General features: G+C 74.5%; 34 protein-coding genes, 1 pseudogene and 1 riboswitch. Of the genes and pseudogenes, 21 read left to right on the forward strand and 14 right to left on the reverse strand.

Features of this window, described 5'->3' with window-relative positions; genetic code table 11:
* Positions 1–727, reverse strand: a 727-nt coding sequence (locus FHG89_RS00975; RefSeq protein WP_139582012.1) for an LppM family (lipo)protein, incomplete at its 3' end; no start/stop codon positions are given.
* 403 nt (positions 728–1,130) lie between these two features.
* Between FHG89_RS00975 and FHG89_RS00980 the strand changes: the two genes are divergently transcribed.
* Positions 1,131–2,255 carry an FUSC family protein gene (locus FHG89_RS00980; RefSeq protein WP_139582013.1) on the forward strand — a complete coding sequence of 375 codons (1,125 nt, stop codon included), beginning with the start codon at positions 1,131–1,133 and terminating at the stop codon, positions 2,253–2,255.
* A gap of 9 nt (positions 2,256–2,264) precedes the next feature.
* Here the strand turns inward: FHG89_RS00980 and FHG89_RS00985 are convergent, their stop codons facing one another.
* Complete coding sequence (locus tag FHG89_RS00985; protein ID WP_139582014.1) at positions 2,265–3,254, reverse strand: LacI family DNA-binding transcriptional regulator; 990 nt, start codon at positions 3,252–3,254, stop codon at positions 2,265–2,267.
* A 163-nt stretch (positions 3,255–3,417) separates the two neighbouring features.
* Here FHG89_RS00985 and FHG89_RS00990 point away from each other — a divergent pair, with 163 nt between their 5' ends.
* Together FHG89_RS00990 and FHG89_RS00995 are read left to right on the forward strand one after the other, a co-directional pair.
* A complete protein-coding gene (locus FHG89_RS00990) occupies positions 3,418–4,683 on the forward strand; it encodes an MFS transporter (protein ID WP_244295083.1) in 1,266 nt (421 codons plus the stop codon).
* Positions 4,684–4,756: 73 nt separating this feature from the next.
* The gene (locus FHG89_RS00995; RefSeq protein WP_139582016.1) at positions 4,757–5,653 is read left to right on the forward strand and encodes an aldo/keto reductase; all 897 of its coding nucleotides are present in this window, start codon (positions 4,757–4,759) and stop codon (positions 5,651–5,653) included.
* Between the two features lie 11 nt (positions 5,654–5,664).
* Here FHG89_RS00995 and FHG89_RS01000 read toward each other — a convergent pair whose 3' ends face one another.
* The 5 genes from FHG89_RS01000 to FHG89_RS01020 form a co-directional block, all read right to left on the reverse strand.
* Positions 5,665–5,862 carry a hypothetical protein gene (locus FHG89_RS01000; RefSeq protein ID WP_139582017.1) on the reverse strand — a complete coding sequence of 66 codons (198 nt, stop codon included), beginning with the start codon at positions 5,860–5,862 and terminating at the stop codon, positions 5,665–5,667.
* A gap of 49 nt (positions 5,863–5,911) precedes the next feature.
* Positions 5,912–8,062, reverse strand: coding sequence for an RNA polymerase recycling motor ATPase HelR (gene helR / locus FHG89_RS01005; protein WP_139582018.1), 2,151 nt, complete (start codon positions 8,060–8,062; stop codon positions 5,912–5,914).
* Between the two features lie 141 nt (positions 8,063–8,203).
* The gene (locus FHG89_RS01010) at positions 8,204–8,725 is read right to left on the reverse strand and encodes a hypothetical protein (protein ID WP_139582019.1); all 522 of its coding nucleotides are present in this window, start codon (positions 8,723–8,725) and stop codon (positions 8,204–8,206) included.
* A 73-nt stretch (positions 8,726–8,798) separates the two neighbouring features.
* Entirely contained in the window at positions 8,799–9,506 is a 708-nt protein-coding gene (locus tag FHG89_RS01015; protein WP_139582020.1) for a hypothetical protein, read from the reverse strand.
* Entirely contained in the window at positions 9,499–10,080 is a 582-nt protein-coding gene (locus tag FHG89_RS01020; RefSeq protein ID WP_139582022.1) for an RNA polymerase sigma factor, read from the reverse strand. The genes FHG89_RS01015 and FHG89_RS01020 overlap by 8 nt, the downstream gene beginning before the upstream one ends.
* 120 nt (positions 10,081–10,200) lie before the next feature.
* On the opposite strand from FHG89_RS01020, the gene FHG89_RS01025 reads away from it, so the two are divergent.
* From FHG89_RS01025 to cobA, 13 genes and pseudogenes are all read left to right on the forward strand, one after another.
* Positions 10,201–10,536 (forward strand): hypothetical protein, encoded by a 336-nt coding sequence (locus FHG89_RS01025; protein WP_139582023.1) that lies wholly within the window; start codon positions 10,201–10,203, stop codon positions 10,534–10,536.
* A gap of 138 nt (positions 10,537–10,674) precedes the next feature.
* Positions 10,675–10,851, forward strand: a riboswitch (cobalamin riboswitch).
* A gap of 254 nt (positions 10,852–11,105) precedes the next feature.
* On the forward strand, positions 11,106–14,774 hold the full coding sequence (gene cobN / locus FHG89_RS01030) for a cobaltochelatase subunit CobN (RefSeq protein ID WP_139582025.1): 3,669 nt from the start codon (positions 11,106–11,108) through the stop codon (positions 14,772–14,774).
* A gap of 55 nt (positions 14,775–14,829) precedes the next feature.
* Positions 14,830–17,070 carry a VWA domain-containing protein gene (locus FHG89_RS01035; RefSeq protein ID WP_139582026.1) on the forward strand — a complete coding sequence of 747 codons (2,241 nt, stop codon included), beginning with the start codon at positions 14,830–14,832 and terminating at the stop codon, positions 17,068–17,070.
* 63 nt (positions 17,071–17,133) lie between these two features.
* Positions 17,134–17,745, forward strand: a complete 612-nt coding sequence (gene cobO / locus FHG89_RS01040) for a cob(I)yrinic acid a,c-diamide adenosyltransferase (protein ID WP_139582027.1) — start codon at positions 17,134–17,136, stop codon at positions 17,743–17,745.
* Positions 17,739–19,097, forward strand: coding sequence for a cobyrinic acid a,c-diamide synthase CobB (locus FHG89_RS01045; protein WP_139582029.1), 1,359 nt, complete (start codon positions 17,739–17,741; stop codon positions 19,095–19,097). The genes cobO and FHG89_RS01045 overlap by 7 nt, the downstream gene beginning before the upstream one ends.
* Positions 19,094–19,828 (forward strand): precorrin-2 C(20)-methyltransferase, encoded by a 735-nt coding sequence (gene cobI / locus FHG89_RS01050; RefSeq protein ID WP_139582031.1) that lies wholly within the window; start codon positions 19,094–19,096, stop codon positions 19,826–19,828. The genes FHG89_RS01045 and cobI overlap by 4 nt, the downstream gene beginning before the upstream one ends.
* Positions 19,825–20,688: a precorrin-4 C(11)-methyltransferase gene (gene cobM / locus FHG89_RS01055; RefSeq protein WP_139582032.1), complete on the forward strand. Its 864-nt coding sequence runs from the start codon at positions 19,825–19,827 to the stop codon at positions 20,686–20,688. The genes cobI and cobM overlap by 4 nt, the downstream gene beginning before the upstream one ends.
* Positions 20,685–21,755 (forward strand): annotated as a pseudogene (locus tag FHG89_RS01060) (cobalt-precorrin-5B (C(1))-methyltransferase); the annotation flags it as partial. The gene cobM and the pseudogene FHG89_RS01060, both read left to right, overlap by 4 nt.
* Positions 21,716–23,041 carry a precorrin-6y C5,15-methyltransferase (decarboxylating) subunit CbiE gene (gene cbiE, locus FHG89_RS01065; RefSeq protein ID WP_425280139.1) on the forward strand — a complete coding sequence of 442 codons (1,326 nt, stop codon included), beginning with the start codon at positions 21,716–21,718 and terminating at the stop codon, positions 23,039–23,041. The pseudogene FHG89_RS01060 and the gene cbiE, both read left to right, overlap by 40 nt.
* Entirely contained in the window at positions 23,038–24,765 is a 1,728-nt protein-coding gene (gene cobJ / locus FHG89_RS01070) for a precorrin-3B C(17)-methyltransferase (protein WP_139582035.1), read from the forward strand. The genes cbiE and cobJ overlap by 4 nt, the downstream gene beginning before the upstream one ends.
* On the forward strand, positions 24,753–24,950 hold the full coding sequence (locus tag FHG89_RS01075; protein ID WP_139582036.1) for a 4Fe-4S binding protein: 198 nt from the start codon (positions 24,753–24,755) through the stop codon (positions 24,948–24,950). Before cobJ ends, FHG89_RS01075 begins: the two co-directional genes overlap by 13 nt.
* Entirely contained in the window at positions 24,947–25,543 is a 597-nt protein-coding gene (locus FHG89_RS01080) for a precorrin-8X methylmutase (protein WP_139582038.1), read from the forward strand. Before FHG89_RS01075 ends, FHG89_RS01080 begins: the two co-directional genes overlap by 4 nt.
* Positions 25,540–27,177, forward strand: a complete 1,638-nt coding sequence (cobA, locus tag FHG89_RS01085; RefSeq protein ID WP_139582040.1) for a uroporphyrinogen-III C-methyltransferase — start codon at positions 25,540–25,542, stop codon at positions 27,175–27,177. Before FHG89_RS01080 ends, cobA begins: the two co-directional genes overlap by 4 nt.
* 3 nt (positions 27,178–27,180) lie before the next feature.
* Here cobA and FHG89_RS01090 read toward each other — a convergent pair whose 3' ends face one another.
* The 6 genes from FHG89_RS01090 to FHG89_RS01115 are packed head-to-tail and all read right to left on the reverse strand — an operon-like array spanning position 27,181 to position 32,172.
* Positions 27,181–29,334 carry an ABC transporter permease gene (locus tag FHG89_RS01090; protein WP_139582041.1) on the reverse strand — a complete coding sequence of 718 codons (2,154 nt, stop codon included), beginning with the start codon at positions 29,332–29,334 and terminating at the stop codon, positions 27,181–27,183.
* Positions 29,331–30,011 (reverse strand): ABC transporter ATP-binding protein, encoded by a 681-nt coding sequence (locus FHG89_RS01095; protein WP_139582044.1) that lies wholly within the window; start codon positions 30,009–30,011, stop codon positions 29,331–29,333. The genes FHG89_RS01090 and FHG89_RS01095 overlap by 4 nt, the downstream gene beginning before the upstream one ends.
* Positions 30,008–30,532, reverse strand: a complete 525-nt coding sequence (locus FHG89_RS01100) for a PadR family transcriptional regulator (protein ID WP_139582045.1) — start codon at positions 30,530–30,532, stop codon at positions 30,008–30,010. The genes FHG89_RS01095 and FHG89_RS01100 overlap by 4 nt, the downstream gene beginning before the upstream one ends.
* A gap of 51 nt (positions 30,533–30,583) precedes the next feature.
* Entirely contained in the window at positions 30,584–30,934 is a 351-nt protein-coding gene (gene crcB / locus FHG89_RS01105) for a fluoride efflux transporter CrcB (protein WP_139582047.1), read from the reverse strand.
* Positions 30,931–31,407: a fluoride efflux transporter FluC gene (locus FHG89_RS01110; protein WP_139582049.1), complete on the reverse strand. Its 477-nt coding sequence runs from the start codon at positions 31,405–31,407 to the stop codon at positions 30,931–30,933. Before FHG89_RS01110 ends, crcB begins: the two co-directional genes overlap by 4 nt.
* A 6-nt stretch (positions 31,408–31,413) precedes the next feature.
* Positions 31,414–32,172: a class I SAM-dependent methyltransferase gene (locus FHG89_RS01115; protein WP_139582051.1), complete on the reverse strand. Its 759-nt coding sequence runs from the start codon at positions 32,170–32,172 to the stop codon at positions 31,414–31,416.
* Positions 32,173–32,378: 206 nt separating this feature from the next.
* Between FHG89_RS01115 and FHG89_RS34370 the strand changes: the two genes are divergently transcribed.
* From FHG89_RS34370 to FHG89_RS01130, 3 genes are all read left to right on the forward strand, one after another.
* A complete protein-coding gene (locus tag FHG89_RS34370; protein WP_425280140.1) occupies positions 32,379–32,528 on the forward strand; it encodes a nucleotide disphospho-sugar-binding domain-containing protein in 150 nt (49 codons plus the stop codon).
* Between the two features lie 149 nt (positions 32,529–32,677).
* On the forward strand, positions 32,678–33,244 hold the full coding sequence (locus FHG89_RS01125; RefSeq protein ID WP_139582052.1) for a dienelactone hydrolase family protein: 567 nt from the start codon (positions 32,678–32,680) through the stop codon (positions 33,242–33,244).
* 82 nt (positions 33,245–33,326) lie between these two features.
* A complete protein-coding gene (locus tag FHG89_RS01130) occupies positions 33,327–34,145 on the forward strand; it encodes a class I SAM-dependent methyltransferase (protein WP_139582054.1) in 819 nt (272 codons plus the stop codon).
* Positions 34,146–34,232: 87 nt separating this feature from the next.
* Here the strand turns inward: FHG89_RS01130 and FHG89_RS01135 are convergent, their stop codons facing one another.
* Positions 34,233–36,254, reverse strand: a complete 2,022-nt coding sequence (locus tag FHG89_RS01135) for an AAA family ATPase (protein ID WP_139582055.1) — start codon at positions 36,252–36,254, stop codon at positions 34,233–34,235.
* Between the two features lie 192 nt (positions 36,255–36,446).
* On the opposite strand from FHG89_RS01135, the gene FHG89_RS01140 reads away from it, so the two are divergent.
* Together FHG89_RS01140 and FHG89_RS01145 are read left to right on the forward strand one after the other, a co-directional pair.
* The gene (locus FHG89_RS01140) at positions 36,447–39,347 is read left to right on the forward strand and encodes a helix-turn-helix transcriptional regulator (protein WP_139582056.1); all 2,901 of its coding nucleotides are present in this window, start codon (positions 36,447–36,449) and stop codon (positions 39,345–39,347) included.
* Between the two features lie 136 nt (positions 39,348–39,483).
* Complete coding sequence (locus tag FHG89_RS01145) at positions 39,484–40,254, forward strand: DUF5995 family protein (protein WP_139582057.1); 771 nt, start codon at positions 39,484–39,486, stop codon at positions 40,252–40,254.
* Positions 40,255–40,544: the final 290 nt, after the last annotated feature.

Here is a 40,544-nt window from a genome sequence, read left to right on the forward strand (position 1 = left end):
GAGCAGCACCACGAGGAGTACGCCGCCGGCGACGACGGTGGGTGCCCGTGGCTGCTGGTCGTCGGCGGCGTCCTCCTCGTGGTGCTGCTCGCCGGGGTGGGCGTACTCCTTCTACGTCGCCGGCGGCGGCCGGCGAGGTCGACGGTCGGGGTGGCGCCTCGGCGACCGCGCGTAGTTCGGCGGGCTTGTCCTGGTTGGAATCCACCTTCCAGCTGACCGACCGGCCGTTGACCGTGCCATTGCTGTCGATCACCCGGCCGGGAAATGTCACCGAGATCTCGAACGACATCAACTTGAGGAACGCCTGCTGGTTCTGTGGATTCTGCTCGGCGACCTTTCCGCCGTATTTCTTCGGATCCAGTGGCAATGAGAAGCGGTACAGGTCGCCGTCGCGGACCAGTTTCACGCTCTCCGTGTCGAAACCGCCAAGCGGCGCCTTGCGGTATGCGATCTGGGTGCCGAAGAGTTTGTCGTCCTCGTACCCGACCTCTTCTCCCGCCGGCAGCGCGGGAATGTTCTGCCGCAGCTCGGCGAAGGCAACCGGGATGTTCTTGTTCCGCGAGGTCAGCAGGGACTTCTGGGCCGTCAGCAGCAATTGCCCGTCGACCGTGTCGTCGGCGTTGACGGTGAGCCCCATGTTGAGTTGCATGCAGCCGCTGAGCGCGGCGAGAAGAAGGAGGCACACCGCGACGCGGAGTGCCCTACCGCGGTTGACTCTCCTGTTCATGGGATCAGTGTGTGTGATCCATTTCACCATGAGCAGTCAGCGATCAGTCACAACGCAGTCGCCGATTGTACCGGCGAACTGTCGTATTCACCCGGGGCCGTCGCCGGCACAAGGAACTACTCTGGAGTTTTGGGGCCGACGCGCCGCTCACCGCCCGCCGCCGGGAAGCCCGGCCAGCCGCGCCGATCTGACCGCCGCCGTCCGTACGCTGCTGCGCGCCCGGACGGGACCTGACCGCCGCGTCGCCGTACCGCAGGCGCGGGGCCCCACGAGCCGCGACGGGGAACGCGGAGCGGCCCGGTGGGCAGGCTCGTCGTGCGGTGAGAGACGATCACCTCGGGTGCCGTGCGCCGACCGGCGGGGTGCCGGTCCGGCCGGCTTCGGTGTGCGGGGAGGTGGGTGGATGCTGCGGCTCAGTGGCCTGCGGGTGGCCGGCGAGCGGCTGCGGCACGGCTGGCGGCCGGTGCTGGAGGCCACCGTCGCCGCGACCGTGGCCTGGCTGCTCGCCACCCGGCTGCTCGGGCATCCGCAGCCGTTCTTCGCGCCGGCCGCCGCGCTGATCGTCCTCGGTCAGGCCCGAGGGCAGCGCATCCGGCGGGCGGTCGAGGTCATCCTCGGGGTGGCCGCCGGGGTGCTGGTCGCGGACCTGGTGGTGCAGGCGCTGGGTCCGGGCAGCACCTGGACGGTCTTCACTGTCATCCTGCTCACCGTCCTGCTCGCGGTCGCCTTCGGCGCCACCGGTGTCACTCTGGTGCAGGCCGCCGTGTCCGCGCTGTACCTGGTGGTGGTCGCGCCGCCGGACGGGTCGCTGGTGCCGTTCCGCTTCGTCGACGCCCTGATCGGCGGGGTGGTCGCCCTCGCGGCCAGCCTGCTCGTCGACGCCCGGCGCCCGCTTGCCCCGCTGGTCGCCGAGGTCCGCCGGACGTTCGACGAGCTGGCCGGCCTGCTGGGTGGGATCGCCGACGCTCTGGACCACCGTGACGAGTCGGCCGCGATGGCCGCGCTGACGCAGGCCCGGGGGATGGACGTGCGGGTCGACGGACTCCGCGAGGGCGTGCTCGCCGCCGGTGAGGCGCTGCGGCTCAACGTCCGCCGGCGTCGGCACATCGGACGGCTGCGGTCGGTGGACGAGTCCATCCGGCAGATCGACTACGCGGTACGCAACGTCCGGGTGCTGGCCCGAGCCGGGGTGACGCTCAGCCGGCTGCACACCCCGGTGTCGCCGGAGCTGGGCGTCGCGCTGCGCTGGCTCGCCGAGGCGGTCCGCGAGGCCGGCGCCGCCCTCGCCGCCGACCTGGACGGGCGGGACGAGGCCGCCGACCGGCACGCCGGGCGGGCCGACGAGGCGGCGCTCGCCGCCGTGCACACGGCCGGACAGCTCTTCGGCTCGACCCAGACGCTCCCACTCGCCATGATCATCGGCCAGGTCCGGGCCACGGCCATCGACCTGCTCCGTGGCGTCAACCCGGACGACGACGTCGCCGTCCTGGCCCGCGTCGACGAGGCCCTCGGCCTGCCCACCCTCTGACCGGCGGCGTCAGGCGCTGGCCCGGGCCACCAGGGCGGACGGGAAGAGGGTCACCGGCGCGGCCGGACGCCCGTCCAGCAGGGCGGTGGCCGCGGCGGTCGCGATCCGTCCCACCGGATGGCTGGCGGTGGTCAACGACGGGTCGGTCATCGCGGCGAGCGGGATGTCGTCGAAACCGGCCACCGCGACGTCGCCCGGCACCCGTACCCCCTCGTCGCGCAGCGCGGCGATCACCCCCAGGGCGGTCTCGTCGCTTATCGCGTAGATGGCGTCGACGTCCGGCCAGCGGCGCAACGCCTCACCGGCGGCCGCCCGGCCACTCGCCGCCGAGAAGTCCCCGGGCAGCACCCGCTCCGGCAGGCCCGCCTGACGCATCAACGCGCGGTACGCCTCCACCGGGCGCCGCGAGCACGGCAGCCACTGCGGGCCGGTGACCATGGCGATCCGGCGGCGTCCCGTGTCGTACAGGTGGCGCAGCACCTCACCCGCGCCGGCGGCGTTGTCGACGTCGAACGACGGCACGGTCGGCGAGCCCACGCCGATGGAGACCACCCGACCACGCAGCGACCGGGGTACGGAGTCCAGCAGCTCCTCGGTGGTGTTGACCAGCAGCACCCCGCACACGCTGCGGTCCCGGGCGAGCTGGTCCAGGCCGGTCGGGTCGCCGAGCGGCAGCCAGTGCAACGCCACCCCGACACCGGCGGGCGTGCAGACCCGAGCCGCCGAGCCGACCACCCGGTGGACGTACGGGTCGTCCAGCACCGCCGCGCTGTTCCCGATGACCGCCACCACCAGCCGTACGCCGGCGCCGCGTACCAGCGCCCGGGCCGCCGGGTTCGGTACGTAGCCGAGCCGGTGGACGGCCGTCGCGACGCGCTCGCGGGCGTCCGGCGAGGCGAACCCGGTCCCGGCGATCACCCGCGACGCGGTGGATCGGGACACGCCGGCGAGCCGCGCCACGTCGTCGAGGGTCGCCGGCCGGTGTGCCGCTGTCGTCATTGCGTCGCCTCCCCGTGGCGGTCGTCCGGGCGGACGAACGCCTGTTCGCATCATCCCCCGGTCGGACCGTCGCCGGTAAGGGGCGGTGGCCGCTTGTGGTGGTAGCGCTCTCAGGTGTGCGATCGTGCCAGGAGATCACCGTCGAGGAAGAGGACCAGCCTTCGTGAGCGCCCCCACCAGCCGACCCGTCACCCTGGACGTCGCCCCGGCACCGTCGCGGGCGGTGCGGATCGCCCGCAACGGCGTGGCCGTTACCTTCACCCTCAACGGGCTCGCCGTCGGCAGCTGGTTCTCCCGGGTGCCGGCGGTGCGCGAGGCGTTGGACCTCTCCGCCGGCCGGCTCGGGTTGCTTCTGCTGGCGATGAGCGTCGGCGCGCTGCTCGCCATGCCCACCTCCGGTCTGCTCGCCCAGCGTCTCGGGGCGGCCCGCACCGTGACGTTGGCCACCGTGCTTGTCGCGATCGGCCTGACCGTGGCCGGCCTGGGCGCGACGCTGACCGGGTCGTTCGCCGTCGTCGCGATCGGCCTGGTCGCCTTCGGCTACGGGTCCGGCGCCTGCGACGTGGCGATGAACGTCGAGGCCGCGGCGGTGGAACGGCGACTGGGGCGGACCATCATGCCCCGCTTCCACGCGGGGTGGAGCCTCGGTTCGGTGGCCGGAGCGGGGCTCGGCGCCGGGGCGGCGCGCCTGGACGTGGCGGTCGGCACGCACCTGTGCGCGGTGGCGCTCGTGGTGCTGACCGGCACCGTGCTCGCCACCCGGACGTACCTGCCGATGTCGGCCCACGACCCGGACGGCGACTCGGCGGACGCCACCCCGGCCGGCCGTCGCCGGGCTCAGCTCGCCGCCTGGCGGGAGCCGCGCACCCTGTTGATCGGACTGTTCGTGCTGGTGGCGGCGTTCACCGAGGGCGCCGCCAACGACTGGCTGGCGGTCGCGTTCGTGGACGGTCGGGACCTGAGCGAGGCGGCCGGAGCGGCGGTCTTCGCCGTCTTCGTCGTCGGCATGACCCTCGGGCGTACGGCGGGCACCGTCGCGCTGGACCGGTGGGGCCGGGTGCCGGTGCTCAGCGGCACCATCGGGCTCGCCGTGCTCGGCGCGGGTCTGGCGGTGCTGGCCGGCTCGGGACCGCTGGCGATCGTCGGCGTCGCGTTGTGGGGTCTCGGGGCGTCGCTGGGCTTTCCGGTGGGGATGAGCGCCGCAGCCGACGAGGAGGCGTACGCGCCCGTCCGGGTCAGCGTCGTCGCGGTGATCGGCTACACGGCGTTCCTGGCGGGGCCGCCGCTGCTGGGGCTGCTCGGCGACCACGTCGGCACCCTGCGCGCGCTGCTGGTGGTGCCGCTGCTGCTGTTGCCGACCCTGCTGCTGGTGCCGGTGCTGCGCCCGCCGCACGCCGGCGAACAGGCTCCTTCAGCCCACCAAAACTAACCCAGACCGCCGAAGAGCGGTATCGGGTGCGCGGCCGACTGTGCCGCGCACCCGTGCTGTCTAGGGTCGCCTGATGCCAACCGACGAGATCACCGCCGCCGCGGCGGGCACCTGGACCCTTGGCGACCGCACGGTGCGCCGGATGGGCTTCGGCTCCATGCGGATCACCGCGAGCCCCGACCGGGACCGGGCGATCGCGCTGCTGCGCCGGGCCCTGGAGCTGGGCGTCAACCACATCGACACCGCCGCCTTCTACGTCTCGCCCGGTGGGACGTTGCGCGTCGGGACCGGCCCGGCCCGGTACGCCACCGAGCTGATCCGCGCGGCGCTCTCCCCGTACCCGGAGGATCTGGTGATCGTCACCAAGGTCGGCTTCGGGTACGACCCGCAGGCCGGCTTCACCGAGGCGTTCACCCCGGCGCAGTTGCGCGCGCAGGTGGAGGAGAACCTGCGTCGGCTCGGCCTCGACCAGCTGGACGTGGTGAACCTGCGCCTCGGCCGGGGGCCCGGCGCGGTGCCACTTGTCGACCGGTTCGGCGCCCTCGCCGAGCTGCGCGCCGCCGGGCTCATCCGGCACCTCGGGCTCTCCAACGTCCGCCCCGAACAGCTGGACGAGGTGGCCGGCATCGCGCCTGTCGTCTGCGTGCAGAACAACTACGGGATCGACGCGTACCGGGAGCAGGACCCGTTCGTGCGGACCTGCGGCGAGCGGGGCGTCGCCTACGTGCCGTTCTTCGCGCTGGCCGGCACCGGCCGGGAGACGGGCGCGAGCGCCGACCAGGGCGAGGCCGTCGAGGCGGTCGCGCTGGCCCACGGCGTCACCCCCCATCAGGTACGCCTGGCCTGGACCCTGCACCAGGGCCCACACGTGCTGGCCATCCCCGGCACCGGAGACGTGGCGCACCTCACGCAGAACATCGCCGCCGCGTCCCTGCGCCTGACCCCGGAGGACCTGGCCCGCCTCGGCTGACCCCGGCCGGGTCAGGGGTGGAGCCAGACCCGCAGGGGGCCCAGCGGGGCGAAGCCGGCCTCGACCGCGAGGGCCAGGTCCGGGCCGGATTCGTAGCCGACAAGTGGGACGCCGGGCAGGGTGGCGAGCACTCCCCGCCAGATGTCCCCGGGATCTCCGGCGCGGGTGAACACGTTGCAGACCCCGAGGACACCGTCGCCGCTGACCACCGGGCCGCCGCCTCCCGTACGTCCCGGGGCACGCCACGCAGCCTAGGACTCACGCCGTGAGGACGACCAGTTGCTGGGTCGCGCGGGTCATCGCGACGTAACGGTCGACAGCCCCCTCGATCCCGTCGCCGAACGAGTCCGGGTCGACGAGGACAACCAGGTCGAACTCCAGGCCCTTGGCCAGCTCCGGCGTCAACGACCGGACGCGGGCCGTCCCGGTGAATGTGGGGTCGCCGACGACGCAGGCGATCCCGTCGGCGTGTGCGGCGAGCCAGTCGTCGAGGACCGCGTCCCGGTCGGCCACCGACCGGTGGCCGACGGGAATCCCGTTGCCGCGGATGGAGGTGGGGACGTTGGCGTCCGGCAGTACGGCCCGGATGACCGGCTCCGCCTCCCGCATGACCTCCCGCGGCGTGCGGTAGTTGATGCTCAGCGAGGCAAACGTCACCCGGTCGAGTCCGACCCGTTCCAACCGTTCCTGCCACGACTCGGTGAACCCGTGCCGGGCCTGGGCGCGGTCGCCGACGACGGTGAAACTCCGCGACGGGCAGCGCGACACCAGCATCTGCCACTCGGCGTCGGTCAGTTCCTGGGCCTCGTCCACGACGATGTGCGCGAACGGGCCGGCCAGCAGGTCCGGATCCACGCTGGGCAGCGCGGACTCGTCGACCAGGGCGTCCTGAAGGTCCAGTTGGCGCAGGCTGGACAGGACACCCTCACCATCGTCATAGGTGTGGGCTTCGATGAGCTCGTCGACGACCGAGGCCATGCGCGCGCGTTCGGCGGCGACGATCGCCTCGTGGCGGCGGCTGCGCCGCGACCTCTCCGGGTCCCCGAGCCGCTGCCGTGCCGCGTCCAGCAGGGGCAGGTCGGCCAGGGTCCAGGCCCGGGCGTCGGCACGCCGGAGCCGGCCGACGTCGTCGGGGCCGAGCCAGGGCGCACACCTGCGCAGGTACGCGGGCACCGACCACAGGTCGGCGACGAGATCGGCCGCGTCGAGCAGCGGCCAGGCACGGTTGACTGTCGTCCGCAGTTCGCTGTTGGAGAGCAGCGACGCGCGGACCACGTCGTCCGGCTCGTCCCCGTCGTACTTCTCCAGCAGGATCGTGAGCAGTTCCTCCCAGATCTCGTCACGCGCCTCGTTGTGCGGGGTGCCCGGTCCGGGCGCCCGGAACGCCTCGGCCCAGTCGTCCGCGTTCAGCCTGATGTCGGCGTCGCCGGTCGTGACAGTCATCGGCTGCTGCGGCGGCTCCTCGTAGAACCGGACGGCCTCCTCGATGGCCGTCACCAGGCGGGCGGAGGACTTCAGCCGGGCCACCTCCGGGTCCGCCTCGGGCACCGCCGCGGCGCCCTCCGGGACGAGGTCCCGCAGGGTGCAGGTCTGCACGTCCTCCTCGCCGAGGCTGGGCAGGACGTCGGAGACGTACGCCAGGTAGGGCTGGTGCGGCCCGACGAACAACACGCCGCCCCGCCGTTGGCCCAGGCGGGGATCGGAGTAGAGGAGGTAGGCGGTCCGGTGCAGGGCGACCACGGTCTTGCCGGTTCCCGGACCGCCGTCGACGACGAGAGCGCCCCGCGAGCCCGCCCGGATGATGGCGTCCTGGTCGGCCTGGATGGTGCCGAGCACGTCGCGCATCCGGGCCGACCGGTTGCCGCCGAGGGTGGCGATGAAGGCCGACTGGTCGTCCAGGGCGGCGTGCCCCTCCAACCCGTCCGGGGTGAACACCTCGTCCCAGTAGTCGCTGACCCGGCCACGCGTCCAGCGGTAGCGGCGGCGGCTCGCCAGACCCATCGGGTTCGCGTGGGTCGCGCCGAAGAACGGCTCGGCCGCCGGGGAACGCCAGTCCAGCAGCAGCCGCCGACCCGCGCCGTCGGTGAGGCCGAACCGTCCGACGTACACCGGCTCGGGGTCGTCCGCGCCGACGATGCGTCCCAGGCACAGGTCCAGGCCGAAGCGGCGCAGTGCCCGGAGTCGGGCGGTCAGCCGGCGGACCTCCTCGTCCCGGGCCACCGCCTGCCGTCCCTTGCCGGCGGGTGCCCGACGCTCGGCGTCGAGGCGGTCGGACAGTTCGGCGATCGACCGGTCGAGACTCTCCGCGATGGCCGCGAAGTGCTGCTCGTCGCGGGCGATCAGCGCCGGGTCCGCCTTGGGGGAGAGGTGGTCGGGAAGGTCGAACACGCTGGCGATCTGGTGGCTCACGCCGTCTCCCGTTTCCGCAGGTCATGGGTTCCGAGGCGCAATTCTGCGGTACGTACCGGGCCTTGCGGCAAGTCCCCCTATGCGGTATATGTTGGGAATGGAGGGGAGTGTATTGGTCTCTCTCCCTGTCCGGGCAGCCCGTCAGGGCGTCCGCTCCGCGTAGATCAGGTCCATCGTGTCGGTGTGCCCGGCCCAGCTCAGGTCGAGGTGCCAGCACCCCGCCCGCGGCACGTCGATGATCGACGGGCCCGGACCGCCGGCGACCTCGTGGGTCACCCGGGTGTCCGTGCCGTCCAGCGTCGCGGTGATCACCAGGGTGGACGGCTCGGTGGTTCGGGAGACCCAGAGGATCTTGTTGTTCGACCCGTCCGGCCTCGCGTGCGCCAGCGGGTGGGCGAACAGCACGGCCACGATGTCGCCCTTCGCGCCGAAGACGTGCGGCACCCGGGCGTCACCATGGAACCCGGTGTCCGCCCAGTCGGGCAGCGCCCCCGTCTCGACCCGCGAGTGACACCCCGCGCCGGTCGACCCGGCGGACGGGACCGGCGTCGCCGACGTGGCCGAGGTCGCGGACGGCGTCGCCGATGTGGCCTGCTGACCGCCCGTCGTGCACCCCGCCAGCAGGAGCACCGATCCCACCGCGAACCTGACCCAGGTACCCATGTCGTGCTCCGTTCCGTCGATGAACCGCGTCGTGTGTCGCACCGTCACGACACCGCTCGGGGCCGGCGGGTTCCTAGGTCATCGATGTGGCGATCTCGATCGCCTCCAGCTTGGTCAGATCCCCCTCGAGCCGGTAACTCACGCCGTCCACCTGCCAGATCAGGGTCGAGGCCGCCAGCCGGGCGGTCTCCTGGCGGACCTGTCCGGCGCGGTCCACGTACGACAGCACGTGTGGACTGCCGACCCAGACGGCGAAGTCACCGTTGACCTGGACCCACTCCGCGTCCGGTCGGACGGTCTCCTTGTGGAAGGACAGGTTGAGGCGGCCGTCGAAGGCGTCGATGCGCAGCGCGCCCCCGCGGTAGAGGAGCGTCGCCACCCGGTGGGCGCCGGTGGCGTCGGGATCGGCGACCAGCACCTGCTCGGGCGGGCCGAGCTTCGCCGGTACACGGATCGGAAAGCGCACCGCCCGCTGCGCCTCGTCCAGCGCCGAGGTCCGCTGCGACGGCAACGGCGACGGGGTGCCGGCGGGCGGGCCCGACGACGGGGCGATGCTGACTCCCGCGAAGCGCAGCAGACCGCCGACGGCGTCGGCGACGGCGGTCCGAGTCGGCGGCAGCACCGCCACCAGCAGGGCGGCGAGTGCCGCGGCGGCGTACGCGCGCCACCGCTGTCGCCGGGGCGCGGCGAGCCGGGCGCGTACGCGTGCGGTCACGTCGGGCGCGTCGGGTGTGCCCAGCCAGGCGGAGAGGTCGCGCAGTTCCCTCTCGAGGTCATCCATGCCTGACCTCCTCGCGGTCGAGCAGGCCGCGGAGTTTCGCCAACGCCCGTGACGTCCGGGACTTCACCGTGCCCCGGGGCCAGCCCAGCGCCTGCACGGTCTCCTCCTCGCTGAGGTCGAGGAAGAACCGGCAGACGATCACCTCGCGGTCGCGTACCGGTAGTTGGCGCAGCGCCCGCACGAGCGCGGTGCGCCGTTCCCCGGCGAGGACCGCGCCGACCGCCCCGTCCTCGGCGGCCTCCGACGCCGGGCCGGCGGCCGCGGCCCGCAGGAAGAGCCCGTCCCGCCGGCTGCGCGAGCGGTGCAGGTTGCGCGTCTCGTTCGCGACGATCGCCAGCAGCCAGGACCGGAAGGACGACTCACCGCGATAGCGGGCGAGTTTGCGGTACGCCTTCACGAACGCCTCCTGGACGATGTCCTCGGAGTCCGATCCCGCACCGAGCAGCACCGCGGTCCGGTACGCGGACGCGGTGTGCCGGGCGACCAGGAGGTCGTACGCCCCCAGGTCACCTGCCCGGGCGCGGGTGACGAGAACGTGGTCGTCCAGGGGAACCTCCGGTTCGATCACCCTCATGACACCGCACGGGGGCTGCGGGTTCCACCCGGCGCGGGTCAGCTTGCTCCCATCCGACGTGCAGGGTGTTGCCAGGATTCGGTGCTGCACTGGGGGGAGCGTCGAGGAGAGGGGTGGGGCATGGGCTGGTTCAGTCGGCGGGCACGGGGTGCCGAGGCGACCCCGACGAAGCTGGATCGGGAGGCGACCCGCGACGACCTCGCCGCGTTGGAGGCGTTCGTCGCCAGCCGGCGGGGGGTGGAGTTCTACCTGGAGCCGGAGACCACCGCGACCGACACGACAGTGGTGGCGATCGCCCACGACGGGGAGTGGATCCGCCGCCGCACCGGGACGCCACGGGCGGCCGGCGCCATCGCCCGCAAGCACGCGGTGCCGCTGTACGAGGCGGGGCGTACCGGCTACCCCGAGCGGATGCGGGTGTGGAGCCGGGCCCACCCGGAACGCCACGCCCGCTGAGCACGCCGCCGTCTACACATGCCCGGCCGTAGCCGGGTGCCGCGTACCGTCCGGCCGGGCGGGGCTGTCCGGTCGGCGCGGCCGGCGTGATGGCTGGGCCGAGCCGCGCCCGCGTTGACCGGCGGCGCGGCGGTGTGGCAGCATTCGCGGCCTGACGGCAGTGAAGGAAGTCGGTGCGAATCCGACGCGGTCCCGCCACTGTCACCGGGGAGCGATCCCCCCTCGTGAGTCACGGCCGTGTGTCTGCGGTTGGAAGGCCGGGGGAGAGCGTCGATCCGGAAGCCAGGATACTTCGGCCGTCGGATGTACCCCAGGGCGTGGACACCCGAGGAGGACCCGATGACGCAGGGCGTCTCTGTCACCGACGAACACCGTCGTGACCCGAGCGGCGACCGATTCGCCGCAGCTGTAGCCGCGCATCCTCCCGCCGTTCGCCGCTGAGTTCCGTACCGCGCCGCCCGTCGCGCGCCGGTGAGCAACCGGATCGCGGTACCTGCTGAGCCCTTGCGCCCATCCCACGTCACCAGCCGCTCTCGCGAGCCTGTTGACGTTACTGTCCGGAGCCTGCCGTGCGCACCCTGCTACTTTCCACAGCCGACACCGATCTGCTGGCCGCCCGCGCCAGCGACGCCGACTACCGCCTCGCCAACCCCGCCCGGGTCGCGGCCGACGAGGTGCCCGCCCTGATCGACGGGGTCGACCTGACCGTCGTACGCCTGCTCGGAGGCCGGCAGGCATGGCCCGACGGCCTCGCCGCGGTGCTCGCCAGCGGGCTGCCCACGGTCGTGCTCGGCGGTGAGGCGGTGCCCGACGCGGAGCTGATGGCCCTGTCCACGGTGCCGTCCGGAGTGGCCACCCAGGCCCTGGCATATCTGGTCGAGGGCGGGCCGGACAACCTGGCGCAGCTCGCCCGGTTCCTCTGCGACACCGTCCTGCTCACCGGCGAGGGCTTCGCCCCACCGGCACCCACCCCGGCGTACGGCGTGCACGGCGAACACCCGGCCGACCCGGACCGGCCGACCGTGGGGATCGTCTTCTACCGGGCGCACGCCCTCGCCGGCAACACCGGATTCGTCGATGTGCTCGCCGACGCGGTGCGCGACGCCGGCGGTAACCCGCTGCCGATCTTCTGCGGTTCGCTGCGAGGGCTGACCGCCGGCGCGGGACCGCTCGGACTGTTCGCCCGCTGCGACGCGCTGCTGGTCACCGTCCTCGCCGCCGGTGGCGCGGTCGCCGCCGACGCCTCCGGCGGCGGGGCCGAAGACGCCTGGGACGTGGGAGCCCTTGCCGCCCTGGACGTACCGGTCATCCAGGCGCTCTGCCTCACCAGTACCCGCGACCAGTGGGCCGCGAGCGACGCCGGACTGTCCCCGTTGGACGCGGCGATGCAGGTGGCCATCCCCGAGTTCGACGGCCGGATCGTCACCGTGCCGTTCTCGTTCAAGCGGATCGACGCCGACGGGCTCTCCGTCTACGCCGCCGACGCCGAACGGGCCGCGCGGGTCGCCGGTATCGCGGTTCGCCACGCCCGCCTGCGGTACGTGCCCAACGCCGACAAACGGGTCGCCGTGGTGCTCAGCTCGTACCCCACCAAGCACTCCCGGGTCGGCAACGCCGTCGGCCTGGACACCCCCGTCTCGGCGGTCCGGCTGCTCGCCGCTCTCGCCGACGCCGGCTACCACCTCGGCGCCGCGCCCGTGCCCGACGACGGCGACGCGCTGATCCACGCGCTGATCGCCGCCGGCGGGCACGACGTGGAGTGGCTCACCCCGGAACAGTTGGCCGCCGCCGAGGCCCGGATACCGGGACAGACGTACCGGCGCTGGTTCGAGGCGGTGCCGGCCGAGCTGCGCGAGCGGATGCGGGAGCACTGGGGCGAGCCGCCCGGCGAGCTGTACACCGACGGCGGCGACATCGTGCTCGCCGGGCTGCGCTTCGGCAACGTGGTGCTGCTCATCCAGCCGCCGCGCGGCTTCGGGGAGAACCCGATCGCCATCTACCACGACCCGGACCTGCCGCCGAGTCACCACTACCTGGCCGCCTACCGCTGGCTGGCCGCGCCGGTCGCCGACGGCGGCTTCGGCGCGGATGCCGTGGTGCACCTCGGCAAGCACGGCACCCTCGAATGGCTGCCCGGCAAGGGCCTCGGCCTCGCCGCCGACTGCGCGCCCGACGCGGTCCTCGCCGACCTGCCGCTGGTCTACCCGTTCATCGTCAACGACCCCGGCGAGGGCACCCAGGCCAAACGCCGGGCGCACGCCGTGGTCATCGACCACCTGGTGCCGCCGATGGCCCGCGCCGAGACGTACGGTGACCTGGCCAAACTGGAGCAACTGCTCGACGAGTACGCCACCGTGCAGGCGCTCGACCCGGCGAAGGTGCCCACCGTGCGGGCGCAGATCTGGGACCTCGTACGCGCCGCCGAACTTCACCACGACCTGCACGCCGAGGCGATGCCGGACGCGGACGACTTCGACGACTTCGTGCTGCACCTCGACGGGTACCTCTGCGAGGTCAAGGACGTGCAGATCCGCGACGGGCTGCACATCCTCGCCGCCGCGCCGACCGGCGAGCCCCGGGTCAACCTGGTCCTCGCGGTGCTGCGCGCCCCGCAGATCTGGGGCGGCGCCCACGCCCTGCCCGGCCTGCGGCAGGCCCTCGCCGTCGCGTACGGACTCGACGAGCAGGAGCTGCTGGCGACACCCGGTCAGCGGATGTCCCTGCCCACGGCGCTGACCGACGCGGTGGACGGGCCCGCCGGCACCGCCGCCGACGCCGTCGACCTGATCGAGGCCCTCGCGCGGCGGCTGGTCGTCGGCATGGAGACCCTGCACTGGGCCGCGGACACCGCCGACGCCGTGGTCACGGAGGTGACCGGCCAGCCGATCCCGGACGCCGTCGCGGTGCTGCGCTTCGCCGCCACCGAACTGGTGCCCCGACTGGCGCGCACCACCGACGAGCTGACCAACACCCTCGGCGCGCTCGACGGCCGGTTCGTGCCACCCGGCCCGTCCGGCTCGCCCACCCGGGGCCTGGTCAACGTGCTGCCCACCGGCCGCAACTTCTACTCCGTCGACCCCAAGGCCATCCCCAGCCGCAACGCCTGGGACGTCGGGGTGGCCCTGGCCGACTCGCTGCTGGCCCGGCACCTCGCCGACACCGGCGCGTACCCCCGCTCGGTGGGGTTGACCGTGTGGGGCACCAGCGCCATGCGCACCCAGGGCGACGACATCGCCGAGGTGCTCGCGCTGCTGGGCTGCCGACCGGTCTGGGACGAGCGGTCGCGGCGGGTCACCGGCATCGAGGCGGTGCCGACCGCCGAGCTGGGCCGACCCCGCGTCGACGTCACGGTACGCATCTCCGGGTTCTTCCGCGACGCGTTCCCGCACGTCGTGGCCCTGCTCGACGACGCCGTCCGACGGGTCGCCGCCCTCGGCGAGCCGGACGCGGACAACTACCTGCGCGCCCACGTCAACGCCGACCTCGCCGAACACGGCGACGAGCGGCGGGCCACCGCCCGGATCTTCGGCTCCAAACCCGGCGCGTACGGCGCGGGGCTGCTGCCCCTGATCGACGCCCGGACCTGGCGCGACGACGCCGACCTGGCCGAGGTGTACGCGGTCTGGGGCGGCTACGCGTACGGCCGGGGCCTGGACGGGCGGGAGGCGCGCGCCGACATGGAACGCTCGTTCGCCCGGATCGCGGTGGCCGTGAAGAACCAGGACACCCGCGAGCACGACATCGTCGACTCCGACGACTACTTCCAGTACCACGGCGGGATGGTGGCGATGGTCCGCCATCTCACCGGTACCGCCCCGCAGGCGTACGTGGGTGACTCGGCGATGCCGCACGACGTACGGACCCGCACGCTGGGTGAGGAGACCCGGCGGGTGTTCCGGGCCCGGGTGGTCAACCCGAAGTGGATCGCCGCGATGCGCCGGCACGGCTACAAGGGCGCGTTCGAGCTGGCGGCCACCGTGGACTACCTGTTCGGCTACGACGCCACCGCCGGCGTCGTCGACGACTGGATGTACGAGAACCTCGCGGCCGCGTACCTCTTCGACGAGACGACGCGGGAGTTCCTGGAGCGGTCCAACCCGTGGGCGCTGCGCGGCATCACCGAGCGGCTGCTGGAGGCCGCCGACCGTGGGCTGTGGGCCGAACCCGACCCGGCCACCCTGGACCGGCTCCGCGACACGTACCTGGCCAGCGAGGGCGACCTGGAGGACCGGGTGTGAGCGCGAGGAGTGAGCCGGTTTTGCGAGCCCCGCAGTCGCGAACGAAAGAGGCGCTGTGAGCGCGAGGAGTGAGCCGGTTTTGCGAGCCCCACAGTCGCGAACGAAAGAAGACCCAGTGACCGTCACCTACCCGTTCAGCGCCGTGCTCGGCATGGCCGACATGCGGCTGGCGTTGCTGCTCAACGCCGTGTCCCCGGCGATCGGCGGGGTCCTCGTACGCGGCGAGAAGGGCACCGCCAAGTCGACAGCCGTCCGCGCCCTCGCCGCGCTGCTACCCCCGGTACGCCGGGTCGCCGGCTGTCGTTTCGGCTGTGATCCGGCCGAGCCCGACCCGGCCTGCCCGGACGGCCCGCACCCGGTCGACGTGGCCGCCGAGACCCGTCCGGCCCGCCTCGTCGAGCTGCCGGTCGGTGCCGCCGAGGACCGGGTGGTCGGGTCACTGGACCTGGAGCGGGCGATCGGCGAGGGGGTGCGCGCGTTCGAGCCGGGTCTGCTCGCCGCCGCCCACCGGGGTGTGCTCTACGTCGACGAGGTCAACCTGCTGCACGACCACCTCGTCGACCTGCTGCTCGACGCGGCGGCGATGGGCCGCAGCCACGTCGAGCGCGAGGGCGTCTCGGTCAGCCACGCGGCCCGGTTCCTGCTGGTGGGCACCATGAACCCGGAGGAGGGGGAGTTGCGCCCGCAGCTGCTCGACCGGTTCGGGCTCACCGTCGAGGTGGGGGCGAGCCGGGACCCGGCGGTCCGGGTCGAGGTGGTCCGCCGCCGGCTCGCGGCCGACGCCGACCCGGCCGGGTTCGCCGCCCGCTGGGCCGACGCCGACGCCGACGTCGCCCGGCAGGTGGCCGCCGCCCGCCGCCGGCTTCCCGGGGTACGGCTGCCGGACGCCGCGCTGCGGCAGATCGCCGAGGTGTGCGCGGCGTTCGACGTGGACGGGATGCGCGCCGACATCGTCACGGCCCGTACCGCCCTGGCGCACGCCGCCTGGCTCGGCCGGGACCGGGTCACCATCGACGACGTGCGGGTCGCCGCCCGGCTGGCGCTGCCGCACCGCCGTCGCCGCGACCCGTTCGACACTCCCGGGCTGGACGAGAAGCGCCTCGACGAGGCGTTGCAGCGGGCCCAGGACGCCCACCCGGACGACGGATCCGACGGCCCGGATGACGGTGGTCCGGATGGCGGTGGCCCGGCCGGTCCGAACGGCGGGAGCGGTCCGGGCGGCGGCGCTGGTCCCGAGGGCGCCAGTGGGACCGAGAGTGACGCACACACCAGCCGCGACGGGTCCGGGAGCGGCGCCCCCACGGGACGAGACGGGTCCGGGCACTCGACGGCCGACGGCCCGGAGGGCCTCGACGACGCTGGTCCGCCGCAGGACGGCTCGGGCGGGCGACGTCCGGAGGCCGGGTCCGGGGCCGGCGGCCGGGAGGCCAGCGCCGGTGGGGAGGACGACCCGACGCGTCGGCTGGGCAACGGCGGCGACGCGCAGCCGGTGGCCGTACCCCGGGGTGGGTTGCGGGCGCGGCTGCTCACCGCGCCCGGCGTGGGTGACGGGGTGCCCGGCCGGCGGTCCCGGGCCCGCACCGGGCGGGGCCGCACCACAGGCGCGCGGGTGCCGACCAGCCGGGTCGGGGCGCTGCACCTGCCGGCGACGGTCCGCGCGGCCGCCCCGCATCAGGCCGCCAGGGGACGGATCGTGGGGCCGCTGCGGTTGCGCGGCGACGACGTCCGCGAGACGGTCCGGGAGGGGCGCGAGGGCAACCTGGTGCTGTTCGTGGTGGATGCCAGCGGTTCGATGGGCGCCCGTCAGCGGATGGCGACAGTGAAGGACGCGGTGCTCGCTCTGCTCACCGACGCGTACCAGCGGCGGGACAAGGTCGCGGTGATCGCCTTCCGGGGCGCCGACGCGCGGACGCTGCTGCCGGCCACCTCGTCGGTGCTGGCCGCGTCGACCCGACTGGCGGAGCTGCCCACGGGTGGGCGGACGCCGCTGGCCGAGGGCCTGCTCGCCGCCGCGGACCTGCTGCGGGTGGAGCGCCTGCGCGATCCGAAGCGTCGCCCGCTGGTGCTGATCGTCACCGACGGCCGAGCCACCGCCGGCACCCGTCCGCTCGACCGTGCGGCGGCGGCCGCGCGGGTGCTGGCGGCGACCGGCGCCCCCTGCGTGGTCGTCGACTGCGAGTCGGGCCCGGTCCGCCTGCACCTGGCCGCCCGGCTGGCAGGCCAACTCTCCGCCCCGCTGCACCCCCTGGCCACCCTCACCCATCCCCGCGATCGTGCACTTGCTGTCGCGGCGTAACGGGCCGAGCGCGCAGATGACCAACAGAAACCGCACGATCGCGGGACGAGGGAGACAGCGCTGATGCCGCAGGGACAGCCGAGTCACGTGCCAGCCGACGGGTTGACCACCCGGCAGCGGCGGCACCGGCCACTGCTGATCGTCCACACCGGACAGATGAAGGGCAAGTCGACCGCTGCCTTCGGGTTGGCCCTGCGGGCCTGGACCGCCGGGCTGCCGGTCGGGGTGTTCCAGTTCGTCAAGAGCGCCAAGTGGCGGGTGGGGGAGGAGAACGCCTTCCGCGCGCTCGGCGAGGCGCACGAACGTACCGGCCAGGGCGCCCCGGTGGCCTGGCACAAGATGGGCGAGGGCTGGTCCTGGATCCAGCGCGGCGGCGAGGCCGACCACGCCGCCGACGCCCTGGAGGGGTGGCGGCAGATCCAGCGTGACCTGGCCGCCGAGCGCTACGGAATGTACGTGCTGGACGAGTTCACCTACCCGATGGCGTGGGGTTGGGTGGACGTCGACGAGGTGGTCGCCACCCTGACCGACCGGCCCGGCTTCCAACACGTCGTGATCACCGGCCGGAACGCCGACCCGCGCCTGGTCGCCGCCGCCGACCTGGTGGCCGAGCTGACCAAGGTCAAGCATCCGATGGACGCCGGCCAGAAGGGCCAGAAGGGCATCGAATGGTGAGCGCCGAGCCGTGGCCGCTGCCCCGGGTGGTGGTCGCCGCGCCGGCCAGCGGGCACGGCAAGACGACAGTCGCCACCGGGCTGCTCGCCGCGCTGCGCCGCCGTGGCCTCACGGTCAGCCCGCACAAGGTCGGCCCGGACTACATCGACCCCGGCTACCACGCCCTCGCCGCCGGGCGCCCCGGCCGCAACCTCGACCCGTTCCTGGTCGGCGCCGACCTGATCGCGCCGCTGCTGCGGCACGGCGCGAGCGTCCCCACGCCCGTCGACGTCGCCGTGGTCGAGGGCGTCATGGGCCTGCACGACGGCGCCGTCGGCCGCCGCGACTTCGCCTCCACCGCCCACGTCGCCCGGCTCATCGACGCGCCCGTGCTGCTGGTCCTCGACACCGCCGCGCAGGGCCGCTCGGCCGCCGCGCTGACCCTCGGCATGGCCGCCTTCGACCCGGCGGTACGGATCGGCGGGGTCATCCTCAACCGGGTCGGCTCGCCCCGGCACGAGACGCTGCTGCGCGACGCCCTCGCCGAGGTGGGCGTACCGGTGCTCGGCGCGGTCACCCGCGCCGCCGAGGTGGCCGCGCCGGCCCGGCACCTCGGGCTGGTTCCGGTCGCCGAGCGGGCGCCCGAGTCCCTGGCGATCGTCACCGCCCTGGCCGACCTGGTCGAGGCCACAGTGGATCTCGACGCCGTGCTCGACCTGGCCCGGACCGCCGCACCGCTGACCGCCCCGGCCTGGGATCCGCTCACCGCAGTCGGCGGGCCGGCCGGCGTCGAGCGACCACGTGTCGCGCTCGCCGGTGGTCCGGCCTTCACCTTCTCGTACGCGGAGACCGCCGAACTGCTCACCGCCGCCGGGGCGGACGTGGTCACCGTCGACCCGCTGCGTGACCCGACGCTGCCCGCCGGCACCCGCGCGGTGGTGATCGGCGGCGGGTTCCCCGAGGCGTACGCGGAGGCGCTGGCCGGCAACGCCACGCTCCGCGCCGAGCTGGCCGACTTCGACGGGCCGATCGTGGCCGAGTGCGCCGGGCTGCTCTACCTCGGGCGGTCCCTGGACGGGGCGCCGATGTGCGGCCGGCTGGACCTGACCGCCCGGATGACAGGCCGACTCACCCTCGGCTACCGCGAGGCCGTGGCGGTCGCCGACTCCCCGGTGGTCCGCAGCGGTCAGCCGGTACGCGGCCACGAGTTCCACCGCACCACCACCGACCCGCGGCACGGTGACCGGCCGGCGTGGCGCTGGAACGACGCGGACCACGGCTTCGTCACCGGCCGGGTGCACGCGTCCTACCTGCACACCCACTGGGCCGGGCACCCCGACGCGGCCCGCCGCCTGGTCGAGGCGTGCCGATGACCGCCACGCTGACCGGGGTCGGGGTCGGGCCGGGCGACCCGGAACTGCTCACCGTCAAGGCGGTGCGGATCCTGCGCGAGGCCGACGCGGTGTTCGTACCCGTGATGGCGGACCGACCGGACGCCGGGCGGGCCGAGGCCACCGTACGCCAGTACGTGGCGGCGGACCGGCTGCGCCGGCTGCCGTTCGCCCTGGACGACCGGGGTGGGGTGACCGCCCGACGGGCGGCGGCCTGGGACGCCGCGGCCCGCGCGGTGGTCGAGACGATCGACGCCGGCGCGCAGTCGTTGGCCTTCGCCACCATCGGTGACCCGAACGTCTACTCCACCTTCGGTTACCTGGCGCAGAGCGTCCGGGCGCTGCTCCCGGCGGTGCGGGTGGCGACCGTGCCGGGGGTGACCGCCATGCAGGAGCTGGCATCGCGCAGCGCTGTCCCGCTCTGTGAGGGACGCGAACCGCTCACCCTGCTGCCGGCCACGGCTGGCCTGGCGCTGTTCGCCGACGCCCTCGCCGGGCCGGGCACCGTGGTCGCCTACAAGGGCTGGCGGCGGCACCCCGAACTGCTCGCCGAGCTACGCCGGCAGGGTCGGCTCGACGACGCGGTGCTCGGCCGCGGCCTCGGCCTGCCCGGCGAACACGTGGGCCCGGTCGACGACACCGACCACGACCTGCCGTACCTGTCGACGCTGCTGGTCCCCGCCCGCCGCGACAACCGAGGAGGAAAGCTGTGACCAGCGACGGCACTGTGTGGTTCGTCGGGGCCGGCCCCGGCGCGGCGGACCTGTTGACCCTGCGGGCCGCCCGGGTGATCGCCGAGGCCGACATCGTGATCTGGGCGGCCAGCCTGGTGCACGCCGACGTCCTGGCACACGTCCGCCCCGACGCGGAGGTCGTCGACTCGTCGCAGCTGCCCATCGAGGGGGTGCTGCCGCTCTACGAGCGGGCCGCCGGGCAGGGGCTGACGGTGGCGCGGATCCACTCCGGCGACCCGGCGCTCTGGGGTGCCGTGCAGGAACAACTGGACCTGTGCCGGGCGCTCGGCCTGGCCGTCGAGATCGTGCCCGGGGTGTCGTCGTTCACGGCCGTCGCGGCGATCGTCGGTCGGGAGTTGACCGTCCCCGAGGTCGCCCAGTCGGTGATCCTCACCCGCCTCGAAGGCGGCAAGACCCCGATGCCGCCCGGCGAGCGGGTCCGGGACTTCGCCCGGCACGGCACCACCATGGCGCTGTTCCTCTCCGCCGCCCGGTCCGGTCAGGTGCAGACCGAGCTGCTGGCCGGCGGCTACCCGGCGGACACCCCGGCCGTGGTGGCGTACCAGGCGACCTGGCCGGACGAGCTGGTGGTGCGCTGCACGGTCGGCACCCTGGAGGCGACTGTGAAACAGCACAAGCTGTGGAAGCACACCCTCTTCCTCGTCGGGCCGGCCCTGGCCGCCGAGGGCACCCGCTCGCACCTGTACCACCCCGGGCACTTCCACGCCTTCCGCCGGGCCGAGCCGGCCGCCCGCGCCGAGCTGCTCCGCCAGGCCGGCGCCCGCGCCGAGCTGCGCCGCCAGGCCGGCGCCCGCGCCGGGGGGACAGACACACCGTGACGTACGCCGAGCCGCCGCTGCGCGAGCCGGACCTGCCGCGTACCGCGAAGGTCCGGCCCACCGCGCTGCGTACCGGCTGGACCACCGGCGCCTGCGCGACGGCGGCGGCGAAGGCCGCGGTCACCGCCCTGGTGACCGGCGAGGTGCAGCCGGAGGTGGAGATCGGGCTGCCCGCCGGGCGGCGGGTGCGCTTCCCGGTGGAGCGCTGCGAGGTGACCGGCACCCCGCCGGTCCGCGCCGAGGCGGTGGTCGTCAAGGACGCCGGGGACGACCCGGACGTCACCCACGGGGCCGAGCTGACCGCCACCGTGGACTGGACCGACGTGCCCGGGCTGCGACTGGCCGGCGGCGCCGGCGTCGGCACGGTCACCAAGCCCGGTCTCGGGCTCGCCGTCGGCGGCCCGGCGATCAACGACACCCCCCGCCGGATGATCGGCGAGGCGGTGGCCGAGGTGGTCGACCTGGGCGAGGTCGGCGTCCGCGTGGTGATCAGCGTGCCGCGGGGCGAGATCATGGCCCGCAAGACCACCAACCGTCGGCTCGGCATCCTCGGCGGCATCTCGATCCTCGGCACGACGGGGATCGTCCGGCCCTTCTCCACCGCCTCCTGGCGGGCCAGCGTGGTGCAGGCGGTGCACGTGATGGCCGCCCAGGGCGAGCGGACCGTGGTGCTGTGCACCGGCGGGCGTACCGAGCGGGCCGCCCGCGCGCTGCTGCCGGACCTGCCCGAGGTGTGTTTCGTCGAGGTCGGCGACTTCACCGGGGCGGCGGTGACCGCCGCCGTGGGTGACGACATGACCGGGGTGGTCTTCGTCGGCATGGCCGGCAAGCTGGCGAAACTCGCGGCGGGCATCCTGATGACCCACTACACCCGCTCCAGGGTGGACCTGTCGCTGCTCGGCGCGGTGACCGCCGACGCCGGCGGTGACCCGGCGCTGGTGGCGGCGGTGACCGAGGCGAACACCGGACGGCACGCGTACGAGCTGTGGGAGGCCGCCGGGCTGCTCGCTCCGGCCGGGGATCTGCTCTGCCGACGGGTCCGCCAGGTGCTGCGGCGCTTCGCCGGGCCGACGGTCACCGTGGACGTGGCGATGGTCGACTTCGCCGGAGCGCACGTCGTCGCCTCGTCCGGCCGGTGGCCCCGATGACCGTCGTGACAGTGGTCGGTCTGGACGCCGCCGGCGCCCCGCCGCACCCCGCGCTCGCGCCGGTGCTGGCCGCCGCCGGGCTGGTGGTCGGGGCCGCCCGGCACCTGGCGTCGGTGCCCGTACCGGCCGGCGCGGACAGCATCGCCCTCGGGCCGCTCGCCCCCGCCCTGCGCCGCCTCGCCGAGGCCGTCGACGCCGGAGTGCCGGCCGTGGTGCTGGCCAGCGGCGATCCCGGCCTGTTCGGCATCGTCCGGCGGCTGCGCGCGGCAGGGCTGCCGTTGCGGGTGGTGCCGGCGGTGTCCAGTGTGGCCGCCGCGTTCGCCCGCGTCGGGCTGCCCTGGGACGGCGCCGCCGTGGTCACCGCGCACGGGCGTGACCCCCGAGCCGCCCTGAACGCCTGCCGGGCGCTGCCGCTGGTCGCGGTGCTCACCGCGCCCGGCGCCGGCGCGGCCGAGCTGGGCGCCGGCCTGGTCGGCTGGTCCCGCCGCCTGCTGGTCGCCGAGCACCTGGGCACAGCCGCCGAACGGATCCGCGAGGTGACCCCCGAGCAGACGGCGGCCGGAACCTGGTCCGACCCGCACGTGCTGCTCAGCATCGCCGACGCGGTCGACGTCGGCGCGATGCGGTCGGACAACCAGCCCGCCGCCGCCCCCGCCGGCGGGTGGGCGCTGCCGGAGGACCGGTACGCCCACCGCGACTCCATGATCACCAAGTCGGAGGTGCGCGCCCTCGTCGTCGCCCGGCTGCGTCCCCGCCTCGGCCGGCTGATCTGGGACGTCGGCGCGGGCAGCGGCTCGGTGGGCATCGAGTGCGCGTCGCTCGGCGCGGCCGTACTCGCCGTCGAACGGGACACCGACTCCGCCGCGACGATCCGGGCCAACGCCGCCGCGCACGCCGTCGACGTCCGACTGGTCATCGGGCGCGCACCGGAGGCGCTGGCCGGGCTGCCCGAGCCGGACGCGGTCTTCGTCGGCGGTGGCGGGATCGACGTCCTCGCCGCCGTGGCGGCCCGCCGGCCCGACCGGGTGGTGCTCACCCTGGCCGCCCTGGACCGGGTCGCGCCGGCCGTCGGACTGCTGCGTGCCGCCGGCTACGCGGTCGAGGGCTGCCAGCTCTCCGCCGCCCGCCTCGCCGACCTGCCCGGCGGGTCGATCCGCCTCGCGGCCACCAACCCGGTGGTCGTCCTCACCGGGGAGCGCCCGTGACCGACCAGAACCCGCCGGCCCGCATCGGCCTGGTGGCGGCCACCGCCGCCGGTCGGCGGCACGCCGACACCGTCACCGCCGCCTGGCCGCACGCCCGCCTCATCGAGGGGGAGAGCGTCGCCGACGCGCTGGGCAGCGCCTGGGCGGAGTGCGACGCCGTGGTGGCGTTCCTGGCTACCGGCGCGGTGGTACGGATCCTCGCGCCGCTGCTCGACGACAAGCGCACCGATCCGGCCGTGGTGGTCGTCGACGAGGCGGCCCGGCACGCCGTGGCGCTGCTCGGCGGGCACGCCGGCGGCGGCAACGCTCTCGCCGAGGCCGTCGGCGCCCTGCTGGACGCCCGACCGGTGATCACCACCGCCACCGACGCGGTCGACCTGCCGGGACTGGACACCCTCGGCTGGCCGGTGCAAGGGGCGGTCGCCGCCGTGTCCCGGGCCATCCTGGACGGTGAACCGGTCCGCCTGGTCGCCGACGCCGACTGGCCGCTGCCCGCCCTGCCCCCGAACGTGCGCCCCGCCGGCGAGGACACGACGGACGACGGGTACCGGCTGCTGGTCACCGACCGGGTCGTGCCGCTCGACGAGCGGATCGCGGTGCTGCGGCCCCCCTCGCTGGTCGCCGGGGTGGGCGCGAGTCGGGGCGTACCGGCCGCCGAGGTGGCCGAGCTGCTGCACCGGGTGCTGGCCGAGGCCGGCCTCGACCCGGCGAGCCTGCGGTGCCTGGCCAGCGCCGATGTCAAGGCCGACGAGGCGGGCATCCGCAGCACCGCCGACGCGCTCGGCGTACCCCTGGTGACCTGGCCGGCGACGCGACTGGCGGCGGTCGACGTGCCGCACCCCAGCGAGGTGGTCCGCGCCGCGGTCGGCACGCCGAGCGTGGCGGAGGCCGCGGCGCTGCTCGGCCCGGACGGCCGGGCCGACGACGCCACGCTGCTGGTCGGGAAGACCGCGTCGGCGATGGCCACCGTGGCCGTGGCGCGGCACGCGCCGCGCGGCCGGCTCGCGGTGGTGGGGCTCGGGCCGGGCGCCGCCGACCTGCGCACCCCGCGCGCGGTTGCCGAGCTGCGCCGCGCCGCCGTGGTGGTCGGCCTCGACCAGTACCTCGACCAGGTCCGCGACGTGCTCCGCCCCGGCACCCGGGTGCTCTCCAGCGGGCTGGGCGCGGAGGAGGCGCGGGCGCGCGCCGCCGTCGCCGAGGCCGCCGCCGGCCGGGCGGTCGCGCTTGTCGGGTCCGGCGACGCCGGGGTGTACGCGATGGCCAGCCCCGCCCTGGAGTACGCCGACGAGCGGATCGACGTGGTGGGCGTGCCCGGGGTGACGGCCGCCCTCGCGGCCGGCGCGCTGCTCGGCGCTCCCCTCGGCCACGACCACGCCTACGTGAGCTTGTCCGACCTGCACACCCCGTGGGAGGTCATCGAGCGGCGGGTGACCGCCGCCGCCGAGGGTGACTTCGTGACGCTCTTCTACAACCCGCGCAGCCGGGCCCGCGACTGGCAGCTCGGCAAGGCGCTCGGCATCCTCGCCGCGCACCGGCCACCGCACACCCCGGTCGGTGTGGTGCGCAACGCCAGCCGCCCCGGCGAACGGGTGCACCTGGCCACCCTGGCGACCCTCGACCCGGGGGTTGTCGACATGTACAGCGTCGTCGTGGTCGGCAGCAGCGATACGAGAATGGTCGCCCGCCGCATGGTCACACCCCGGGGGTACCGGTGGCGCTCGTGACCATCGGCGCGTGCCAGGGCTGCGGCGCCTGCCTGCTCACCTGCCCCACGCACGCGATCCGACCGGTCGCCGGTGGCCTCACCGTCCGCGCCGACCGGTGCACCGGCTGCCTGGAGTGCCTGGAGATCTGCCCGGTCGACGCCATCCGCGTCGTCGAGCCCGACACCTGTGAAGGAGCCCGATGAGCCGGGTGGTGCACCCCATCGAGGCTGAGTCGTACCGCATCCTGCGCGAGCGCGTCGACCTGTCGCACCTGCCGCCGCTGAGCCGCGCGGTGACCGAGCGGGTGGTGCACGCCAGCGCCGACCTCGCGTACGTCGACGACCTGGTCTGCGACGAGGCCGCCCTGGGGTCGGGGCTGGCCGCGCTGCGCGCCGGGGCGCCAGTGGTCACCGACGTGGCGATGGTCGCCGCCGGCATCACCCGGGCCGGCCTGGAGCTGGTCTGCCCGGTCGCCGAGCCGGCCGCCGCCGAGCTGGGCCGCGCGGCCGGCATCACCCGCTCGGCGGCGGCCGTACGGATCGCCCTGACCCGGGTTGGTCCCGGCGCGGTCTGGGTGGTCGGCTGCGCGCCGACCGCGCTCGTCGAACTGCTCACAGTGGACGCCGCGCCGGCGCTGGTCGTCGGCCTGCCGGTCGGCTTCGTGGGTGCCGCCGAGTCGAAGGCGGCGCTGCGGGTCAGCGGCCTGCCCGCCGTGTCAAACGTGGGGGAGAAGGGTGGCTCGGCGGTCGCCGCCGCCGCCCTCAACGCCCTGCTCTACGTCGAGGAGAAGTCATGACCGGGTTGGTCATCGTCGGGCACGGCACGCGCAGCGCGGCCGGGGTCGAGCAGTTCGCCGCTCTCGTCGAGCGGGTCCGCGGTCGCGGCGACGTCGGCGACGTCGAGGGCGGCTTCATCGAGCTGTCCCGCCCACCGCTGACCGACGCGGTCGGCGCGCTCGTGGCACGCGGGCACCTGGCGCTCGTGGCGTTGCCGCTGGTGCTCACCGCCGCCGGGCACGGCAAGGGCGACATCCCCGCAGCGATGGCGCGGGAGCAGGAGCGTCATCCCGGGCTCAGCTACCGCTACGGCCGCCCGCTCGGCCCGCACCCGCTGCTGCACGAAGCCCTCGAACAGCGCATCGACACGGCGCTGGTTGGTGCCGACCGGGCCGGCACGTGGGTGGCCTTGATCGGGCGGGGGTCCACCGACCCGGACGCCAACGCCGAGGTCGCCAAGGTCGCCCGGCTGCTCTGGGAGGGACGCGGCTACGCGGGTGTGGAGCCGGGGTTCATCTCCCTGGCGCAGCCGTCGGTGCCGGCCGTGCTGGAGCGCCTGCGCCGCCTCGGCGCGCGGCGGATCGTGGTGGCACCGTACTTCCTGTTCGCCGGGGTGCTTCCGGACCGGATCGTCGCCCAGTCGGCGGAGTTCGCCGCCGCCCACCCCGACCTCGACGTCCGCGTCGCCGAGGTGATCGGCGACTGTGACGCCCTCGCCGACCTCGTCCTGCAGCGGTACGCCGAGGCGCTGGGCGGGGACATCCGGATGAACTGCGACACCTGCGCGTACCGGGTGTTGATGCCCGGCTTCGCGGACAAGGTGGGTCGCCCGCAACGCCCGCACGACCACCCCGACGACCCGGTCGGCCACCACCATCACCACGGGCACGACCACCACCATCACCACGGGCACGAGCACGGTTCGGTCGCCGTGGTCGGCGGCGGGCCCGGACCCGACGACCTGATCACGGTACGCGGCAAGGCGCTGCTCGACGCGGCGGACGTGGTGGTGGTCGACCGACTCGCCCCGCAGGGGCTGCTCGCCGGGCTGCGCCCCGACGTGCTCGTGGTCGACGCCGCGAAGGTGCCCCGGGGCCCGTCGATGGCCCAGGAGGCGATCAACGCGGCCCTGGTGGCACACGCCCGCGCCGGCCGCCGGGTGGTCCGGCTCAAGGGCGGCGACCCGTACGTCTTCGGACGCGGCCACGAGGAGGTGCAGGCCTGCGCGGCGGCCGGTGTGCCGGTGACGGTGGTGCCCGGGGTGAGCAGCGCGCTCGCCGCACCGGCTCTAGCCGGCGTGCCGGTGACGCACCGGGGCGTGGCGCACGACGTCACAGTCGTGTCCGGGCACCTGCCGCCCGGGCACCCCGACTCGCTCGTCGACTGGGCGGCGCTGGCCCGGGCCCGGGGCACCGTCGTGCTGCTGATGGCCGTCGACACCATCGCCAAGATCGCGACCGTGCTGATCGAGCACGGTCGTGCCCCGGAGACCCCGGTGCTGGCCGTGCAGGACGCCGGGCTGCCCGACCAGCGGTCGGTGCCCGCCCGGCTGGACGAGATCGGTGCGGTCGCCGCCCGGGAGGGTGTCTGTCCGCCCGCCGTCTTCGTCCTCGGCCCGGTGGTGGCCCTCGCCACCACCGGGCCGACGGGATGACGGTCACTCGCTGCGGGCGGTCTCCGGCCCGGTGATGCGTTCCAGCAGCGGCAGGGTGGAGGCGATGACGCCGAGGCAGGCTGCCAACCCGACGACGACGATCACGTAGAAGCGCGGCTCCGGCGCGATGAGCGTGTAGTTCATCTGTGCCCGGAGAAACAGGTGGGCGGCGAGCAGGCCCATTCCGATGGCGACCGCCGCGACGGCGAGCATCGGCACGGCGCTCTCCAACGCGATCACCCGGCGCAGGACCCGCACCGGTGCTCCGCTGAGGCGCAGCAGGCTGAACGGTCGTCGACGCTCGGTGAGCCCGCCGATGACGCTGACCGCGAGGCTGCACCCGCCGAGCGCGAGGCTGGCCACGATGATGACGTTGGCGAGTTGTTCCCACCCGCGCAGCGTGTTGGCGAAGTCCGACTCGAAGTCGCCGGGCACGTTCGGCCCCACCCAGAAGGTCGGGTAGGCGACCTCCAGTACGGTGCGGGTGCGCTCGATGGCGGTGGCGGAACCGTCGGTGCCGACGACTATCGAGATCACCGGCAGCCGCTGGAGGTCGTCGAGCGTGATCGACGCCGCGCGCCACTCCGTTGTGGACGACGCCGACTCCTGCCAGCGGCTGAGACCCATCGGCACCTCGATGACTGTGGCGCCCTGGGCGCACCGGCCGTACGCGCTCGGGAGGTCGGCGCAGGCGATCACCCCGCCCTCGCCGCCGCTGTTCACGTCCGGGGCTTCCCGGATCGCGGTCGCGGACCGCACCCCGGTGATCGCGTGCAGCTCGGCGAACAGCGTGTCGGGCACCGACGGGGCCTTCTCGGTGAAGACCGTGTTCACGGTTCCCGCATCGGTCGAGCCGATCGGCGCCGGACCCCGGTTGGCGATGATCGTGGTGATCACGCCGACAGCCACGCTGGTGACGAAGAGCGCGAGCATGATGCCGCTGATCGCCCGGAACCCGGCCTTCGGGTTGTCGGCGAGGCGTCGCGCGGCGATGAGCGTGGCCGGACGGTTGGCGTACCGGGCCAGGACCCGGGCGCCGACCATCGTCAGCCACGGGCCGGCGAGGACCAGGCCGGCCATGATGAGCAGCAGGCCGGGCAGGAAGATGGCGGTCTGGCCGTCTGACGACTCGGGTCGGTAGCCGAGCGCGAACACCAGCACTGCGACGCCGAGCAGCATCGGGATCAACCGGTACGCGCGCGGTGCCCGTGGCGTGACCCGCCGGGTGACGCCCAGCGGCGAGATCCGTACGCGGCGCAGCGAGATCTGTGCTGCCACCGCCGCGCCGGCCGGTACGCCGAGCGCTACGAGCAGGACGTCCAGCACGCCCAGCGACATGTCGCCGGGGAAGAACGGCATGCCGGTGAACGGGATGCCCGCGAGCGGGTCGCGGAAGGCGTAGAACAGCCCGAAGCCGACGGCGGTGCCGGCGATGGCGGCGGCGGTCGCCTCCACGGCGGCGACGATCGCGATCTGCCGGGGTGTCGCGCCGACCAGGCGCATCGCGGCGAAGCGCTGCTCCCGGCGGGCGGCGCTGAGCCGGGTGGCCGTGCCGATGAAGATCAGCACGGGAAACAGCAGCCCGCCGGCGATGACGCCCAGGATGAGATTCACCGCGGTCTCGGGCAGGGCGGGGGCGTCGCCGACGCTGGTGACCTGCCTGGCGTGGGGCAGTTTGGCGACCTCGTCGGGGGTGCCACCCACGACGACGAGCAGGGTGTCCGGCGAGGTGAGGGCGGCCGGCCCAACTGCGCCGAGGTCATTCCCCGGGAACCGGTCCCCCAGTTGGTCGGCCGGGTGGGCGGGCAGCAGTGCCCGCAACGCGGGCGAGGCGTAGTACTCGCCCGGCCCCGGAGTGGTCGGGATGCCGACCGGGGTGGGTGAGGTCGAGCCGGTCGCGGCGACGTCGATCCGAATGATCTGCTTGCCGTGGAAGTAGTCCTGCCGGGTCGACCACCACAGCGGGTCGGCGTCGCCGGCCGAAGCCTGGGGATACATCGACGCGTACCGGGTGAGCTGGGCGTTTACCGCGTTGACCCCGGCCAGGGTGGTCAGCAGCAGCCCACTGCCGATTGCGACGGCGGCGGCGATGACGACCAGGCGGGTGAGCGCCTCCCGGCCGCCGGCCACGGCCAGCCGGAGCCCGAAGCGGATCACGAGGCGATCCGGTCCGGCGCGTTGACGCGCCCGTCACGGACCATGACCTCGCGGTCGGCGTACGCCGCGATCCTCGGCTCGTGGGTGACCAGGATGACAGTGGTGCCCTGTTCGCGGGCGGTGCCGACCAGCAGGTCCATGACCTGCTCGCCGGTGAGCGAGTCGAGCGCGCCGGTCGGCTCGTCGGCGAAGAGCACCTGCGGTTCGGCGACCAGGCCCCGGGCGAGGGCGACGCGTTGCGCCTGCCCGCCGGACAGCTCACCCGAGCGTCGGTGCTCCAGGCCGTCCAGGCCGAGGCGCGCGAACCAGGCCCTGGCCTTCGGCAGCGCCTGCGACCGGCGTACGCCGCTGAGCAGCAGCGGCAGGGCGACGTTCTCCACGGCGGTGAGCTCGGGGACGAGCTGGCCGAACTGGAACACGAAGCCGAAGCGGTCCCGGCGCAGGCTGCTGCGCTGGGTCTCGGCCATGGCGTGCACCCGGATCCCGTCGAAGAGGATCTCGCCGGAGTCGGGCACGAGGATGCCGGCCAGGCAGTGCAGCAGGGTGGACTTGCCCGAGCCGCTGGGGCCCATGATGGCGAGGATCTCGCCGGCGTCCACGGCGACGCTGGCACCGCGCAGGGCGGGCGTCTGGCCGAAGGCGAACGTCACGTCGCGGGCCTCGATGACGACGCTCATGACCGCACCTCCTTGCGTAGGGCGTCCAGCCGGGCGCCGGTCATCTCGATCCACCGGAGGTCCGCCTCCAGGTGGTAGAGGCCGTGGTCGGCGAGCAGCGCGTCGACGAGGCTGCCGGCGCGCTTGATCTCGGTGAGCTCGCGCATCCGGTGCAGGTGCGCCCTGCGCTGGGTGTCGAGGTACTCGGCGGCGGGACGGTCGAGCATCAGCGCGAGCACGACCTTGGCGAAGAGCACCGTCTGCAGGTGCGGTTCCGGGTCGACCGGCTGGGTCAGCCACTGCTCGACCTCGGTCGCGCCCAGGTCGGTGATGATGTAGCGCTTGCGGTCGGGGCCGGAGCCGGGGGCGACGTCGCTGATGACCACCTTCCCGTCCCGGGCCAGGCGGCTGAGGGTGGAGTAGACCTGGCCGAACGGCAGTGGCTTGCCCCGGCCGAAGAAGGCGTCGTAGTCGCGCTTGAGGTCGTATCCGTGGCTGGGCTCTCGTTCGAGGAGGCCGAGCAGGGTCAGTGGCACGCTCATGCCAGGAGGCTACACCGAGGGTATACCTCGCGTATATACCCTCGGTGTGGGTCAGCCGGCCAGGGCGTATCCGAGGCAGGCGGCGGCGAGCCCGGCGGCCACGCTGCCCAGCGCGTTGGCGAGGGCGAGGAGCCGGTGGCCGCCCCTGACCAGCCGCAGCGTCTCGTAACTGAAGGTGGAGTAGGTGGTCAGCGCGCCGCAGAAGCCGGTGCCCAGCAGCGCGCCGACCGCCGTCCCGGCAGGCCATCCGACGAGGACGCCGAGCAGCAGCGACCCGATCACGTTGACGGTGAACGTGCCCCACGGGAACGCGGAGCCGTGCCGGGACTGCACGGCCCGGTCGGTGAGGTAGCGCAGTGGTGCGCCGACGGCCGCGCCCAGGGCGACGAGCAGCACCGTCACCGGGCTGCCCGCCGTCGCAGCAGCGCGGCAGTCGCGGCGTCACCCAACCCGACCGCGACGAGCGCCCCGAGCAGCGTCGCGGCCAGGTACGCCACCGCGGTACCCGGGGCGCCCGCGACCAGCGCCTGCTGGACGTCGACCGCGTACGTGGAGAAGGTGGTGAAGCCGCCCAGCACCCCGACCCCGAGGAACGGTCGGGCCAGGGGGTGTCCGCCGCCGACGTGCGCGAGTGTCGCCATCAGTACGCCGATCAGCAGGCAGCCGGACAGGTTGACGCCGAACGTCGCCCACGGGAACCCGGTCGGCGCGTGCGGTGCGAGGTGCTGAAGGCCGGCCCGGGCCAGCGCGCCGAGCACCCCGCCGGCCGCGATCGTGCCGAGAACCGTCGCGGGGCGGACGGTCAGCTCTCTCCGGTCGGCGGGGACGCGAAGGTCGACGTCGGGGTCGGTGCGCGGGTCCAGTGGCTCTGACACGGGTCCTCAGCGTAGTGCGGCCACGGCGGCGTCCGGGCCGCCGCGCCACAGTGTGCCCACCTCGCGGTATCCGGCGTCGGTGAGCGCGGCGAGGTGCCAGGAGGCCGGCGGGTTCCACTCCGGGCTGTGCCCGGTCGGGTAGATGGCGTGCCGCTGGGCCACCAGTGGGGCGAGCGCCGGGTCGGCGGCGGCCCGCTCCCACCACTGCGACCAGGACAGCACGGAGCCGGCGGCGTACCGGGCGTCGCGCCGGTCACGTGCCCGGTCCATCAGTCGCTTGGTCAGCTCCGGCAGGGTGTCCTCGGGCATGTGGTCGGCGTTGACGAAGACCCCGCCCGGTCGCAGCACGTCGCGCAGTTCGGCGTAGAGCGCGCTCAGCCGCTCGGCGGGCAGCCAGTGCAGGGCGGTGGCGGTGAGGACGGCGTCGTACCCGTCATGGGGGAGTGCGGCCCGCCAGTCGGGGGTGCCGAGATCGGCGGTGACGATGGTGGCCCGGTCGCCCAGCGAGGCGCCGGCGATGGCGAGCAGCGCCGGGTCGAGGTCCACCAGGGTCACCTCGGCGCCGGGGAAGCGCGCCAGCGTCCGCAGCGAGATGCTGCCGGTGCCGCCGGCCAGGTCGAGCAGGCGCGGTGGCCGCCCGTCGAGGACGGCGTCGACGGCGTCGAGCATCGTGGTGAGGCGGTGTTCCCGGTCCGGTAGGTAGGCCTCCTGCTGGAGGTCCCAGCTCTCCTGCCAGGCCGACGCATCCGTGATGTAAGGACTCATGACGATCAGGCTAGTTACTCCACCGCCTCTGGTCCAGACCTTGTTGCACATCTTTTGCAATTGCGGGAGGATGGCGGGGCGATGATCAGAGCGACGCCGGGTCGGGCACCACGCTCGGCCCGGCGCCCCTCACCCGCACGCGCGGACCGCCCGTCGACACGGGCCCCGCGGCGTCGCCGCCGTCGCCCAGGTTGGACGCCGAGTTCGTGCTGGTCCGCTCGGATGAGCGGTCGGCGCGTTCGCTGCCCGGCAACGTACGGGTGGTCGGCTGGATTCCGCTGGACGAGGCGCTGCCGGCCGGAGCGGCGCTGGTCCACCACCGCGGCGCAGGCGCTGACCCGGCTGCTCACCGATGACGGCCTGCGCGCCGCCGCCGGGCAGGTCAGCCGGGAGATCGCCACGATGCCGGCGCCCACCGACCTCGTCGCGCGGTTGGCGGCGCTGGTCTGAGATCCGTCCCGCGTGGCCACACCGGACGGACGACCGGCTGCGGCAGGATGACCGGATGCGACACGTCGTGCTGTTCCACTCCGTGTACGGGCGGCGGCCCGCCGTGCGCGCCGCCGCCGACCGGTTGCGCGCCGCAGGCCACCGGGTCACCACCCCCGATCTGTACGGCGTCGCCGCCACCGACACCGTCGAGGAGGGTTTCGCGCTGCTCGACAAGATCGGCCAGGACGTGGTGCTCGACCGGGCCCGGGCCGCGCTGCGTGACCTGCCCTCCGAGACGGTGCTCGCCGGCTTCTCGATGGGCGCCGGCATCGCCGGGGCGCTGCTGGCCGAGCGCCCCGACAGCGCCGGGCTGCTCCTGCTGCACGGCACCGGTGGCGCGCCGGACGCGGTCCGCGCCGGACTGCCGGTGCAGCTGCACCTCGCCGACCCGGACCCGTACGACGCGCCGGACGAGGTCGACGAGTGGGAGCAGGCGATGACCGACGCCGGCGCCGACCTGACGGTGTTCCGCTACCCCGGCGTGGGGCACCTGTTCACCGATCCGGACCTGGCCGAGTACGCCCCGGACGCCGCCGCCGCGCTGTGGCCGCGGGTGCTGGCCTTTCTGGCCGCGCACTGACCGATCAGGCACGGCGAGGTGTGGGGCGCCCTCGGTCCGATATCGTGGCCGCACCACCAAGATCCTCTGAACGGGTGTGGTCATGACGACGACAGCCTTCGACGACCACGAGCGGTCCCGCTGGGCCGGGCGCGCGACGGCGTACGACACCAGCTTCGCCGCGCTCTGTGCCCATCCCGCGCCGTCGTTGCTGGATGCCGCCGCCATCGGTGCGGGCGTGCGGGTGCTCGATGCCGGCACCGGCTCCGGGACCGTGGCCGGGTTGGCCTGTGCCCGGGGCGCCACCGTCGTCGCCGTCGACGCCGAGCCCAGCATGGTGGCGCTGGCGCGCCGGCGGGTCCCGTCCGCCGACGGGGTCTGCCTCGCGGCTCTGCCCCACCTCCCGTTCTCCGCCGGGTCCTTCGACGCCGCCGTGTCGAATTTCGTGCTCAATCACGTGGGTGATCCGCTGGCCACGGTCAACGAGCTCGGCCGTGTCGTTCGCCCTGCTGGCCGGATCGCGGTGACGATCTGGCCGTACCCTGCGCCCCGGGCGCAAGGTCTCTGGCTGGACGTCTTCGACGCCGCTGGGGTCGAGCGTTCGACCGCTCCGCCCGGCTTGGACGCGGACCGGGACTTCCCGCGTACTCCCGAAGGGTTGGCGGGCCTGCTCGACGCCGCCGGGCTCACCGACGTGCGTTGCGGGACGATCAGCTGGGTGCACCGCACGGACCCTGAGGTGTGGTGGAGCGGCCCCGCCAACGGCATCAGCAGGCCGGGTCTGGTGATGGAGACCCAGCCGCCGGAGATGATCGCCCGCATTCGTGCCGCGTACGACGAGCTGACCGCCGCCTACCGCGACACGGACGGCCTGCTCGCGCTGCCCACCGCCGCGCTGCTGGCCTCGGCGTCCGTACCGTAGGGCGACCAACCACTGCCGGATCTCGCGCACCTCGTGCGCCCGGGACGGCGTACCGCTCCGGCATCGCGCCCGGCCGCCCACGGATCCTCAGGCGGCGGCCAGACCGTCCGGTCGGCGGATCAACGGCGGACGGGGCAGGTTGACGGGCGGCCCGGACGAGTGGGTTGGCGGCACGGCGCCGGCCGCCGGGACGGCTCGCAGGCGACGGGCGCCCGGCGGACGGCTGATCCCGGGAGTCGGCGTGGCTGCTCGGGTGAGCATCGTCGGGGCGGGGATGCGTTGGCGCAGCGACAGGGGATCGCCATCCTCCACCTGTGCGGCGGTGGCACGAACGGCGCCAGCGCGGTCGTCGCGCGGGAGGGAACGCTTGTGGACCGGGTCCAGGCGCGGGGTGTCGGCGGCCCGGCGGGCGAAGACGGCCCGCAGCGCGCGGGGCAACCGCTCGGCGGCGAGCTGGCGCAGCGCGGGCGCGGCGAACACGTACCCGCCGGTGCGGTGGGGAAGGAGCAGCCCGGCGGCGGCCAGGCCGCGCAGCGCCGACGCGGATCGTCCGGGCGTCCAGCCCAGCACCCGGTCCAGCGTCGCCGCGGAGACCATGCCGCCCAGGGTCGCGGCGGCCATCAGCGCAGCCCGTCGCTCGCCGTCGAGGTGGTCCACCTCCGCGCCGACGGCCCGGCGTACCGGCTCGGGCAGCGCCACCGGGTCGGCGCCCGCGGCGACCGCCGCCACGTACGCGGCGGCGTGCCCGGGTCGGCCGCCGACCAGCGGCAGCAGCCGGTCGACCAGGGCCACCGGCTGCCCGGCCCGGGCCAGCAGGTGGCGCAGCAGCCGCCCGGACTGCACGGTCGCAAGGGGTCGGATCGACATCCGCCGGGCCGGACCGGGTCGGGTGTCGGCCCACTGCGGCTGGTGCACGGTGAGCAGGGCCAGTGGCAGCCTCCGCGTCGTGGCTGCGGTGAACAGCGCGTGCAGGAAGCGGCTCACCTCGGGCGCGGCGCGATCCACGTCGTCCACGGCGACGACCAGCGGTCGGACGGCGGCCAGGCGCAGCAGGACATCGCGGCAGACCGCCGCGCCGGCCAGCGCCTCCGGTGAGCCGTCCGGGGTGGCCAGCAATCGCCGCAACGCCGGAACCGCCTCGGCGACCCCGGTCGGTGAGAGCAGCGGCGTCAGCGCGGCCACCAGCCGGTCGCGGACCAGCGCCGGGCCGTCGCCGTGGCGGATCCCGGCGAGGCCACGCAGCAGCTCCGCGACCGGCGCCAGCACCTGATCGGGGTACGGCGGGCAGCTCACCACGCACCAGCGGACCGCGCGACCGTCCACTGTGTGCAACGTGCGGGTCAGCTCGTGCAGCATCCGGCTGCGGCCACTGCCGGTGGGGCCGACCAGGGAGACCCACTGCGGCTGGTGTTCGCGGATCGCCCGGGTCACCCGGTCGGTGATGGCGGCCAGCTCGCGGCGGCGGCCGATCAGCGGGCCGTCGTGCCGGTCGGTGCCCGGACGGACCGGGCCGACGGCGTGCCAGACCGGCATCGGCGACACCCGGCCGTTGACCGGGACCGGCGCCAGCTGACGCTGGGCGATCAGCCCGGCGGTGGCCCGCGCGGTGCCCGCGCAGAGCGCGACGGAGCCGGGTGGGGCGTACTCCTGCAGGCGGGCCGCGGTGGTGATCACCGCGCCGCTGGCCACGCCGTGGCCGCCGCTGACGGCGCCGCCCAGGTCGACGACGACCTCGCCGGTGGCGACACCGACGCGTACACGCAGCCGGACGTCCCCGACCATCGGCCGGCCGTCCAGCGCGGCCTGGATCTCCAGTCCGGCGCGCACCGCCCGGTAGGCGTCGAAGCCGTCGGAGTGCCGGGCGCCGAAGAGTGCCATCACCGCGTCGCCCACGTACTTCTCGACGACCCCGTGCCAGCGGTGCAGCACGGCGGCGACGGTGTCGAAGTAGGCCCGTTGCAGCTCCCGCACGTCCTCCGGGTCCAGGCGGTCCACCAGCGCGGTGGAGCCGACGATGTCGGCGAAGAGGACGGTTACCGTGCGTCTCTCCTGCGGTACCGGCCAGTGTGTGTCCGGGGTCCGCCGGGCGTCGATGATGGTGCTGGTCATGGTTTACGCACCGGCCTTTCCCCGCTGGTGATTGACGACCATCGGAGATTGGCACCCCTGGGCCGACAGGGGATCGGCAGAACGACGTATGTCGGCCACTCGCAACCTTTAGTCGCAATGTCGACGCGAGGAGTACCACAAGCGGCAGATGGCCGTAGAACGGTACGGGGGCCTGTGATTAGGCTGCGTGCCATGGCCAGCGATGTGGACACCGCACCGCTCGTGGGTCGGGCCGGGCTGGTGCAGACGGTTCGGTCCGCGCTGCTCGGTGACGTCGCGCACGGGCAGACCGCCGCCGTCTTCCTGACCGGCGAGAGTGGTGTGGGCAAGACCCGGCTGCTCGGCGAGATCGGCGACCGGTTGCGTGACCAGGGCGCCCTGGTGCTGACCGGCAGTTGCCTGGACATCGGCGACGCCTCACCGCTGCACCCGTTGCTCCAGGCGTTGCGCCGCTTCGACGCGGACCTGTCGGCCGCGCAGTCCCGTACCTCCTCGGCGGTGCGGGGCCTGTTGCAGATGTTCGCCGACGAGACCGCCGGCCCGGACGGCGCGGGCGCGCTGCTGGAGCGGGTCTCCCGGGGGCTGCACCTGATCGCCGAGGGCCGGCCGCTGGTGCTGATCCTCGACGACCTCCAGTGGGTCGACCGCAGCACCCGGCAACTGCTGCTCTACCTGCTCGCCGGCCTCGGCGACCTTCAGCTGTCGGTGCTGGCCGCGGTACGCGCCGAGTCGTTGCAGGGCGCGCATCCGCTGCGCCGGGTCCTCACCGAGCTGCGTCGGCTGCGGACGGTGCGGGTGCTCGACCTGGCCCCCCTGGACCGCGCCGGCACCGAGGAACTCGCCGCGGCGGTGGTCGGCCGGCCGCTGCCGGCGGAGGCCGCCGAGCAGGTGTGGCAGCGCAGTGGCGGCAACCCGTTCGTCATCGAGGAGCTGGCCCGTGACCTGCGCGACGGTCGGGTCGGGCTGTCCGAGACGCTGCGGGAGATCTTCCTCGACCGGGTGGACGCGCTTCCCCAGCACGCGCACGCGGTGGTGCACGCGGTGGCCGCCGGGGTCGAGCCGGTGCAGCACTGGCTGCTGGCCGAGGTGTTGCGGCTGCCGGAGGAGGAGCTGATCGACGCGGCCCGGGCGGCCGTGGCGCACCGGCTGCTGGTCGGCGCCGACGACGGCTACCGGCTGCGGCACCGTCTCGTCGCCGAGGTGCTGGCGCACGAGCTGCTGCCGGCCGAACGCTCCGGGCTGCACCGCCGCTACGCCGAGGCGTTGACAGCCGCGCCGGGCGAGCTGCACCAGGCCCGGTTGGCGCACCACTGGCGGCTGGCCGGGGAGCCGGCGCGGGCGTTGCCGGCGGCGGTGGCCGCCGCGCAGGAGGCCGAGCGGCTGCACGGTTACGCCGAGGCGCACCGCCACTGGTCGGTGGCGTTGCAGCTGGCCGGCGACTCAGGCTCGCTGGCCGTGGACCGGGTCGAGCTGCTCGGCAACGCCGCCGAGGCGGCCCATCACTGTGGGGAGCACGCCCGGGCGCTGACCCTGCTGGAGGAGCTGGCCGAGGTGCAGGGCGGGGCGCCGACCTGCGCGCTGCACATCCGCCGGGCCCGCTACCTGGCCGCAGCCGGGCGGTCGGCGCTGGCCGAGGAGGAGTACCAGCGGGCGTTGGAGGCGGCGGACTGCTCCCCCCGCGACCGGGCCACCGCCGCCGCACGGTTGGCCGAGCTGCTGCTGTACCTGGGCCGCTACGCCGACGCCGGCCAGCGGGCCCGGGAGGCGCTGGCGCTGGCCGCCGACGCCGAGGACTCCGCCACCGAGGTGGTGCTGGCCAGCTCCGCGCTGGGCTTCAGCGACGCCTACCTGGAGGACCCGGACGCCGGGCTCGCCGTCATGCGCGACGCCCTCGACACCGCCGAGCGCGCCGGTCAGCCCGAGGACGTGGCCTGCGCGTACCTGCACCTCGCGGAGCTGTTGACCGGGCCGCTGAACGTCCTCGAGGAGGGCGTGGTGGTGGCCCGGCGCGGGGCCGAGCGGGTGGCCGAGCTGGGGCTGGGCCGCACCTGGGGGACCCGGCTGCTCGCCATCGCCATCAACGGCCTGTTCCGGGTGGGCCAGTGGGCCGAGGCGGAGAAGGTGGTGGCCGCCGCGCTGCGGCACCGACCGTCCGGTGCGGACGCCGTCGAGCTGCTGCTGGCCCGGTGCCGGCTCTCGGTGGGCTACGGCGACATCGACGCCGCCAGCCGGGACCTCGACGCGGTGGCGACGCTGCTCGCGGGCGGCGGGGCGCGGCACGTCATCCCGTTGCTCACCCTGCGCTCCGGGCTGGCCATGTGGGAGGGCCGGCACGACGTGGCGCGGCAGGCGGTGCAGCGCGGCCTGACCGAGAGCCGCTCCGACGATGTGACGATCCTGTCCGCGCTGGTCTGGCACGGCCTGCGGGCCGAGGCCGAGGCGCACGCCAGCCGGACCGTGGCGGTGGACCCGACGGCGGTACGTCGGCTGCGGGACGTGGCCGAGCGGGTGGCCCGCAAGAGCGCGTCCGCGGCCGGCCCGGTGCGGTCGGTGGTGGACGGGTTCCTGGCGTTGTGCGCCGCCGAGGTGAGCCGCCTGGACGGCAGCGATCCGGAGTTGTGGGCGGCCTCGGTCGCCGAGTGGGACCGGCGCAACCACCCCTACCCGGCGGCGTACTCGCGGCTGCGGCAGGCCGAGGCGCTGCTGGCCCGGCGCAGTCGGGTGGCCACCGCGGGCAAGCTGCTGCGTGCCGCGTACGAGGTCGCGCAGGGGTTGGGCGCGGTGCCGTTGACCTCGGAGATCCGGGAGCTGGCCGGGCGGGCGCGGGTGTCGCTGGAGGAGCGCGAGCAGACCGACACCGCCCGGGGCGCCGGGCCGGGCGAGGTGGCCGACGACGAGCTGGCCACGCTCACCGCCCGCGAGCGCGAGGTGCTCGCCCTGGTCGCCGAAGGGCTGACCAACCGGGAGATCGGCCAGCGGCTGTTCATCAGCGAGCGGACCATCGGCGTGCACGTGTCGCACATCTTCGACAAGTTGCAGGTCCGTACCCGCGTGCAGGCCAGCGCGATCCACCTGCGCAACCGGCGCGGCTGACCGACACCGTCGGGCAACCACCGGGCGTGTGCGCGCCGGGATACGTCGTTCTACTGATCCGGTGCTCGGTGTCGGCTGAGAGGCTGAGCCCCGTCGACGGCGGCACGGGGGTGCCGCGGACCACCATGGAGGAGAGATGACCGAACCGGTCTGGGGGCCCGTGCACCGGGACATCGTCGACCTGCTCGCCGACCATCCCGCGGACGTGCCTGCCGTGGTCGATCACCTCACCAAACTCCAGGACCTGCTGGTGCGGCTGCCTCCGCTGGAGGAGAGCTGCCCGTTGGCCGACTTCAACAAGCTCTACCTGACCATCACCAGCAGTGTGCTGGACGGCCTCTACGACGACCGCTTCGTCGATCCGGTGTTCCTGTCCCGGCTGGACGTCGAGTTCGCGGCGCGGTACTTCGACGCGATGCGGATGTGGACCGACTCCAGCCCCGGCACGCCGAAGGCGTGGTCGTGCCTGTTCGAGCGGATGCGCGGGCCGGACGCCCGGCCGTTGCCGTCGGCGGCGGCGGGTGTCAACGCGCACATCAACTTCGACCTGCCGTTCGCGCTTGTCACCACGTTCGACCACCTGGAGTCCGAACCGGTCGACGGCAGCGACCAGCACCACGACTACCTCGAGATCAACAACATCTTCGCCGACAAGATCCCCGGCCTGCGCCGGGGCTACCTGGAGCGGTGGCAGCTGCTCATCGACATGCTCAACGGCGACATCGACGACTGGTACCAGGGGGAACTGGTCGAGTACACCCGCGATGTCGCCTGGCGGAACGCGCAGAAGATCTGGCGGTGCCGGCACGATCCGGACGCCCGCGAGTGTGAGCGCACGCGGTTGGACGACAACGCCGCGGCGCTCGGCCGGCTGCTGCTCTCGCCCCTCGGGGCGTTCCTGCAGTAGCCGGGACGGGGGGCTCCCGCGCTCCGCCCCGTGGGGGGCGGCGGAGCGCGGGAGCGCGTCCCACCCCGCCGGTCCGCCCATGCGGGTGGACGGCGGGGGACAGCCGGTCGGCCCGGGGGGTGTCGACCGTCTGCCGCCGTCGGCCGGCCCGGGGGGAGCCGGCCGGCGGTGGTCCGGGACGACACGGGTACGCCGACGGGCGCCGGAATGGGGTGTCGGCCGGCCCGTAACGGGTACGCCCGCGCCATGACCGTCCTGGCCCGGCGGCGGCCCGCCGCCCGACCCCGGCC

Origin of the sequence: Micromonospora orduensis (assembly GCF_006228125.1) — a bacterium.
Taxonomy (GTDB): Bacteria; Actinomycetota; Actinomycetes; order Mycobacteriales; family Micromonosporaceae; genus Micromonospora; species Micromonospora orduensis.

Excerpts from the sequence above, each read along its gene's own strand:
- FHG89_RS01080 (WP_139582038.1), top strand. The coding sequence starts at position 24,947 with ATGAGCCGGGTGGTGCACCCCATCGAGGCTGAGTCGTACCGCATCCTG.
- FHG89_RS01010 (WP_139582019.1), bottom strand. The coding sequence starts at position 8,725 with ATGGGTACCTGGGTCAGGTTCGCGGTGGGATCGGTGCTCCTGCTGGCG.
- FHG89_RS01145 (WP_139582057.1), top strand. The coding sequence starts at position 39,484 with ATGACCGAACCGGTCTGGGGGCCCGTGCACCGGGACATCGTCGACCTG.
- FHG89_RS01025 (WP_139582023.1), top strand. The coding sequence starts at position 10,201 with ATGGGCTGGTTCAGTCGGCGGGCACGGGGTGCCGAGGCGACCCCGACG.
- FHG89_RS01045 (WP_139582029.1), top strand. The coding sequence starts at position 17,739 with ATGGTGAGCGCCGAGCCGTGGCCGCTGCCCCGGGTGGTGGTCGCCGCG.
- cobO (WP_139582027.1), top strand. The coding sequence starts at position 17,134 with ATGCCGCAGGGACAGCCGAGTCACGTGCCAGCCGACGGGTTGACCACC.
- FHG89_RS01125 (WP_139582052.1), top strand. The coding sequence starts at position 32,678 with ATGCGACACGTCGTGCTGTTCCACTCCGTGTACGGGCGGCGGCCCGCC.
- FHG89_RS01095 (WP_139582044.1), bottom strand. The coding sequence starts at position 30,011 with ATGAGCGTCGTCATCGAGGCCCGCGACGTGACGTTCGCCTTCGGCCAG.
- FHG89_RS01020 (WP_139582022.1), bottom strand. The coding sequence starts at position 10,080 with ATGAGGGTGATCGAACCGGAGGTTCCCCTGGACGACCACGTTCTCGTC.
- FHG89_RS00995 (WP_139582016.1), top strand. The coding sequence starts at position 4,757 with ATGCCAACCGACGAGATCACCGCCGCCGCGGCGGGCACCTGGACCCTT.
- FHG89_RS01115 (WP_139582051.1), bottom strand. The coding sequence starts at position 32,172 with ATGAGTCCTTACATCACGGATGCGTCGGCCTGGCAGGAGAGCTGGGAC.
- FHG89_RS01130 (WP_139582054.1), top strand. The coding sequence starts at position 33,327 with ATGACGACGACAGCCTTCGACGACCACGAGCGGTCCCGCTGGGCCGGG.
- FHG89_RS01015 (WP_139582020.1), bottom strand. The coding sequence starts at position 9,506 with ATGGATGACCTCGAGAGGGAACTGCGCGACCTCTCCGCCTGGCTGGGC.
- FHG89_RS00980 (WP_139582013.1), top strand. The coding sequence starts at position 1,131 with ATGCTGCGGCTCAGTGGCCTGCGGGTGGCCGGCGAGCGGCTGCGGCAC.
- cobI (WP_139582031.1), top strand. The coding sequence starts at position 19,094 with ATGACCGCCACGCTGACCGGGGTCGGGGTCGGGCCGGGCGACCCGGAA.
- cobA (WP_139582040.1), top strand. The coding sequence starts at position 25,540 with ATGACCGGGTTGGTCATCGTCGGGCACGGCACGCGCAGCGCGGCCGGG.
- FHG89_RS01100 (WP_139582045.1), bottom strand. The coding sequence starts at position 30,532 with ATGAGCGTGCCACTGACCCTGCTCGGCCTCCTCGAACGAGAGCCCAGC.
- FHG89_RS01140 (WP_139582056.1), top strand. The coding sequence starts at position 36,447 with ATGGCCAGCGATGTGGACACCGCACCGCTCGTGGGTCGGGCCGGGCTG.
- FHG89_RS00985 (WP_139582014.1), bottom strand. The coding sequence starts at position 3,254 with ATGACGACAGCGGCACACCGGCCGGCGACCCTCGACGACGTGGCGCGG.
- FHG89_RS01135 (WP_139582055.1), bottom strand. The coding sequence starts at position 36,254 with ATGACCAGCACCATCATCGACGCCCGGCGGACCCCGGACACACACTGG.